Origin of the sequence: Sphingomonas sp. BAUL-RG-20F-R05-02, assembly GCF_022662305.1 — a bacterium.
Taxonomy (GTDB): domain Bacteria; phylum Pseudomonadota; class Alphaproteobacteria; order Sphingomonadales; family Sphingomonadaceae; genus Sphingomonas.
On record NZ_JAKNQH010000001.1, the window covers coordinates 1 to 57,476 of the forward strand.

Genomic DNA, 57,476 nt, shown 5'->3' on the forward strand with positions numbered 1-57,476 from the left:
TTCCAACGCGTTCGGGCGGGAGCCGCTCGTCATCCTTGGTGCGGGCGTGGCGCGTTCCGCCGACAACCACAGCGATCGCATCGTCGCCGCATCGCGGCGAACGCTGACATTCTCAGGCATGAACAGCATCACCATCCCGGCCGGCGGCGACTGGCTGTCGGACCCTGTGTCGCTCGATCTTGCCGCGTTCGACGATCTCGCCATCTCCCTGCGCGTCAACGGCGATGTGGCGAGCCAGACGACCCACCCGGGGTCGCGCGCGACCTCGTATCTCGCGCCCGGCGACAGTGTCGGGGCGGAAAGCCTGCCCCGCGCGACCAAGTTCGACCACTGGTACATGCTATCCGGCGTGGAGGTGCAGCGGTGCGCGGCACCGAATGGCGTCGTCGCGCTGGGCGACTCGATTACGGACGGCCACGGCGCCACCACGAACGGCAACGATCGCTGGACGGACGTGCTGGCGCGGCGGCTCGGCGGGCAAACGGCGGTGCTGAATGAAGGGATCGGTGGCAACCGCGTTTTGCTCGACGGGCTCGGACCGAACGCGGTGTCGCGGCTCGACCGCGACGTGCTGGCGCTGCCGGGTGTGCGCTCCGTCATCCTGCTGGAAGGGATCAATGATCTCGGTACCTTCACCCGACTCGAGGCGAAGACACCCGAACAGCGCCGCGCCTTCGTCGCGCAACTGACGGCGGGGTACGCGCAAATCGTCGAGCGGGCGCATGCGCGTGGGATCAAGGTCTATGGTGCGACGCTCACGCCATATATGGGCAGCGACTACTACCACCCCGACGCAGGCAGCGAGGCCGACCGCCAAGCGATCAATAGCTGGATCCGTGCGCCCGGCCACTTCGACGGCGTGGTCGATTTCGACAAGGTGACGCGCGATCCCGCAAATCCGTCGCGCCTCGCGGCAGCGTTCGATTCAGGCGATCACCTGCATCCCGGCCCCGCCGGCTACAAGGCGATGGGTGATGCAGTGCCGCTGGCGCTGCTACGGTAACGTTCGCGGAGAGCAAGCGTTCAGCTCGGCCCGTTCGCCGCGGGCAACACCCTGCACCAAATGAAAGCAGGCCCGGAACCACACGGTTCCGGGCCTGCTGTTGTGGAGAGGACGGGGAGGGGCAACCCTCCCCACCCGATCACACGAAGCGGTTGACGAGGTTCTCCAGTCGCTCCTGCTGGCCCGACCGCGGCTTGGGATCAAGCTGCTTCTCGACTGCGAGGTCGGCGATGCCAGCAAGGTCCAATCCACCGATCTGCGTGCCGAGGTCGCCCGTCCAGCCGGCGTAGCGTTCGGTCTTGATCTGGTCGACGCGACCGTCCTCGATCAGTGCGGCCGCCGCGAGCAGGCCGCGCGCCACCGTGTCGACGCCGCCAATATGGCCGTAGAACAGGTCGACCGGGTCCATCGACTGGCGCCGCACCTTCGAATCGAAGTTAAAGCCGCCATCGGTGAAGCCACCGGCGCGGATGATCTCGACCATCGCCAGCGTCAGCTCTTCCGCCGAGTTGGGGAATTGGTCGGTATCCCAGCCGTTCTGATGATCGCCCCGGTTGGCGTCGATCGAGCCGAACAGGCCGAGCGCGTTGGCGGTGGCGATCTCATGCTCGAACGTGTGACCGGCGAGGGTCGCGTGGTTCGCCTCGATGTTGACGCGCACTTCGTTCTCGAGGCCATAGCGCTTGAGGAAGCCGTACACCGTTGCGGTGTCGAAGTCGTACTGGTGCTTGGTCGGCTCGTGCGGCTTCGGTTCGATCAGGATCGTGCCCTTGAAGCCGATCTTGTGCTTGTGCTCGACGACGAGGCTCAAGAAACGCCCGAAATTGTCGAGTTCGCGCTTAAGATCGGTGTTGAGCAGCGTCTCGTAACCCTCGCGACCACCCCACAAAACGTAGTTCGAGCCGCCGAGCCGATGCGTCGCCTCAAGTGCGTCACGCACCTGCATCGCGCCGAATGCATAGACCTCGGGGTCGGGATTGGTCGCGCCGCCGGCGGCGAAGCGCGGGTGGCTGAACAGGTTGGCGGTACCCCACAGCAACTTGCGGCCCGATGAAGCCTGCAATTTCTCGAGGTGGTCGACCGCTTCGGCGAAGAACTGGCGATGCTCGGTGACGTTCTTGGCATCGGCCATCACGTCGACGTCGTGAAAGCAGTAGAACGGCAGGTCGAGCTTCTGGAAGAAGTCGAACGCGACCTCACGCTTCATCGTGGCGGCGGCGCTGTCGTTGGCGCCGGCATGCCACGGGCGGTTGAAGGTGCCGCCGCCGAACACGTCGCTGCCCGGCCAGCAGAAGGTATGCCAGAAGCATGCGGCGAAGCGGAGGTGATCCTCCATGCGCTTGCCGAGGACCATCTTGTCCTTGTCGTAGAACCGATAGGCCAGCTCGTTAGTGCTGTCCGGGCCTTCGTACGTGATCTTCGGGATATTGGCGAAATAGTCGATGGCCATCAGGCACTCCTGGATGCGTTGAGAGGGGAGATTTTGGAATAGGCTTGGCGGAACGCGTCGAGCTTCGGAGCGAGCCGGTCAACCAGCGATGCGTCGGGTTCGATAATATGCGCGACCGGTGGTGCGACGCAGACCTCCGCCGGGCTGCCGCCATCGACGGCAAGCTGCGCGAGCCGGGCGGCACCGAGCGCGGGACCGACCTCGCCGCCCTGCAGATAGACCAGCGGCGTGTTGAGTGCGGCGGCCAGCGTCTGCCCCCAGTAGCGCGAGCGCGCGCCGCCGCCGATTACCGACAATTGCTTCACCTCGGTGCCGGCACCGCGCAGCGCGTCGAGCCCGTCAGCGAGCGCGAACGCCACGCCTTCCAGCACCGCCTGCGCAAGCCGCTCCGGCCCGGTATCGTTGTCGAGGCGGAGGAACGCGCCGCGCACCTCGGCATCGTTATGCGGGGTACGTTCGCCCGACAGATAGGGGAGGAACAGCTCCGGGCCGCTCGCCGGTCCGACGGTTTCGGCGCGCGCGAACAGGTCGGCGGCGCCGGCCGCACCGGTCAGCCGCGCCACCCAGTCGATGCAGGATGCAGCGGAGAGGTGCACCGCCATCTGGTGCCACATCTTAGGCAGGCAGTGACAGAAGGCATGCACCGCGCTGGCAGGATTGGGCCTGAACCGGTCGTTCGCGACGAAGATCACGCCCGACGTGCCGAGCGACAGCAACGCATCGCCATCCTTGACCACACCGACGCCAGCCGCGCCCGCCGCATTGTCGCCGCCGCCGCCCGCGACCGGCACCTGCGGCACGCCCCACAGTTCGGAAACCGCCGCGCTCAGCCGTCTGGTTGCGTCCGGACCTTCGACCAGCGCGGGCATCTGGCTGACGTCCAGCCCGCACGCGGCGAGCAGTTCGTCGCTCCACGTGCGGCCAGCCACGTCCAGCCACAGCGTGCCGGCGGCATCGGACATGTCCGATGCCTTTTCGCCGGTCATCAACAGCCGCACATAATCCTTGGGCAGCAACACCAGCCGGGTCTTGGCGAACACCTCCGGCTCATGCTTGCGCACCCACGCCAGCTTCGGCGCGGTGAAGCCGGGCATGACGATGTTGCCGCCGATCGTGCGGAACGCCGGCGTCGCCGCCTCCAGCTCGGCACATTCGGCGGCGCTGCGGCCGTCGTTCCACAGGATCGCGGGCCGCAGCGGCTTGTCGTCCGCGCCGAGCAGGGTCGCGCCGTGCATATGCCCGGCGAGGCCGATGCCGCGCACGCCGCGCCGCACGTCCGCGTCGATCGCCTGCACGGCGGCGGTGGTCGCCGTCCACCAGCTATCCGGGTCCTGCTCCGACCACAAAGGCTGCGGACGCTGCACAGTGAGCGGGGCGGTGCCTTGCCCGATCACCGTGCCATGTACGTCTATCACGACGGCCTTTACGCCCGACGTGCCAATATCGATGCCGAGGAACATGCGGGTTTATTTCACCATCGGATCGATGGTCTTGATTGAACCATCGGGATTGAAGAACAGCTCGGTCACCTTGACGTTGCGCAGGTGGTTCTTGTTGCTGAGCTGCGTGTCCGCATAGAACAGCCACCACTTGCCGGCGTCCTGGATGATCGAATGATGCGTCGTCCAGCCCTGCACCGGCAGCAGGAAATGCCCGCGATATTTGAACGGACCATAAGGGCTGGTGCCGGTCGCATAGGCGAGGAAGTGCGTGTCGCCGGTCGAATACGTGTAATAATAGGTGCCGCCGCGCTTGAACATCCACGAGCCTTCGAAGAAGCGCTTGTCATGCTCGCCGCCCTTCACCGGCTGGCCATCGGCACCGAGGATCACCGCATTGCGCGGCTTCTCGGCAAAGCTCTTCATGTCCGCGTTCATCCGCACGACCTGACCCGACAGCGCGGGCTGGTCGTCCTTCAGCAGATCGGTATCGCTGCCGTTGGGATCATACACGCCGTTCTTCCAGCGCTGGAGCTGGCCACCCCAGATACCGCCGAAATACATGTAGGTCTTGCCGTCGTTATCGGTGAACACCGCCGGGTCCATCGAGAAGCTGCCGGCGATCGGCTTGGGATCGGCCTTGAACGGGCCCATCGGGTTCTTCGAGGTGGCGACGCCGATCTTGAATGCGCCGAGACCGTTCTTGTCCTTGGATTTGTCGCGGGCGGGGAAGTACAGATAGTAGGTGCCGTTCTTGTAGGCGGCATCGGGCGCCCACATCTGCTTGGACACCCACGGCACGTCCTTGGCGTCGAGCGCGACCGGGCCGATCGTGACTGGACCGCCGATCTTGTCCATGCGCAACACGCGATAGTCATGCATGGCATATTCGTTGCCGAGATCGTCGTCGGGCGTATCGGTCGGCACGTCGTGCGACGGATAGACGTAGATCTTGCCGTTGAAGACGTGCGCCGAAGGGTCGGCGGTATAGATAGACGTGACCAGCGGCTGCGACAGGAACTTGGATTTATCCGCGCCACCGTTTTGAGCGGTTGCGGCGGTCGCGCCCGCGCACAGCAGCGCGGCGACCATCAGGCTTTTGCGAAATGTCATGCCGTTCATCACCCTCTTTAGCCTTCTCGTGAGGCTCGCATTGAATAGATAGCGCTACCATATCCGCGAAAATCGGCTGTGGCAACGCCGTGTGGGCAGGCTTTTCTGCCCCCATAGCAATGCCGCCGCCCGTGGAATGAAGCGGCAGCGCGGCGATGCACGCCGATCTTTTCATACTTCTCGACGAGCGCGGCTTCGCGGTGTCTCCGGGGGTCGGGGAGCTTGGCGACCATGTGATCGCGCGCGCCTTTGCGGAGAAGTACGCCACCCAGCCTGTTGCGATGGGTTCGCGAAAAGGCAGGCAGGGGCGGTTGACGTTGCCGGGCGGGTCTGTAGAGCGCTGCGGGTTACGCTCGCGGCGACGCAGCGCCGCCAGCGCGGCCGGTCGTTCAGCCGTGAGCCCTGATTAGACGAAACGGAACCTGCCTCATGAACGCGCCTGCCCAAACGCCGCGCCTGCTGCCCGAACATACCAGCTTCCACGCCGTCGCGGTGAATTGGGTGCGCCATTGGAACGAGCATCTGTTCAGCTTTGCGATCGAACGGCCGGCGTCGCTGCGCTTCCGCTCGGGCGAGTTCGTGATGATTGGCCTCGATGACGGCGCCAAGCCGCTGATGCGCGCCTATTCAATCGCAAGCCCGGCCTATGCCGAGGAGCTCGAATTTCTATCGATCAAGGTCCAGGACGGTCCGCTCACCTCGCGGTTGCAGGCGATCCAACCGGGCGATCAACTTTACCTGGCGCGCAAACCCGTCGGCACTTTGGTGTGTGATGCGCTGCTGCCCGGAAGCCGGCTGTTCCTGCTCTCGACCGGAACCGGCCTTGCGCCATTCCTCAGCCTGATCCGCGATCCCGACGTGTATGATCGCTTCTCGCAGATCATCGTCGTCCACAGCGTGCGCCGAGTCAGCGATCTCGCCTATCACGACGAACTCGCCGGCCGTCTCGCCGATGATCCGCTCGTCGCGGATCAGGCTGCCGAGCAGTTTCACTATATCCCGACCGTCACGCGCGAGCCGTTCCACACGTCGAAGCGCATCAACGGCCTGATCGAGGACGGCACGCTGTTCAAGGACCTCGTCGGCGCCAACAAGCTCGATCCGGAAACCGACCGGGTCATGCTGTGTGGCAGCAATGCGATGATCCACGAATTCGCCACGATGCTGGAATCGGAAGGCTTCAGCGAAGGCTCGAACGCCAACCCGGGCCATTTTGTAATCGAACGCGCCTTCGTCGGCTGAGGCGCCTGCGCCGCAGCTCCGATCGTGACTTGTGCGTATCGTGAGATAGACGACCTCAACCGAGCCTGGCAGTGTCGGAGGCGCTGCCGCTGACAAGGCGGTGGCGCGGCGTTGTGATGTTAGCTGAGGTCGAGAGAGGTGCCGCGCGAGGCCGTCGCGAAGTGTTGAGGCGCGATGGCCCCCTGAGGTGGTGCGGACGGCGGGACTCGAACCCGCACTCCGAAGAGGGAGATTTTAAGTCTCCTGCGTCTACCGATTTCGCCACGTCCGCATGTGCGACCCGCCAAACCGCAGGATGCGCCAGTCGTCAAGACGATGATGTCTCAGACGTTAAGTCGCAGGCGCATTTCTTTGCCCGGTTTGAAATACGGCACCCGTTTGGCAGTGACGTCGACCACTTCGCCCGTGCGTGGATTGCGACCCGTGCGAGCGTCGCGGGCGCGCGTTGAAAAGGCACCAAAGCCGCGCAGTTCGACTCGGCCCCCGGCAGCAAGCCGCTTGCAGATCTCGTCGAAAAACGTGGTGACGATCGCCTCGATGTCACGCAGCGCAAGATCGGGATTTTCGTCGGCCAGCATCTGGACCAGTTCCGATCGAATCATTGCGCTCTAAGCTCCCGAGAGGCGAATCGAAGCAGAATGCCGCGTCGATCATCCCCTTTCGGCGCGCATCTCCTGCATACACTTAGATCAATCCACCCGAATGTAAACGCAAAATGGGACCGAACGCGTCTTACTTTCGCGTCCGGTCCCATTCAGGATTATTTCGGTGGCCGATTTTGTCGGCCACCTTTCACATCAAGTTCAGCGCTTCTCGTCGCGCGCCTTGAGCGCGAGGCCGAGAATGTCGCCCAGCGACGCGCCCGAGTCGGACGAACCGTACTGCGCCACGGCCTGCTTCTCTTCGGAGATCTGCATTGCCTTGACCGAGAAGGTCGGCTTCTTCGAACGATCGAAGCCGGTTACCATCGCATCGAACTTCTGGCCGACCTGGAACCGCTCCGGACGCTGCTCGTCGCGGTCACGGCCAAGATCGGTGCGCTTGATGAAGCCAGTCGCGCCATCGTCGCCGACCTGAACCTCGAGGCCCGCATCGCGAACTTCGAGAACCGTCACGGTGACGACCGCGTTCTTGTTCAGGCCCGAACCCGAACCACCGCCCGATGCCGGGGCACCCGACGGCGCGCCACGCTCAAGCTGCTTCATGCCAAGCGAGATACGCTCCTTCTCGGCATCGATGTCGAGCACGACCGCCTGAACGACCTCGCCCTTGCGGTGCAGGTTAAGTGCGTCCTCGCCCGAAACGCCCCAGGCGATGTCCGACATGTGGACCATGCCGTCGACGTCGTTGTCCAGACCGATGAACAGGCCGAACTCGGTTGCGTTCTTGACTTCGCCCTCGACGGTCGAACCGATCGGATGCGCCTCCAGGAAGGCCTCCCACGGATTGGCCTGGGCCTGCTTGAGGCCGAGCGAGATGCGGCGCTTGTCGGGATCGACCTCGAGCACGACGACATCGACTTCTTGGCTGGTCGAGACGATCTTGCCGGGATGGACGTTCTTCTTGGTCCACGACATTTCGGACACGTGGACGAGACCCTCGATGCCCGCTTCCAGCTCGACGAACGCACCATATTCGGTGATGTTCGTGACGCGGCCGGTGAGCTTCGCGCCGACCGGATACTTGGCCGATGCACCATCCCACGGATCGCTCTCGAGCTGCTTCATGCCGAGCGAGATGCGCTGCGTGTCCTTGTTGATGCGGATGATCTGAACCTTGACGGTATCGCCAATGTTGAGAACTTCCGAAGGATGGCCGACGCGCTTGTAGCTGAGATCGGTGACGTGCAGCAGGCCATCGATACCGCCCAGGTCGACGAACGCACCGTAATCGGTGATGTTCTTGACGACGCCGTCGATGATCTGACCCTCGGCGAGGCTGAGGATCAGGCCCGAACGCTGCTCGGCGCGGGTTTCCTCGAGGATCGCGCGACGCGACACGACGATGTTGCCGCGCTTGCGGTCCATCTTGAGGATCTGGAAGGGCTGGGGGATGTCCATCAGCGGCGTGACGTCGCGCACCGGACGGATATCGACCTGCGAACCGGGCAGGAACGCCACGGCGCCGTTGAGGTCGACGGTGAAGCCGCCCTTGACGCGGCCGAAGATGACGCCCTCGACGCGTGCGGTCTTGGCGAATTCGGTCTCGAGCGTGTCCCATGCGGCTTCGCGGCGGGCGCGATCGCGCGACAGCATCGCTTCGCCGTGCACGTTCTCGACGCGATCGACATAGACTTCGACTTCGTCGCCAACCTTGAGATCGGCCTTCTGGCCCGGCGCTGCGAATTCGCGCAGCGGCACGCGGCCCTCGGACTTGAGGCCGACGTCGATCACGGCGAGATCGTTCTCGATGCCGGTGACGGTGCCCTTGACGACGCGGCCTTCAAAGCTGTCGGCGCCGCCGAGCGTCTGTTCGAGGAGAGCCGCGAAATCGTCGCGGGAGGGGGATGCGAGAGTCGCCATAAAGGAGAGGGTTCCTAGTCTTCTGTTCCGGCCGGCCGGTTGTATCCGGCGGTCTTCTAGCCGATCCGCCGCGAAAGCCTCATGCCGTCGCGGCATCCTGGCAAACCAATGAAGCGGAGGATGACCCTTTCAAAGCGAAAAGGGCGCAGGAGGACAAACCTCCGCGCCTTCCTCCGCGAGCACCTGCCCGCCGGACCCAATGCTCATAGCGGGTAGCGCGAACGATAGCAAGGTGGCGTCCTTTATCGTTACACCTCCGCTTAAGTACAGCGTTGACTGCCGGGGGGGCAGAAGCGGAGCCTGTGCCGTCGGTGATAACCGGCTAAGAAAACGGGCTGTGGAGAGGGTGCGTAATGATGCTGCGATGCAGGCGGGGAACTGTGGTTGCGCTTGAGGTTCGCGTGAGCGGGGTGTTGCTGGAACGGGCGCGGCGCGACGCGGAGTTGGACCGGTTGATCGGCCCGGCGCTGGCGGCGATCTGAACGCGACCGGAAGCGGCGGCAAACAACGCCGCTTCCCTTACCAGAAGCACTCGACCGGCAGTCTATTGCGCGCGTTCCGCTTTCAGTTTGACTTGTCGATCGACGAGTTCGACCGCGCGTTTGACGGCAGCCTCGATCGAAAGGAAACTGGTATCGAGCAGTGCGGCGTCGTTCGCCGCCACCAGCGGTGCGCTCGACCGCATCGAGTCCCGCTGGTCACGTGCGCGGATGTCGGCCAGCACCTTGTCCATGCTGACCTGACCGCCACGCTCGCGCAGTTCGGCATGGCGGCGGCGCGCTCGGATCGTCGGGGTCGCCTTGACGAACAGCTTGGCGTCTGCGTCTGGCGCGATCACCGTGCCGATGTCGCGCCCGTCCAGCACCGCGCCACCCGGCTGGTTGGCGAAGCGGCGCTGCCGGTGCAGCAACGCCGCGCGCACCAGCGGGTGCGCCGACACGACCGACGCACATTTGCCCATTTCGTCGTCGCGCAGCACCGGATCGGCCAGCAGGCTCTCATCGAAATCGCAGGCCGCGACCGCATCGGCCTCAATGGCGGGATCGAGCTCGTGCCGCGTCACATTTGCCGCGACTGCGCGGTACAACAGGCCGGTGTCTAGATAAGGCAGGCGATAATGCGTGGCGAGCGCGCGTGCGATCGTGCCTTTGCCGGAGGCGGCGGGTCCATCGACAGCGATAATCATGCGGCAGGCACCAAGGTTTCGCCGCGCAACAGATCGAGCGACTGGAAAAAGACGGGATAGCTCGTCGCGATCGGCGATGCGTCGTCAAGCGTGATCGAGGCGCGGGCGTTGAGCGCGGCGATCGCCATGCTCATCGCGATACGGTGATCGAGGTGAGTCTCCACCGTCCCGCCACCCGCGATCGCGCCGCCGCCATTGCCCTGTACGCAGAGCCCGTCTTGATACTCCTCCGTCCGCACGCCGCACGCGCCGAGCGCGGCCGCCATCGCGGCGATCCGGTCGGACTCCTTAACCCGCAATTCGTGCGCGCCGCGCGCAACCGTGCGGCCCTCGGCAAACGCTGCGGCCACAAACAGGATCGGATATTCGTCGATCATGCTCGGCGCGAGTTCTGCCGGCACCTCGATCGCGCGCAAATGCGCATGGCGGACGCGCAGGTCCGCGACCGGTTCGCCGCCGACCTCGCGCGGGTTCAGTTCGGTGATATCGGCGCCCATCATGCGCAGCGCGGTCAAGATGCCCGCCCGCGTCGGATTGAGGCCGACGTTCTCGACCACCACGTCTGATCCCGGCACGATCGTCGCCGCGACGACGAGGAACGCGGCGGACGATGGATCACCCGGTACGACGATCCGTTGTGGGCGCAGCTCGGCCTCACCCGTGATCGCGATGATCTTGCCCGCGGCATCATCCTCCACGGTCACGGTAGCGCCGAACCCGCGCAGCATCCGCTCGCTGTGATCGCGCGTCGCGATCGGCTCGATCACGCGCGTGATCCCGGGCGTGTTGAGGCCGGCGAGCAGTACGGCCGACTTCACCTGTGCCGACGCGACCGGCAACGTATAGTCGATCGGAACCGCCGGATTGATACCGCGCAGGATCAGCGGCAGGCGACCGCCGGGATATGCGGTAAACTCGGCACCCATCCGCGACAGCGGCTCGATCACCCGGCCCATCGGTCGTTTGGTGAGCGAGGCGTCGCCGGTGAATGCGGCAGTGATGGCATGGCTCGCGACCAGCCCCATCAGCAGCCGGGTCGAGGTGCCGGAATTGCCCATCTCCAGCGCGCCCTGCGGTTGGAGCAGCCCGCCCACGCCGACGCCGTGAATGCGCCAGATGCCGTCCGCGCCACGTTCTATCTGCGCGCCCATCGCACGCAGCGCGGCGGCGGTGGCGAGCACGTCCTCCCCCTCCAGCAGCCCTTCAACGCGGCTCTCGCCGACCGCCAGCGCAGAGAACATCAGCGCGCGGTGGCTGATCGACTTGTCGCCGGGTACGGCAACGTGGCCGGTCAGTGGGCCGGAGGCGAAGATCTCACGCGGCGAGGGAGTAGGGTGGGGCATGTGTTTCCGAGTATCTGCGGGTCCGGGCTTTTGACAGCGCCCTTGCGCTATGGCAAGGCGCGCGCCACTTTGACGACGACACCCGCAGGGTATTATCAGATTGAAAGGTCCACTCGGCACATGATTAAGCCGGAATGGGGCACGAAGCGCTCGTGCCCGAAATGCGCAACGCGTTTCTATGATCTCGGCAAGGACGATCCCGTCACCTGCATCGAATGCGGGTCGACTTGGCAGCCCGAGCCGATCCTCAAGTCGAAGCAGCCGCTGCCGTTCGATGCGCCGAAGCCCGACGCGAAGAAGGACGAGGATCTGAGCGGTGACGACGAGACGCTGGACATCGGCGAGGACGAGGAGCCGTCGCCCGATGACGAGGTCGATCTCGGCGGCGACGACGATCTCGGGGTCGAGGCACCGACCGAAGACGAAGAGCATTGATCTGAAAAAATGCTGGCAAGCGGCGATTTCGCCGCTTGCCAAGCCAGCGACGCCCGGCTAGGGCGTCGCCTCCCAAGGCCGGAAGGCCTGGACGAATGGGGCCGTAGCTCAGCTGGGAGAGCGTTCGCATGGCATGCGAAAGGTCAGGGGTTCGATCCCCCTCGGCTCCACCATTCCTCCGTTGCGGTTGCAAGGTTTTGGCTCGCCGCACGTAGCATAAACCGTTATCTTAAAAGCCCGATCGCGCTGCGCCTTATCAAAAGCGCGGCGGTAGTTGGCTGATCAATCGCGTCCTTGTGGCGGAATTTGGCTTTCGCTGAAGTGCCGTCGCTTGCGTTCGCCGCTTTGCAGACGATGCATTCTGTCGCTTGCGTCACTTGCGGCGGACCTTGCCGTGTCTCCCGCATCCGGCTACGCGGTTGGCGAGCCTGGCGGGTCAATCCGCCGGTCTTATGATCGCGCTGGTGCCTGTAACGGGCTTAAAACGGGAACGCGGTGAGGGAGGCCTCCTCCTGAAGCCGAGGCTGTCCCTGCAACTGTAAGCGGCGAGTGTGATGCACATCGCTCCGTCCGATTTCGGATGGGGCAGCCACTGGGCCGAACACGATATCGTGTAAGCGCCTGGGAAGGCCGTGTAGCGTGCGACGACCCGTGAGCCAGGAGACCTGCCAGCGTCCGGTCGCTCTCGCCCTGGCCCAGGGGATGGCCGTGGCACGGACCTGTCCGTTCGAGCGACGTCACCAGCGGCGGGGGCCGCATCGGTGTCGTGGGTCCGGCGCAGGGCGTCCGGCGGGTCCGCTGCGTCGACCGTCGTTGACGGTACGCCCCTGTCCGACGTTGCTCGGCGCCCGGGGGATATGGTCGATGCGGCCAATCGATACGACACCTTTCCGTCACCGGATCGGCGGCCTTTACGCGTTCCTGATCGCGGCCAACGTCGCGGCGTGGCTATGGGCGTTCGCGCTGTTCCATGCCCAACCGCTGATGCTGGGTACCGCGCTGCTGGCGTGGGGGCTTGGGCTGCGCCATGCGGTCGATGCCGACCATATCGCCGCGATCGACAACGTCACGCGCAAGCTGATGCAGGACGGAAAGCGGCCCGCTACCGTTGGTTTCTGGTTCGCCATCGGCCACAGTACAATCATCCTGCTGGCATCCGTCGGCATCGCCTTCACCGCCTCCGCTCTCGCGCGGTTCGAGGCGCTGAAAGCCACCGGCGGCGTGGTAGCGACGATCGTGTCCGCCGGGTTCCTGTTCACGATCGCGGCGATGAACCTCGTCATCCTGCGGGCGGTCTGGCGCACGTTCCAGCATGTCCGCGCAGGCGGCATCTATGTCGACGAGGATCTCGACATCCTGCTCGGCGGACGTGGGTTGCTTGCGCGGCTGTTCCGGCCGTTGTTCCGGCTCGTGTCGACAAGCTGGCACATGGCCCCGCTAGGCTTCCTGTTCGGGCTCGGCTTCGACACCGCGACCGAGGTGGCGATCCTCGGCCTGTCGGCGGCGCAGGCGAGCCATGCATTCGCGATCGGGCCGGTGCTGGTGCTGCCGGCGTTGTTCGCAGCCGGTATGGCGCTGGTCGACACCACCGACGGCATCCTCATGCTGGGCGCGTACGAGTGGGCGTTCGTGAAGCCGATCCGCAAACTCTACTACAACATTACCATCACGGCGGTCTCCGCGCTGGTCGCGATCGTGATCGGGGGCATCGAAACGCTGTCGCTGCTGGGCGACAAGCTGGGCCTGCACGGCGGCATTTGGTCGGCGGCGGCTGATCTCGGTGCGCGGTTCAACCTGCTCGGCTTCGGCATTATCGGTCTGTTCCTGCTGTGCTGGGCGGCGAGCTGGGCGATTTTCCGCTGGCAGCGCTTCGACGAGATCGAGGTGCGGCAGGGCGCGTGATCGCGCATTCCCGTCAGCGCTCGATCACGCGGTCCGCGATCGGCTCGCGCGCCTGCCAGCCGCGTCGCTCGAGTTCGGGGACTGTCGCGGGTTCTGCCGGGTAGCCGATGCAGAGCAGGCCGATCAGCGTCCAATCCCCCGGCACGTCCAGCATTGCCGTGACGACGCTCGGGTCGAGGATCGACACCCAGCCGAGACCGATGCCGCGCGCGGCTGCGGCGAGCCACATCGTGTGTATCGCCATCACGGTCGAATAGCGCAACGCCTCGGGCATGGTGGCGATGCCGAGGCGTTTTCCTGCACTTGGCGCTTCGTCCGAGAACACGGCCATGATCTCGGGCGCCTCCCGGAGGCCGTGCAGCTTCAGCCTGCGGTAGCGTTGCCGGATATCCTCGTCCGCCAGCGAAGCCGCCGCAGCCGCGCTACAGGTGTCGACGTGGTCCGCCAGGGCTTCCCGCAGATCGGGCGAGCGGACGCGCACGAAGCGCCAGGGCTGCGCATTGCCGACCGATGGCGCGAGCGCGGCGCTGTGCAGGAGGTGCTGCATGTCCGCTTCTGCGACCGGCTCGGCTCGGAAATGGCGCACGTCGCGGCGCCATTGCAGTACATCGGTCAGGCCTGTCTCGAACCGACGAGGTGCCTCGTTCTGCACGAGGCTCCGGCGCAGCAGATAGATGTCCATGATCCAGCCATGTTCGCGCCGCAGTGCCGCGCGCCGCAGCACAATCTCCTGACCGACCGCGCGCAAAGGGCCGGCGATGAGCGTCTGCTGCGCCATGCCTAGATAAGCGCCCCACCAGATCTCAATGCCCTCGGTATCCAGCGTCTCGAACGCGCCGCCGCCGTCGAGCATCACGGCAAGCGTGTCGACGCCCGCCGGCCAGCCGCCGTCCCGCAGCCGCCGTCCGGTCGTGATGAGAACCGGCGCGGCAAGGTCGTTGAGCGGGATAGCGTGCGCGGCGGTCAGCGCCTGGAGCGCGGTGATACCCGGCACAACGCGCACCCGCATGTCCATACCGCCCGCCCGCAGTCGTTCGGCAATGCGCAGCGTGCTGTCGTACAGCGAAGGGTCACCCCACACCAGCAACGCCAGCCTGCCGCCATCCGGCAGGTGCGTGCTGATCTGGGTCCGCCACGCGGCCGCGATGCCGTCGTGCCATGCTTCAACCGCGGCGTGGTAGGGCGCCGCAGCGTCTCGTTCGGGCAGATCGAACGCGACGACCCGCGTCGGACCCGTGAGCACCGCCGCGCAGATTGCCCGCCGCAGCGCCATCAGATCCGAGGCGCGCTCGCCCTTGCGCGGCAACAGGATGAGGTCGGCCGCGTTCATCGCCGTGCGCGCCGCGTCCGTCAGCTGTGCGGGGTCGCCGGTACCGATGCCGATCAGGTGGAGATCGATCACGATATCCGCGCCCCGAAGTTTGCCGTTGCCGCTCAACGTTGCTGCGCGATCATGTGGAAGAACGTGCCGGTGATGGCGCCGCGATACGACCCGCTCTCCGTCACCTGGGTTCCCTCCGCGTCGACGACGCTGGCGAGTTCCGCATCGGGCTGTTCGGCTATGGTCGAATAATGAAACTCATGACCGGTCAGGATCGCGCCGGTGGGGAGCGCACCGACCGGCGCGTTCAGGGTGGCCCGTCGGTAGCCGAGGTGCATCCTGCGCTGCGCGAAGCTCGTGACCAGGCCGAGCAGACCCGTCATGCGATGCCGCACGCCAGCCGCGTCGACCAGTCCTTCGCCGAGCACCATGTACCCGCCGCACTCGCCATGAACAGGCCGTGTGAGGGCATGGTCGTGCAGGCCGGCGTGGAAGTTCCGCGCCGCAGCCAGCCTGCCCGCGTGCAGTTCCGGATAGCCGCCGGGCAACCAGACCAGATCGGCATGTGCGGCCGGGCGTTCGTCGGCAAGCGGCGAGAACGGCAGGATCTCTGCCCCAAAACGTCTCCATTCATCGAGCATATGCGGATAGGTGAAGGAGAAGGCGGCATCCTGCGCCAGTGCAATCCGCTGCGCGGGCGGTGTCCCCGTCGTGGCGGCGGCAGCACGACCGTTGCCGGCGCGAGCGACCGCCCGGAGCGCCGCGATGTCGATATGCGCGCGCACGAACGCCGAATAGCCTTCGATGCGCTCATCCAGATCGGCGTGTTCCGCCGCCTGCACCAGCCCCAGATGCCGTTCCGGCAGCTTGAGGTCGCCTCGACGCGGCAATGCGCCAAACACCCGGATCCCCGCCGCCGCCATGCCGGTGCGCGCGAGCCGCTCGTGGCGCGGACTTGCGACACGGTTCAGGATAACGCCGGCCACGTCGATGCTATGGTCGAAGCGCGCAAAGCCGAGCGCGGTTGCCGCCGCCGACTGCGCCTGGCCGGACACGTCGATCACCAGCACGACCGGCCAGCCCATGTGTCTGGCGATGTCCGCGCTCGCGCCGTTGCCCGTCGCGCCGGCGCGCGCCACACCGTCGAACAGCCCCATCGACCCTTCCGCCAGTACCAGTTCCGCGTCGCGCGCATGGCCGGCGATCCCGTCGAGCATCGCGGCCGGCATTGCCCAACTGTCGAGGTTGAACGATGCACGACCGCTGGCGGCGCGGTGAAAGGCGGGGTCGATGTAGTCGGGGCCGCTCTTGAAGGGCTGGACTACCACGCCATCATTGCGGAGCGCGCGCAGCAGGCCGAGCATCACCGTCGTCTTGCCAGTGCCCGATGCCGGTGCCGCGATCAGCAGCCCCGGCGTCATGCCACGCCCCCGGCAAAGCGGGAGTCCACACTCTGCGGGCGGAAGCGACGGTCGTAGCCTTCGGCATACAGGCTGCTTTCGACGAACCCGGTGTCGTCGAGCACCTTTCCGACGAAGATCAGCGCCGTACGCTCCGGTTTGCCTGCAACCGCCTGCGATAGGGTGGCGAGTGTCGCGTGGACGATCTGTTGATCGGGCCAGCTTGCCCGCCACACGACCGCAACGGGGCAATCCCCGCCATAGACGGGCGTGAGTTCGGCAACGACATGGGGCAGATTGTGGATCGACAGATGGATGGCCAGCGTTGTCCCCGACCGGGCGAACGTGGCCAGCGTCTCGGACGGCGGCATCGCGCTCGCCCGGCCGGGCGTCCGGGTCAGCACCACCGACTGCGCCACGCCGGGCAGCGTCAGTTCGACCTCCAGCACGGCGGCCGCGGCGGCGAAGGCGGGTACGCCCGGCGTGATCGTGAAGGGAATATCCATCGCACGCAGCCGACGAAGCTGTTCGCCCATCGCGGACCAGATCGACATATCGCCCGAGTGCAGCCGTGCGATGTCATGGCCGCAATCGTGCGCGGCGCGAACTTCCGTCATGATTTCATCGAGGGTCAGCGGTGCGGTGTTGACGATATGCGCGCCCGGCGGACAGTGGTCGAGAAGCGCCTCCGGCACCAGGGAGCCCGCATACAGGCACACCGCCGAACCGGCGATGCGATCACGGCCGCGCAGCGTCAGCAGGTCGGGTGCGCCGGGGCCGGCGCCGATGAAGTGGACGGTCATTGGTCGAATCCTTGCGCGATGGCACAGCTCGCCATTCGGTCTGGGGAGATATGGCGGCTGGCGAGCAGGCGTGCCCCCCGACCGGCAGCGGCGAGCGCGGCGGCTTCGGCGACGCTGCCGGTGCCCCGGTAGCGCAGGCTTGCCGATGCGCGGGTTAGTGTCGGCGCAGCCGTCAGCGCGCCGGCGGCGACCGCAATGACGGGCAGGCCGAGCGCGTCGCCCAGACGTTTAACAAGCATGATCTTGTCGGTGGGTGCTGCGAGTGCGGTGACGCGGGGATGACCCGTTTGCGCGATGTCCAGTGCCGCATGCAACGCGCCGAGATCGGCGGTCGCGCGGAAGCCGAAGCCGGCGACGATCATGCCGTTACCGTCCATTGCACGACCGGGTAGCTCGCCCGCCAGCCACGCCGTGAACCGAGCGCGGCGGCTTCGGACAGTTCGATCCGCAGCAGGCTACCGCCCCGCTGCGCATGCCAACGCGACAGCAAAGCCTCCGACTCCAGCGTCACCGCATTGGCGACCAGCCGCGTCTTCGGAGCCATCAGCGGCCAGAGGGCGACCAGTAGATCGTCAGACAGGCCGCCACCGACGAACACGGCTTGCGGCGGGGGGTGTCCAACCAGAACGGCCGGCGCACGTCCTTCGACGGCGCGCAGCCGGTCGACGCCCAACGCTGCGGCGTTGGCGCGAACGCGGGCGGCGCGAACCGGATCGACCTCGAACGCGGTGGCTTGCGTAGAGGGGTGGGCGAGCAGCCACTCGATGCCGATCGACCCCGACCCGGCGCCGATATCCCACAGCGTCTCATGCGCGCGGGGGGCAAGCGCGGAGAGAGTTAGCGCGCGGACCGGGCGCTTGCTCAACTGCCCGTCGTGATCGAACCAAGCGTCGGCTAGGCCACTGGTGTGGGGCAGGGTTTCGCCGTCGCCCGCGCACACTACCCCGACCGCAACCGGGTGACCGATGTCCGCGAACGCAAGGTCCGCTGCGGTCGTCGTGCGGATGCGTTCGCGCGGGCCGCCGAGCGACTCCAGTATCGAAAGCACCGATGCGCCGAAGCTGCGGCTGACGAGGTATTTGGCAAGCGTCGCCACCGCCGCCCCGTCGCGCAGCAGCACAATGGCGCGGCGGCCGGGCGCGAGGTGCGGTCGCAGCCGGGTCAGTGGCGCGGCGTGCAGGCCGAGGCAGGCGGTATCCTCCAGCGGCCAGCCAAGCCGCGCGGCGGCGAGGCTGAAGGTGCCGGGCACCGGATGCGCCACCCACTCACCGGCGGCGAGGTGGCGCGCCAGCACCGTACCGGCGCCGAACCAGAACGGATCGCCCGACGCGAGCATCACCACCCGGCGGCCACGCTGGCCGAGCAGCCACGGCAGCCCCGCCTCGAACGGGACTGGCCACGGCCGCACCGGAACCGTAGAGCCGGGCAGCAGCGCGAGGTGGCGGGTCGCGCCGGTGACGATCTCCGCCGCAGTCAGCGCGGCGTGGGCGGGGGCAGACAGGCCGTCCACGCCATCCTCGCCGATGCCGATGATGGTCAGCCAGGGAGCGTCAGCCATGCCCAGTATCCTCGTGCTCGGCGGGACGACCGAGGCCAGTGCGCTCGCCGTGCGGCTGGCCGCGCGAGGCGATGCGGCGGTGCTGAGCTATGCCGGGCGGGTGGCGACGCCCAAGGCGCAGCCGCTGCCGGTGCGCGTCGGCGGGTTCGGCGGGGTGGATGGGCTGACCGCCTATCTGCGCACCCACCGCGTCAGCCATGTCGTCGATGCGACGCACCCGTTCGCGGCGCGGATCAGCGCCAACGCGGTCGCCGCCTGCGCGACGGTCGGCGTGCCGCTCGTCACGCTGACCCGACCCGCGTGGCAGGCGGTGGCGGGCGATCGCTGGACGCATGTCGCGGATATCGACGCGGCGGTGGCGGCGCTCGCCGGGCCACCGCGCCGGGTAATGCTCGCGCTCGGGCGCATGCATGTCGATGCGTTCCTCGCGCAACCGCAACATCACTATCTGCTGCGCTTCGTCGATGCCCCCGACGCGCCGCCGGCGCTGCCGCAGCACGATCTGGTGGTGGATCGCGGGCCGTTCACCGCCGAGGGCGACCGGCGGCTGATGGTGGCGCACGGGATCGATCTGGTGGTGTGCAAGAATGCCGGTGGCAGCGGTGCCGAGGCCAAGCTGATCGCCGCGCGCGCGCTTGGCCTGCCGGTGCTGTTGATCGACCGTCCCGTGCTGCCGGTGCGGACCGAGTACAGCCGCGTCGAGGAGGTGCTGGACTGGATAGATCATGTCGCGGACCGGGGCGTGTAGAGGATCGGGCCGCGCGGCCGTGCGATAACGCGCGTCAGGCTGGAGCCGATGATCACCATCGTGCGCATGTCGGCCATCTCCGCCGTCGCATCGGGCAGCGCGACGATGTGCAAGCGCTCCTCCGGCGTGGCGACGGCGCGCGCGAACAGCACAGGGCGATCGTCTCCGTAGGTGTCGCGCAGCACCTCCAGCGCGCGGCCGAACCCGTCCGGCCGCGCCTTCGAGCGTGGATTATAGAAGGCGATCGCGAAATCCGCCTCGGCGGCGAGGCGGACGCGGCGTTCGATCAGATCCCAGGGCTTGAGATTGTCCGACAGGTTGATCGCGCAGAAATCATGGCCGAGCGGGGCGCCCGCGCGCGCGCTCGCCGCCAGCATCGCGGTGATGCCGGGCAGCACGCGGATATCGAGATCGCGCCATGCGGATGGCCCGGTTTCGACCGCCTCGAACACCGCCGCCGCCATCGCGAACACGCCGGGATCGCCCGACGACACCACCACCACGCGTGCCCCAGCCGCCGCAAGGGTCAGCGCGTGGCCGGCACGGTCGAGCTCGACGCGGTTGTCGGTGGCGTGCAGCCGTAATCCCGCGCGCGGGGCGATGCGGGCGACATAGGGGATGTAGCCGATCACGTCGGTCGCCTGCGCCAGCGCCCCGGTCACTTCGGGGGTGACCAGCGCCGCGTCGCCCGGACCGAGGCCGGCGATGACGAGCCAGCCGGTGGTGCCCGTCGTCATGGCCGCCGCCCCTGGCCGTGGATCAGCAGGATCGAGAAATACGGCGCGACCGCAGCGGCATCGCACAGCCGCGTCACGCGTTGTTCGGGCATGGCGGCATATTCGACCAGCCATGCCGCATCCGTGCGACCGGCGGCGGCGACCGCGCGGCGCAGCTTGTCGAGGTGGCGGCCGATCTTCATCACCACCAGCGCATCGGTATCGCGGATGCGGCGGGTGAGGTCGTCCTCGGGCATCGTCCCCATCAGCACGGTCAGCACGTCGTCGCCCCAGGTGATCGGCGCGCCGCTCGCCGTCCACGCGCCGGACATGCCGGTGATGCCTGGAACAATTTGCACCTCAGCCTGCGCTTGCAGGCGGGTGTAGAGGTGCATGAACGAGCCGTAGAAGAACGGATCGCCCTCGCACAGCACCACCACGTCCTCGCCGTTTCGGGTGAGGGCGCGCAGGTGATCGACACAGCGCGCGTAGAAGGCGGCAAGCTGTTGATTGTAGCGCGGGTCGCTCACCGGGATTTCGGTGGTGACGGGATATTCCATGGCGTGTTCGCACACGTCGGCGCGCAGCATCCCCTCGACGATCTTGCGCGCCTGTCCGGCGCGCCCGGCCTTGCGGAAATAGGCGATGTGGCGCGCCTGCCGCACCAGCCGGTCCGCGCGCACGCTCATCAGATCGGTGGCGCCGGGGCCGAGGCCGACGCCGTGGATGGTGCCAGGGGTCATTCCTGTGTGCTCGCCAGCGCGTTGACGGCGGCGACGGTGATCGCGCTGCCCCCCATGCGGCCGTGCACGATCCCGCACGGCACCGGTTGCGCCGCCCACAGCGCGTCCTTCGACTCGACCGCGCCCACGAAGCCGACCGGGCAACCGATGATCGCGGCGGGGCGCGGGCAGTCCGGGTCCTCCAGCATGTTGAGCAGGTGGAACAGCGCGGTCGGGGCGTTGCCGATCGCCACCACAGCACCGGCGAGCTGCGGGCGCCACAGTTCCAGCGCGGCGGCGGAGCGGGTGTTGGCCATTTCGCGGGCAAGCTCGGCCACGCGTGGGTCGCGCAGCGTGCAGATCACCGGGTTGGTGGCGGGCAGGCGCGCGCGGGTGATGCCCTCGCTCACCATATGCGCATCGCACAGGATCGGCGCGCCCGCCTGCAGCGCGCGGCGGGCGGCGGCGGCGAAGCCGGCGGAGAAGCGGATGTGCGCGGCAAGGTCGACGATGCCGGCGGCGTGGATCATGCGCACGGCGACCGCTTCCTCATCCTCGGCGAAGCATGCGAGATTGGCCTCGGCGCGGATCATCGCAAAGGACTGGCGGTAGATTGCCGCGCCGTCGGTCTGGTAGGTGTACGGCATCAGACGGCTCCGGGTTCGGCGAATATGTGGTCGGGGATGGTATCGGGGTGGAGCCCGGTGCGGACCGGGGAATCACCGGCGCGTCCGTGGCGGACCAGGTCGAAGCGGCCGTCGCGCCCGACCAGCACCACGTCGGCCGGCTGCGCGCGCGCGCAGCCCTTGGCGCAGCCCGAGACGTGGAGTGTGCCGGCGACGTGTGGCGCGAGGCGCTGGGCGAGCGCGCGGGTGGCGACGCTGGCCTGCGGGCAGGCGGGTGCGCCGACACAGGCATCGGCGCGGATCGCTGCTTCATCGGCGGGGAACAGCGGGGGTGTGCCCGGAGCGATGCCCTCGAAGATCAGCGCGCGCCACGGCGTCACCCGCACCGTGCGCACCGCATGGGCGGTCAGGTAGCGTGCCAGCGTGTTGGCGTGGATGCGACCGAACGGGAGTGGCGTGACCGGCCCGCGCGGTGCGGCGGCGGCGGGGCGGGCATCGCCGCTCGCCCAGGCGGGGAGCGCGGCGGTATGGCGTGCCATACGCCCCGCCGCCGTGCCGCCGCTCGTGACGAACCAGTGCGCCAGCGCGATCAGCGTGGCGATCTCCGCGCCGGGTTCGAGCGGCACGCCGGTGGCGCGGCCATCGGCACGCAGCATCAGCGCGCCCGCTGCGCTGCGTTCGATGCGTAGGTCGCCGGGATCGCCCAGCAGCACCGGTGCCGTGCCCGCGTCGATGACGAAGCCGAACTTGCCCGGTAGCACCGGCAGATCGTCCAGCCGGGCAAGCAACTCGTTGGCGAGGCGGTGGGTGTCGTCGCCGTCGAGCCAATCGGGGGCGACGAGGATGTTGGCGCGGGCCTGGCGGTCGGCATCGGCATCGATCAGGTCGAGCGCGACCAGCCGTTCGAGCAGCGACCGCCAGCCCGCATCGGTGACGCCACGAAGCTGGAGGTTCGCGCGCTGCGTCACGTCGATCTCGCCGCTGCCGTAGGCGATCGCGGCGGCACACAGGCCGATTGTTTGTTCGCGCGTCAACCGGGCGAGGCGCGGGCGCACGCGCACCAGCAAACCGTCGCCGGCTGCCATCGGGCGGTATGCATCCGGGCACCAGCCCTTTACCACGAACCCGCTCACGATGCCGCGTCCAGTTGCGCAAGGATCGAGTTGCGCCGGGTCGGCCACAGCCCGCTGGCTTGGAGTGCCGCGAAGCGCGCCTCCATCTCCGCCAGCGCCTGTGGATTGTCGCGGGCGAGGAAGGCGCGCACGTCGTCGCAGCCGAGCGTGGCGTCGTAGTAGGCGTCGATCAGTTCCGGGCCGACCACGCGGGCGAGATGCGCGAACGCGCCGAGGTGGTCGAGCGTGGCGGCGATCTCCGCACCGCCGCGAAAGCCGTGGCGCATCATGCCCTCGATCCATCCGGGGTGCGCGGCGCGGGCGTGGACGACGCGGGCGATTTCCTCGCGGAGTGGCCGCGCGGTGGGGCGGGCGGGGTCGCGCGCGTCGAGGTGGTAGAGCGCCGCCGCGCCGCCGGTGATCGCCTGTGCCGCCGCGAAACCCGCCTCGTGCGCTGCATAGTCGGCGGCGAGCAGCAGGTCGGTCTCGGGCAGATCCTGGAGGTGGACGAAGGCATCGGCGGCAGCGACGCGTGCGGCGATGCCGGCGGGATCGGCGCGACCCTCGCCACCGTCGAGCGCGTGGGCGGAAGCGGCCAGCCAGGCCGCGCCGGCGGCGAGGCGGGCAGCGTCGGTATAGGTCTCGCCCGCGTCGCCCATGCCGATGCCATAGCCGCCGGGGGCGGGGCCATAGACGCGCGCGCCGGGGGCCGTGCCGATGAACGGGTTCCAGTTGGCGGCTTCGTCGCGGCGGGCGAGCGCGTCCACCGCCTGACCGAACATCGCGCACAGGCCGGGGAAAGCATCGCGGAACAGGCCGGACACGCGCAGCGTCACGTCGATACGCGGGCGGTCGAGCCGGGCGAGTGGGAGGATCTCGACGCCGGTCACGCGGTCGGACGCCATGTCCCACACCGGCTCCGCGCCGAGCAGGTGGAGCGCCATTGCGAATTCCTCGCCGGCGGTGCGCATCGTCGCCGATGCCCATAGATCGATGACGAGGCCGCGCGGATAATCGCCCTCGTCCTGGAGATGGCGGCGTATCAGTTCGTCCGCGAGCATCATGCCTTGCGCATGCGCGGATCGCGAGGGCACCGCGCGTGGATCGGTGGTGTAGAGGTTGCGTCCGGTCGGTAGCACGTCGGCGCGGCCACGGTAGGGCGAGCCGGACGGGCCGGGGGCGACGCGCCGCCCGCCCACCGCCGCGAGCAGCCCGACGCGTTCGGCATCGCCATGCGGACCGCGCCCGAAGACGTGCAGGCCATCGCCGAACTGGCTGGCCTTCACGTCGCACACGAAGGTGTCGATGCGGGTGATCGCCGCCGCATCGTCGGGCGCGGTGGCGAGGGCGAGCGTGTCTTCGAGACCGGCGGCGCGCGCCTCGTCGCGGATGTCGGCTTGCAGGCGGGTGCGGCGTGCCGGGTCGAGCCCGTCGGCGTTGGAGAACTCGTCCAGCAAGGCTTCGAGACGGCCGATGCCAGCGCCGGTGGTGGTGGTCGCCAGCGGCGGGGGTACGTGGCCGAGCGTGACCGCGCCGATGCGGCGTTTCGCTTGCGCCGCCTCACCCGGGTCGTTGACGATGAACGGGTAGATCACCGGCATCGCGCCGGTCAGCGCCTCCGGCCAGCAGGCGTCGGACAATGCGACCGATTTGCCCGGCAGCCATTCGAGCGTGCCGTGCGCGCCGATGTGGATCAGCGCGTCCGCTTGGGCGCGCAGCCACAAGTAGAAGGCGACATAACCGTGGCGCGGGGTGCGCGACAGGTCGTGATATTGGGCGGTCCGGTCAGTCAGGTCTCCGCGCTCGGGCTGCAACGCGACGATCGCCGCGCCACGGCGGACGGCGGCGAAGTGGAACGCGTCGGCGTGTACGGCGGGATCGGCCTCCGGCGTGCCCCAGGTGGCGGTCAGATCGGCGCGCAGTGTTTCCGGCAGGGTCGCCAGCGCGGCGCGATAGTCCGACAGCGGCCACGCGATTTCCCCGGTGGTGAGGCCACCCGCGAGCGTGTCACCCGCCGTGACCGCATAGCCCGCGCGGGCCAGATCGGCGAGGATCGCTTCGGCCGAGGCGAGCGCGTCGAGGCCAACCGCGTGCGCCATCTGATAGGCCTTGCCGGGATAGGTCGACAGCACCAGCGCGAGCCGTTGCGCCGCGCGCGGTTTGGCGGCGAGCGCGACCCACGCCGTCACCCGGTCGACGATGGCGGCAATGCGGGCGGGATCGGCGCGATGTTCGCGGCGTGCGAACTGGAGATCGTCGTCGCGCGGGGAGGCTTCCTTGAAGCTGGCGACACCGGCGAAGAGGCGCCCGTCGACCTCCGGCAGCACGACATGCATGGCGAGATCGGCCGGCGATAGCCCGCGCGTCGCGCTCGCCCACGCGGCGCGATCCGAGGTAGCGAGCGCGAGCTGGAAGACGGGTACATCCGCCGCATCGAGCGGGGTGTCGTCGCCTTGCCCCCGCGCGGAAAAGGCGGTGGCGTTGAGGATCGCCACCGGTGCCAGTGCCGCCACCCAGCGCCGCAGCCAGCCGCCCGCGCCGGGTGCCTTGAGCGATGGCGCGAACAGGCCGAGCACGTCGAACCCATGCGCATCCAGTGCAGCGTGCAGTGTCTCGATCGGGTGCAGATCGGCGGCGGTGAGGTAGGAGCGGTAGAAGACCACCAGCAGCACCGGCCGCCGCGCGGTCAGCGCGAACGCGGCGGGGCAGGTTACGCCGGCTTGCCGCCGCCACCCACCGACCTCGGCGATCGGCCCGGCCTCCGCAACCGGCGCGCTCTCGAACCCCGCCGCCGTCGCGAGCAGCGCCAGTGCCGCCTGCGCCGCCACCGCGCCACCGGCATCGCACAGCTCGGCGAGCCGCCGCAGCAGGTCGGTCGGCAGGGTGGAGGCGGCATCGAGCTGCGCATCGACGCGGCCATCGGCGGCGAGCACCGCCAGCGCGATTCCGCGCTGGCGCGCCAGCAGCGCGAGCTGTTGCAGGCCGTAGGGCCAGTAGGATTGCCCGCCGATCAGCCGGACGAGGATGCCGCGCGCGCCGCTCAGCGTCTGCGCGACGTAGGTGTCGACCGACAGCGGGTGCGCGAGCCCGGCGAGATTGGCGAGGCGCAACCCCGGCAGCGGCGCGCCCGCGTCCCGCGCACGTCGCCACCCGCCCGCGAACGCGCCGAGATCGCTGTCGGAGAAGGACAGCATCACCAGATCGGCGGGGCTTTGCCCGAGATCCTGCGGCGATGCGGTCTCCTCCAGCCCGTGGTGCTCGCGGAAGACGACGTGCATCGTCGCTCAGCCCGCCAGCGCCGCCGTGATCGCCGGGGTGTCGATATGACCGCGCTCGGCGATCACCACCAGTTGCGTTACGCGGCGCTCGTCGCCACGCCACGGCCGATCGTATTGCGTGCGCACCCGCGCGCCGACCGCCTGCACCAGCAGCCGCATCGGCTTGCCCGCCACCGCCGCATAGCCTTTGACGCGCAGGATGGCGTATTCGGTGGCGAGCCGCTCGATCCGCGTGGTGAGATCGGCGGGGGTGGAGACGTCGTCCAGCTCGACCACGATGCTGTTGAAATCGTCATGCTCATGATCGTCCTCGCCATCGTGATGCGAGGGGCGGGCGGCGATATCGTTCTCCGCCGCCGCGCCGAGGCCGAGGATCACGCGCGGATCGACCACGCCGTCAACCAGCTCGACCACCGGCAGCGGGCGTGCCGATTCGGCGGCGATCACCGCCCGCGCCGCCGCGACGCCGTCCGGCCCGGCGAGATCGACCTTGGTGAGCAGTACCATGTCGGCGCAGGCGAGCTGATCCTCGAACACTTCGGACAAAGGCGTCTCATGGTCGACGCTCGGATCGGCGGCGCGTTGCGCGTCGACGGCGGCGAGATCGGGCGCGAACCGCCCGGCGGCGACCGCTTCCGCATCCGCCAGCGCGATCACGCCGTCGACGGTGATGCGCGAGCGGATCGCCGGCCAGTCGAACGCCTTGAGCAGAGGCTTGGGCAGCGCGAGGCCGGAGGTTTCGATGAGGATATGGTCGGGCCGGGGATCGAGCGCGAGCAACGTCTCGACAGTGGGGATGAAGTCATCCGCCACGGTGCAGCAGATGCAGCCGTTGGCGAGTTCGATCACGTTCTCCGCCGGGCAATCCGGGATCGCGCAGCCTTTCAGGATATCGCCATCGACGCCGAGCGTGCCGAATTCGTTGACGATCACCGCGAGGCGTTTGCCGCCTGCGTTGCGGATCAGGTGGCTGATGAGCGTCGTCTTGCCGGCGCCAAGGAAGCCGGTAACGATGGTAACGGGGATCTTCAAAAGATCGGTCATGGTGTTCTCCGCACGCGCCTGAGCAGAGACGGACGGGGCGCCTTGTGGCACGGCCAAGCGGCGGCAGGCGGGCGCGTCCATGCGCCTGTCGCAACAGACCGATGCGACCCCGGCCGCACGGATTCGTCGCTCAGACGGAGAACCGTGCCGCGGTCATCCCCTGGACCAAGGCAAGAGCGACCAGACGCCGGCAGGTCTCCTGGCTCACGGGTCAAAGCTCGATCGCGCGGCCTTCCCAGGCCGATCGGCCCAGTGGCTGCCCCGTGCGTGACGGGGCGTTGCGCATCTCGCTCACCGCTTACAGTTGCAGGGACAGCCGTGGCATTGGAGGCGAACCTCCGCACCACATTCCCATTGAAGCCCTTTCGGGGCACCGGCGCGATCAGTGAGGAGCGGTGAAACCGGCCCTCATCGCGCGGCTTAGACCGAAAAGCGGGTCATGCCAATTCGCTTCCCAATTCGCTTCGTCTTGCCGCCTGCCAGCGGCGGTAGCCGATAGCTGCCAGAATCGTCATCGCGAGGTACAGCCCGGCGGTCGGCCACAGCCCCTTGGCGACAAACATCGCGACGTAGAGCGTATCCACCACGATCCACAGCAGCCAGTTGGCGGCGTGGCGGCGCGCCACCCAATATTGCGCGACGAGGCTGAAGCTGCTCAGCGTCGCATCCGCCCAGGGCAGCGCGGCGTTGGTGTAGCGGCTGGTGAACCACCCGATCGCCACCGCGCCGACCGCACCGGCGGCGAGCGCGGCGATGGCGTGGCGCGGGGCGAGCGACGCGACCACCACCGCGCCGCTGTCGTCGGTGCGGCGCGACCATGCCACCCAGCCGTACAGGATCGCGGCGCCGAACACCGCCTGCAACGCCATGTCGGCATAGAGGCGCACGTCGAGGAACAGCTTGAAATACAGCGCGCAGGCCAGCAGGTTGACCGGCCAGCACAGCATCCGCCGCTTGGCGGTGAGCCATACGCCGAGGATGCTCGCGATGACGGCGGCGATCTCCAGCGGCGACATCAGGATGCGCGCAGATCGTGGAGGAAGGCGCGCCCGGCCGGGCTGCCGAACCAGTCGGCATGGGCGATCAGATAGCCGTCCCACGCCAGCGCGGCATCGGCGGGCGCGGCGACGATGCCGGCGAAATAATCGACCTCGGACAGCGCGAACTCGACGTGGACGAGCGGGAGCAGCGCGGCGATGGTCTCGCGGTTGTCACGGCTGAGGGTGCGGACTGTCGTGTAACCGGCGAGCAACGCCCGCGCCGCGCCAACGTCGGCAAAGTCCGCCGCCTGCCAGGCCTGGTGCAGCCACTGGAAGGCGGTGCGCTCGATCGCGGTGGCGAGGTCGTGCAGCGCGCAGGTGCGATCGGCGAGGCCGAAGTCGAAGACGGTCGCGACCTTGCCGGTGTTGGTCCACAGCAGGTTGGAGGGGTGCCAGTCGTTATGCGTCCACAGTGGCGGTTGCGCGGCGAGGCGATCGGCCAGCCCGGTGCCGAAGGTGGCGAACAGCCGCGCCAGTTGGGCGCGGTACGGTTGGCGAGCGAGGTATGTGGCCAGCGCCGGACGCGCGGCGAGATAAACGTCGGCGGCGGCGAGCGGATCGGCGGCGGGGAGGATGGTGAGGCTCGTCACCAGCGGCTGCGCGCGGCGGGCGGGTGCGTCATAGCCCTCCGCCGCATCGTGCAGCCGCGCCAGCGCGGCGCCGGCAGCGTGCGCGTGGATGTGCGACAGGAACGGCGTCCACGAATGACGATCGCGGTAGAGGTCCGCGCCGGGGGACTGGCGGTGGAGTTCGTAGCTGCCGGCGTGGGTGGCGACCACGCTGGTGCGGTCTCCCGTGTGCATCACCTCGGGCACCGTTATGCCGGCAGTGCGGAGGTGGGCGATGAACCCGTGTTCCTCCGCCAGTCCCTCGGCGGAGCGCACGCGCGCGTCATGCCGTTTGAGCAGGAAGGTGCCGCCCTCCGACTCGACCAGCGTCGCGGCGGAGAACGGGCGCGGCGAGTGCCAGCGCAAAGCGCGCATCCGCCCGGCATCGGGGAAGCGCGCGAGCACTGCCGCCGCCTCGTCCACCGTGATCGGTGCCCAGGTCGGCGCGACCGCCTCGGTGCCCATGCCGTGGACCTGATGGCTGGCGGTCGCCACGCCTCAGAACGCGCGCGACAGCGTGGCGCTCACCGCGCGCCCGCTGCCGATGTAATAGGCAGGTGCTGCGCCCGCGATGATGGTGCCGCCGCGCCCCACCGTGTCCTGCGCGTTGGGGGTGACCGCCTCGACCCCGGAGAGGACATGCGGATCGGTGACGTTGATCGCGTTGAGCCGCAGATCGGTGCGCTTGCCGTCGATCAGGTCGGCAAGGTGCACGCCGATCGACAGGTCGAGCGTGGCGTACCCCTTGATGCTCTCGTCGTTCATGAAGGTGGCGTACTGGCGATCGACGTATTTCAGCGCGAAGCTGCCGAACAACCGCCCGTCGTCATAGGTGCCGCCGAAGCCAATCTGGTAGGTCGGGCTGGAGACGGCGTGCTTGCCCCTGGTCGGCAGGAGATCGTCGCCGATCGGGATGTCGTCATCGAGCCGGGCGTGGAGATATTCGCCCGACAGGTAGAAGCTGACGCCCTTGGCCGGGCGATAGTCGATCTCGGCATCGACGCCGTAGCTGTTCTGGCTGCCGGCGTTCAGCGTCGAGTTGATCTGCGCGCCGCCGAGATCGACCACGGTGCCAAGTTGGCGGTTGCGGAAATGGTAGTGGAAGCCGGTTACAGAGCCGGACAGGCTGGGGCCGATGTAGCGGTAGCCGATTTCCTCCGACACCGAATATTCGTTCTTGAGCGCGGTGGTGCCTTGGCCGACGAGTTCACCGGAATCGTAGCTGTTGTAGAGCGTGTATTCGTCGGGCGCGCGGAAGTTGGTGGTGATGTTGGCGAACAGCTGCTGCTGGTCGTCGAGCTGATAATGCACCGCCGCGCGGGGGAGCGCGGCGAAACTGTCGAACCGCACGCGGTCCTGCGGGCCGGGCAAATAGTTGCGGCCGTTGTGCAGTACGTCGACGCCCTTGAAGCCGATATCGACACGCAGGCGCGGAGTGAGCGCGATACTGTCCGCCACGAAGAAACTCTTTGTGACGGTGACGGTGCGTTCGTTCTCATAGGCGAGCAGGCGGCCATCGGCGATGCGGATCGCCTTGTCCTGATAGCCCCACGGATCGACCGGGCGGCCATCGTCGCGGATCGACGTATAGGTCTGGAGCACGCGATCGGTGCCATAGTCGAACCACAGCCCGGCGGTGAGGGTGTGTGCGCCCGCCTCCAGCGTCAGCTTGCCGACGCCGCCACCACGGAACTGGTCGCCGGTGAAATTGCCGAGCACCGTCGCGGTGCCGTCCACCGCGCCGGGCAGCGCGATCGGTGAGCTGAGTTCCTCGGTGCCGAGGAAGTTGCCGGTGGTGCCGAGCTGCGTGCCGTAAGGCGAGTTGCCGTAGCCGAATTGCAGGTAACCCGTGGTGTCGAGCGTCAGCCGGTCCGACAGTTTCAGGTGCGCTGGTGCGGACACGTAGATGTTGCGGAACGGCGCGCGGTACAGCCGCCAGTAGTTGGTGTCGCCGTCGCTATAGCGCTTGTCATAGTTGAAGCCGCGCCCTTCCGCCTGCCAGTCGGCGAGGGTGGGGCTGGGATAGGTCGAGGAGTTGGCGTCGTTGAACGACACCGACAGGCTGGCGCGGTTGCCGTCGCCCCATTCGTTGAGCAGCTTGGCATCGACATGCTGGCGCAGATCATAGCCCGCGCCGCGCCAGTTGTCCGCGCGCGTGTTCGAATAGGACAGGAACGCCTTGAGGCCGGTGTCGCCGATCGTGCCAGTATCGAACCGCGCGAAGGCGCGCCGCATGTTGTATTCGCCGATGGTCAGATCGACCAGCCCGCCGCGCTCCGCCTTGGGGTTGTCGAGCGACAGCGACAGCAGCCCGCCCGCGCCGCCGACGGTGGGGGAATCGATATCGACCGCGCCTTGCGCCAGCGTGATCTGGCGGAGGTTCTCGGCATCGGCGAACTGCGCGGGGTAGGCATAATAATAGCCGATGTCGTTCTGCGGTGCGCCCTCCATCAGCACGCCGATCTCGTCCTGCCCCAGCCCGCGCAGCGTCAGGCTGGAGGTGGTCGACAGGCCGTACGGGTCGCTCGACGAGACATTGGCGCCGGGTAGCAGGTTGACGAGCTGGAACGCGTTGAGCGTCGGCGCCTGTTTGGTGATGAAGTCGGCGGAAATCGCGCTGCGCGCTTGCGGCGCGCTCTGGTCGGGCAGCAGCCCTTCGGGATCGGGATTGCCGACGACGCGGATGTCGGCGGGCGGCGTATCGTCCGGGCCGGGCGCTGCGGCGGCGGGCGCGGCGAGCAGCAGCCCGGGCAGCACGGCGGCGATCAACCCGGTGGTGGATAGGGAGAATCGGGTACAGGTATGTGCAGTCATCGTCTCGCGTCCGCTCCATCGGAGGGACAACGGGAGACCGCCAGCCCTCCCTACGCCGGTATCAACCGGATCAGGTTCAGCGGGTCGTGGGCTGCTGCCCACCTCTCAGCCACACGATAGCGGCCCCCCGGGGATGGGGTCGCTTAGGCGGTCGGCAGCGATGTGGAAAGTCGTAATGTGTCGGTGGTGTTCGACGGGAGCGACGGCCCAATCCCGGAGGATCGGGCCGTCGCCGTCGTGCCGTCAGCCGATGCCGCGCTCCAGTAGGCGCATCAACCGGCCCGAGAACGCGCGCGGATCGACCGGGAGTTCGCCATCGGCGATGCGCGCCTCGTCGAACAGCAGGTGCGCCGCGTCGGCACGCGCGGCCTGATCGCCGTCGTCTACCGCGCTCAGTTTCTCGACGAGCGCGTGGCGCGGGTTGATTTCCAGCACTGGCTTTGCCGCCGCGTCGAGCCGGCCGGCGTTGGCGAGCAGCTTTTCAAGCTGGCGATCCATGCCGTGTTCCGGCGCAACCAGGCACACCGCGCTTTCGGTGAGGCGATCGGACACGCGCACGTCCGACACCGCATCGCCAAGTGTTTCCTTCACGAAGGCGATGAAGCCGTTGACCGCATCCGACGCGGCGGCGGCGGGCTCGGCGCCGTCCGGCAGCGGGATCAGGCTGAGATCGGCAAGACCCTGCGTGACCGACTTGAACGGCTTGCCGTCATAATCCACCCCGGCGGTGATCCAGAAGCTGTCGACGTGATCGGCAAGCAGCAGCACTTCGATACCACGCGAGCGGAACCCTTCGAGCTGCGGCGAGGTGGCGAGCCGCTCGAGATCCGTGCCGGTCGCGTAATAGATCGCGGTCTGATTGTCCTTCAGGCCGGCGGCATAGTCCTTCAGCGAGCGCCATTCGCCGTTCGACGTGGTGGTCTTGAAGCGGGCAAGGCCGAGCAATGTCTCGCGCCGGCCGAAATCCTCGTACAAACCCTCTTTCAGAACCGCGCCGAAATTGTCCCACAGTTTGAGGTAGCGTTCGGTGTCATTCGCAGCGAGTTTATCGAGTTCTGACAGAACGCGGTTGGCGACCGCCTTCTGGATCGCGGCGAGCACCGGGCTCTCCTGGATCATCTCGCGCGAGACGTTGAGCGGCAGATCGTTGGAATCCACCAACCCGCGCACGAAGCGCAGGTAGCGCGGCAGGATCTCCGCATCGTCGGTGATGAACACGCGGCGGACGTAGAGCTTCATGCGGCCGGCGCGGTCCGGATCGAACAGGTCGAACGGCTTGGTTTCCGGCACGAACGCCAGCACGGTATATTCGTGCAGGCCCTCCGCGCGGTAGTGGAGCGTCAGCGCAGGCTCGTCGAACTGACCGGCGGCGCTGCGGTAGAAGTCCTTGTACTCCTCGGGCGTGATTTCGGATTTCGGCTTGGTCCACAGCGCAGCGCCGTCGGCGATCTGCTTCGGCTCGGCGTCGGGCTTTTCCTTCAGGAAGATCGGCACCGGCACGTGGCCCGACTGCGTCTTGATCGTGCGTTCGACCGCGAAGGAGTCGGTGTAGGTGGCGGCCTCTTCTTTCAGGTGGAGCAGCACGCGCGTACCCCGCGCCGGCGCTTCGGCCGTATCGACCAGCTGGATCGTATAGGTGCCGAGCCCGTCCGAAGACCAGGACGCCGCCGTGTCGCCACCAGCCCGGCGCGAGAAAACCTCGACCCGATCCGCCACCATGAACGCCGAATAGAAACCGACGCCGAACTGGCCGATCAGGTGGCTGTCCCCGGCATCCTTGGCGCCGGCGATCTTGTCCATGAACGCCTTGGTGCCTGAGCGCGCGATCGTGCCCAGCGCCTCGCCAAGCTCGGCCTCGGTCATGCCGATGCCGTTGTCCTCGATGGTCAGGCGCCGCGCCTCGGCGTCGAGCGTGACCGTGATGAGCGGCTGGCCGTCGTCGCCGAGCAGGCTGGCATCGCTCAACCCCTCGTAGCGCAGCTTCTCGCAAGCATCGGCTGCGTTCGAGATCAACTCGCGCAGGAACACGTCCTTGTCCGAATAGACCGAGTGCACCATCAGGTGCAGTAGCTTGGCGACATCGGCCTCGAAAGAACGGGTTTCGGGCGTGGTTTCGATCGTCGTCGTCATGCTGGTTCCCCATGATCTTTCAGGTTGAACGCCGCAGATGGCCGAGCGGTCGGGGGCTTTCAAGATGCTGCGCGTCATCTTCCTGTCGATGATGTACGAAGCAGCGGAGCCGTCGCGATGCTGGGGAGTTGTTGCGGAATGGAAATGAAGCCGCTGCCGCGCGACGCCGTGCTGATCGTCAACACGCATTCGCGTAAAGGGCAGGATCTCTATGAAGAGGCGCGCACCAAGCTGGCGGCGGCCGGCATCACGCTGCTGGCGACCCACGCGGTCGATGATCCCAAGGATCTTGCCACCGTCGCCCGCAAGGCGATCGCGGAAGGGGCGCCGATGGTGATCGTCGGCGGTGGCGACGGCACGTTGGCGGGCGTAGTCGACGAACTGGTCGGCAAGGTCTGCGTGTTCGGCGTGCTTCCGCTCGGCACCGCCAACAGCTTCGCTCGGTCGCTTGGCCTCCCGCTCGATCTCGACGCCGCGATCGCGGCCATCGCGCACGGGCGACGCAGGCGCGTGGATCTCGGCATGATCGATGACGACCACTTCGTGAACGGCGCGTCGATCGGCCTGTCGACGATGATCGGCGAAACCGTGCCGCACAAGCTCAAGCGGTATGCCGGGCGCGTCGGCTATCTCGCGTGGGCGTTGAAATGCGCGGTGCGGTTCTGCGCTTTCCGCCTCGAACTGGATGACGGCACGCAGGTCCACCGCCTCTGGGCGACCGAGGTCCGCATCCTCAACGGGACGCACCACGGCGGCGTCGAGCTGTCGGAGGAAGGTGGCGTGGCGTCGCGCGACCTGCTGATCCAGGCGGTGGTCGGCACCAGCAAGCTGGCGCTCGCCAAGGACTGGACGGCGAAGTTCTTCAAGCTGCGAGACCGCAATGCCGGGAGCAGGGATTTTCGCGGCGAGACGTTCCGCATCGTTACCGACCCACCACAGCGCATCTCGATCGACGGGGAGGTGCTGGCGTGCACCCCGGTCACCGCAAGCGTCGCGCCCGCCGCGATCGAGGTGGCGGTGACGGCGTAACCGCTATTTGGCGCCGCCGCCCGCGCGCGGGTAATCCCGCCACAGCCACTCCAGTGCGCCCGGCAGCGTCTGGGCGACGACATCCCCGTCGACGTGAACCGCGTCTGCCGCTTTGACGTAGCGGTAGTCGTACCCTTTTGCATCGAGCGCGGCTGCCATGCGGTCGTTCGCAAGCGGCCAGTTGTGGTAGCTCACCTCCGGGTCCTGCCAGTGAAGATCATGCTCGCCGACTTCCATCCAGATGCGGATGGGCCTACGGGGCGCCGCCGGGATCAGCCGGGCGGCATAGTCCCAAGCCCCGTGCGGCGTGGCCGGGTCGGCAGGGGATGCCTGATTCACGAAGGTGCCCGAGTAAGACAGCACCTTGCCGTACCATTCCGGGTGGAACCAGGCCATGGTGAAGGCGGCCGCCGCGCCCGAACTGCCGCCCATCGTAGCGCGCCCGTTGGGATCGCTGGTGAACCGCACACCGTACAGCGCCTGTACGCGCGGCAGGACTTCTTGCTCGACAAACCGCGCATAGCGGTCGGACACGGTGTCGTACTCGAGACCGCGCTGCGACCCTTGCGCGTCGCCGCCGCCCGACTGGATCATCACCGCCACCATCGGCGGCACGCGGTGCTGCGCGATAAGACTGTCGAGCGCGGCGGCGACACGGGCCGCATAGTCCCGCCCGTCCTGCACCACCAGCAACGGCACTGCCGTTCCCGCTCGGTAGCCGTTGGGAATGTAAACGAACACCTCCCGGCGGTACGGCGCGGGTGCGGATTGCTGCTCCGCCGGGGCGGCGAGCCGGTTGCCATACGCGTCGCGGCGGCGCGTGGAGTCGGTATCGATCTGGCGGATGCCAGGGTAGATGCCGCTCTCGGTCGAGCGCATGATGAAGCTGTGCAATGTTCCGCTGACCCGACCCGGAAGCGCTGTCATCTCCGTCGCGTCGCGGTACGGTGGCGCGATACGAACCTCGTCGGCGGACGCTGCCGTCGCGGCAAGGGCCGCCGCGATCATTGCCAAAGCTTTCGGTGCCATCGTGCCGCTCCATTGATTGGCCCGCGAGAGGCAGGCGTTTGGCCGAATGTGCGTCAAGAGGCTGCTGGTGCCAAGCGTAGCGATGCATCGCCGTGCGCGTTGGCACCGCCTGTCGCTTCTTCAGAAGTATCGCGCGTCATGACCACCGAACCACTCTCGGCGATGCAACGGCTTTCGGCCGGATCGGCGGGAAAACCGCTGGCGATTTCCACCTCGACCACAGCGACTTAGAAAATCGGGCGGAACGTGTTCGATAGGCGAGGGGTTATCACATCGCCAGCCAGACCGGAGATCCTGCTTGCCGTCATCCCTGTCCTGCATCCTTTCCGTCGGCGACGTGTCGGCGGACCAAGACCGAATAAATGATCGCGTCCTGACCGCAGCGGCGAAGGCCGGCTATCAGGCAGTATTGTGGCAAGTGCCCGCAGGCTCGGGCGGGTCCACCGACAGCTTGATCGGCGCCGCGCAATCCGTCTGCGCGGCGGCAGGGCTGGCATTGCTGCTCGACATCAACATCAGCGATTTCCCGGTTGCGCATCCGCTCGTCGCGCAGGAACCTGCGTTGTTCGCCATGCGACGTGCGGCCGATCCCGAACGACCGGTCGATCCACGCACGCCAACGGCCATGTCTGGCGAGGCACTGGCACGGCTCCGGTCGGACGACGCGACACGTGTCCTGCTGGCACCGATTGCCGAGCAGTTGCTGGGGTTCGTCGCCGCTGGCGTGCGCGGCTTCCGCTTGCTTCATGCCGAGCGGATTGCCCCCGAGTTCCTTGCCGCCCTCATCGCGCGGTTGCGCGCGCAGGACGAAGCGGTGGTGGTGATCGCCGGACCGGGCCTGTCGCGAGAGGCAGCGCGTGCGTTGCGCGGGCTGCCTCTCGACGGGATCATGTCATCGTTCGGCTGGTGGGACATGCGCGCGGCCTGGCTTGTCGAGGAACGGGAAGACCTCCGCTCGGTCGCGCCGCTGTTGGCCGAGCCGCGTGGTGCGCAGCTTTCGCAAGCGAATGCCGCGCGTAGCCTGTTGGCGGCGGCGGTGAGCGCCGATGGCATCATCGTCCCGCTCGACGTGTTCGAGCGCGATCCGGCAATCGCCGGCCGAGCAGTCGCGGCAGTGCAAGCGGTCGCGGCGTTTGGTGGCGAGATGCGGCGGGTCGGCGGCTCCGGAGGTGCGGTGACCGCATGGCTGCGCGCCGACTGTCGCGACGTCCGCCGGGCGGAGGCGGCGCTGCTCACGTTCGTCAACACGAGTTCAGAAGGGCGGCCCGCGCCCGACCCGGCGATCGTGCTCCAGACGATCGGGGCTGCCTTCGAATCCTTCGGGGCCGACGCGTTCGAACCGCTCGATGCCGGCGAGGTGCGGATGCTTACGGCTAAGCGCGGCGCGGCGATCGCGTTGGATGTCATGCCCGACCTTGCCGCAGCGGCACAGGCGCCACGCCTGGTGGTCGAGGACGTGATCCCGCATGTCGACGGTGGCTTCCCGGTCAAGCGCGTAACCGGCGAGGCGGTGATGGTCGAAGCGACGATCTTCGCCGACGGGCATGAGCAACTCGCCGCCGAGTTGCTGTGGCGGTGCGCCGACGAGGCGGACTGGACCATCGTCCCGCTGGAGGAGCGACCGAACTATCGCTGGCATGCCCAGTTCGTGCCGTTGCGGCTTGGCCGGCATGAGTTCGCGGTTGAGGCTTGGCTGGACCGGTTCGGCGGGTTCACGCGGGATTTCCGCAAGAAGCTGGACGCGGGCGTCGCACAAACGGTCGATCATGCCGAGGGGCGTCTGCTGGTCGAACAAGCACGCGACCGCACCACCGGCGCGTTGCAGGTGGAGCTGACCCGTCTCGCGGACGCGCTGGCGCGGGACGACGATGCGCTGCTTCTCCTGTCGGACGATCTCGCCGCCGTCATGCAGCAGGCAGACGATCGCCCGCACCGGCTGCGATCCGCCGTCCAGCCGCTCGATGCCGAACGATTGGCGGCGCGCTATTCTAGCTGGTACGAACTGTTCCCGCGCTCGCAGGCGGCTGGTCGTCACGGCACGTTTGCCGACGTGATCGAGCGACTGCCGGCGGTGCGCGACATGGGGTTCGACACGTTGTATTTCCCGCCGATCCACCCGATCGGCACGACCAACCGCAAGGGGCCGAACAACACGCTGACTCCGGCGCCGGGTGATCCCGGTAGCCCCTATGCGATCGGCGCGGCTGCGGGCGGACATGACGCGATCCACCCGGAACTGGGCAGTCTCGACGATTTCCTCGCGCTGATCGACGCCGCGCACGAGCATGGGCTGGAGATCGCGCTCGACTTCGCGATCCAGTGCTCGCCGGATCATCCGTGGCTCAAGGAGCATCCCGGCTGGTTCGCGTGGCGACCCGACGGATCGATGAAATATGCCGAGAACCCGCCGAAGAAGTACCAGGATATCGTCAACGTCGACTTCTATGGTCCGGATGCGGTGCCGGGGCTGTGGACTGAACTGCGCGACATCATCCTGCTATGGGTGGAACGCGGTGTAAAAACCTTCCGGGTCGATAATCCGCACACCAAGACGCTGCCGTTCTGGGAGTGGATGATCGGCGATGTACGCGGTCGTCACCCCGAGGTGATCTTCCTGGCGGAGGCATTCACCAAGCCGGCGATGATGTACCGGCTCGCCAAGGTCGGTTTCTCGCAGAGCTACACCTATTTCACCTGGCGCGATCGCAAGGCGGAGCTGATCGAGTATATCACCGAACTCACCACCACCGCGCCGAAGGAGTTCTATCGCCCGCACTTCTTCGTCAACACGCCCGACATCAACCCGATATTCCTGCAAACCTCCGGGCGGCCGGGTTTCCGCATCCGTGCGGTGCTCGCGGCGACGTTATCGGGGCTGTTCGGCGTCTATTCGGGGTTCGAATTGTGCGAGGCCGCGCCGATCCCGGGCAAGGAGGAATATCTCGATTCCGAAAAGTTCGAACTGCGCCCGCGCGACTGGAACACACCCGGCAACATCATCGCCGACATCACCATGCTCAATCGGCTGCGTCGCGCACATCCGGCGCTGCAGACGCATCTGAACACACGCTTCTACGCGGCGTATAACGACAACATCCTCTATTATGCCAAGCCATCGCTCGACGGCGCGGACATGATCCTCGTCATGGTCAGTCTTGACCCGCACAACCCGCAGGAGGCCGATTTCGAGGTGCCGCTGTGGGAGTTCGGCCTGTCCGATACCGCCGGCATCGCGGTCGAGGATCTCGCCGAGGGCTATCGCTTCGACTGGCACGGCAAGACCCAGCACATCCGGCTCACGCCGGACCAACCCTATCGCTTATGGCGCATCGCACCGGGAGACAAAGCATGACAGCGCTCGACCAGGACCCGCTCTGGTACAAAGACGCCGTCATCTATCAGGTGCACGTCAAATCGTTCTTTGATTCGAACAATGACGGCATCGGCGACTTCGCCGGATTGATGGCCAAGCTCGATTACATCGCCGAACTCGGCGTCACCGCGATCTGGCTGCTGCCGTTCTATCCGAGCCCGCGCCGCGACGACGGCTATGACATCGGCGAATATCGCGATGTCAGCCCGGATTACGGGACGATGGAGGACGTGCGCGCCTTCGTTACTGCCGCGCACGATCGCGGTATGCGCGTCATCACCGAACTCGTCATCAACCACACGTCGGATCAGCATCCGTGGTTTCAGGCCGCGCGCAAGGCGCCCGCCGGCAGCCCGGAACGCGACTTTTACGTGTGGTCGGACACGGACAAGCTCTATTCCGGAACGCGCATCATCTTCTGCGACACCGAAAAGTCGAATTGGACGTGGGACGATGAGGCGCAGGCGTACTTTTGGCATCGCTTCTATTCGCACCAGCCCGATCTCAACTTCGACAATCCGAAGGTGCTTGAGGAAGTGCTGTCGGTGATGCACTTCTGGCTGGACGCTGGCGTGGACGGGCTGCGGCTCGACGCGATCCCGTATCTGGTCGAGCGGGACGGCACCTCGAACGAGAACCTCCCCGAGACGCATGCGGTGCTGAAGAAGATCCGCGCCGACCTCGACGCGCATTATCCGGACCGGATGCTGCTCGCCGAAGCGAACATGTGGCCCGAGGATACCCAGCAATATTTCGGCGAGGTCGATGAGAACGGCTGGGGCGACGAGTGCCACATGTCGTTCCATTTCCCGCTGATGCCGCGCATGTACATGGCGGTCGCGCAGGAGGACCGTTTCCCGATCACCGACATCATGCGACAGACGCCGGAAATCCCGGTTAACTGCCAGTGGGCAATTTTCTTACGCAACCACGACGAGCTGACGCTCGAAATGGTGACCGACGCCGAGCGCGATTACCTGTGGAACACCTACGCCGCCGATAAGCGCGCACGCATCAACCTCGGCATTCGGCGTCGTCTTGCGCCGCTGATGGAGCGCGACCGTCGGCGCATCGAGCTGATGAACGCACTGCTGCTGACCATGCCCGGCACGCCGGTGCTGTATTATGGCGACGAGATCGGCATGGGCGACAACGTCTATCTCGGCGATCGCGACGGGGTGCGTACGCCGATGCAATGGTCGTCGGATCGCAACGGCGGTTTCAGCCGCGCCGATCCGGCCAGCCTGACGCTCCCGCCGATCATGGACCCGCTCTACGGCTTTCAGGCGATCAACGTCGAGGCGCAGGAGCGCGATCAACATTCGCTGCTCAACTGGGTCAAGCGGATGCTGGCGGTGCGACGCGAGCATCAGGCGTTCGGGCGCGGCACGCAGCGCTTCCTGCGCCCCGCCAACCGCAAGATCCTCGCGTACCTGCGCGAGCATGACGGCAATGCGGTGCTGTGCGTCGCCAACCTCAGCCGCACCGCGCAGGCGGTGGAACTCGACCTGCATGATTATGCAGGCAGCACGCCGGTCGAGCTGTCGGGTGGTGCGTCGTTCCCGGCGGTGGGGCAGTTGCCGTATCTGCTGACGCTGCCGCCCTACGGCTTCTTGTGGTTCTGCCTGTCGAGCAACGTCGCGGCGCCGGAATGGTCGAGCGCGGCACCGGGCGGCGATGTCGAGCGCTACACCTTCGTGCTGCGTCCCGAGCTTGCCGGGGTGACGCGCGGGCGCAATGCGCAGGTGCTGGAAAGCGAAATCCTTCCGTCATACGTCGCGCAGCGCCGCTGGTTCGGGGAGAAGGACGAGACGATCCGGGGCGTCCGCGTTGCGCGCACGGTTGCGCTGCCCGAAGTCGAAGACCTCGTGCTGACGCTGATCGAGGTGACCACCGACGCGGGCACGCAGACCTACACGTTGCCGCTTGGCATCGCGTGGGAGGGCGAGTTGCAGGGACCGTTCGCCTCCAATCTCGCGATCGGGCGGGTGCGGCGCGAACGCCGCGTCGGGCTGCTGACCGACGGCTTCACCGTGTCGAGCTTCGCGGCGGCGGTGATCGGCGCGATCGGGCGCGGTGACGAGGTTGCGGTCGACGGCGGCGCACTGCGCTTCGTCGGCACCGAAGACCTCGACATCGGCACCGATGCAGCGCCGGAATGGATCGGCGCGGAACAATCGAACAGCACCATGATCCTTGGCGAGCGCGCGGTGCTGAAGCTGTTGCGCAAGGTGCAGGCGGGCATCCACCCCGACGCCGAGATGGTGCGCTATCTCGTTTCCGGCGGGTTCGAGAACGTGCCGGCGATCCTCGGCGAGGTGTGGCTCGACGAGCGCGAAACGTCGAGTCTCGTCATGCTGGTCCAGCGCTTCGTCTACAATCAGGGTGATGGTTGGGGGTGGACGCTTGGCCTGCTCGATCGGCTCGCTACCGATGCGCACTGGAGCTCCTCCAACTACGAAAACTTCGCGCAGAATGTCGGGCGGCGGCTGGCCGAAATGCACGCGGTGCTGGCCCGCCCGAGCGATGACGCGGCGTTTGCGCCGGAAGCGCTGTCGCTGGGTGATGCCGACCGTTTGTCGGAGCGGATCGAGGGGCAGGTCGACAAGGCGCTCGGTATCCTGAGCGGTGCGACGCTGAGCGAGGCGGATGCGACGGCGGCGGCATATTTGCGTGACCATCGCGGCGATCTGATGGCGCGCATCCGCAGCGTGGCGCGCGCGGCGGAAGGTCGCACCCGCACGCGTATTCACGGCGACCTGCATCTCGGCCAGATGCTGGTGACCGGGAGTGATGTGATGCTGATCGATTTCGAGGGCGAGCCGGTGAAATCACTTGACGATCGGCGAGCGAAGGACCTGCCCGAGCGGGACGTGGCGGGTATGCTACGATCGTTCGACTATGCCGCCGCAGTTGCCGAGCGTGCCCGCCCGGCGTTGGCTGATGCCGATGAGACGCGGGCCGACATGCGTTACGACGAGTTCCGGCGCAGCGCGGTCGACGCGTTCCTGGGCGGCTATAGCGAGGTGACGGCAATGCACGAGCCGCTGCTCGACCTGTTCGTTCTGGAAAAAGCAGCCTACGAAATCGCCTATGAGGCGGCGAACCGTCCCGACTGGATCGGCGTGCCTATCGCTGGCCTCGCCCGCGCCGCCGAACGACTGTTGCAGGAGAACGCGGCATGAGCGTTCATGACGATACCGCCGCCGCGATCCTCGAAGCGCGGTTGAACGATCCCTTCGCGGTGCTGGGCGCGCATGACGGCGCGGTGCTGACCTTCCAGCCCGGTGCGCGGTCGGTAACCCTGATCGCGCGCGACAATGCACGCCCGCTCGGCACGCTGGAGGAGAGTGCGCCCGGTCTGTTCTCGGGTGCGCTCGCCGAACCTGTGCCGTATGCGCTGCGGATCGCATGGCCGGACGGTGCGGTGCAGGAGACCGAGGACGCTTACAGCTTCGGCCTCGTCCTCAGCGACCTCGATCTCTATCTGTTCAACGAGGGTCGGCATTGGGAACTCGCGCGCGCGATGGGCGCGCATCCGCGCACGATGGACGGAGTGGAAGGCGTTGCCTTCTCGGTCTGGGCACCCAACGCGCGCCGCGTGTCGGTGGTGGGCGATTTCAACAGTTGGGATGGCCGGCGGCACCCGATGCGCTCGCGCCAGGGCGCAGGCGTTTGGGAGTTGTTCGTGCCGCGCATCGGCGTGGGTGCGCATTACAAGTTCGAGATCGCCGGCGCTGACGGCAGCGTGGTGCAGAAGGCCGATCCGCTCGCCCGCCAGACCGAAGTGCCGCCCAGGACCGGATCGATCGTCGCGCCCGCGCCGGATTTCGCCTGGTCGGACGCCGACTGGCTGGCCGAGCGCGCCAAGCGTCATGCGCCCGACGCGCCGTTGTCGGTGTACGAAATCCATGCCGGTTCATGGCTGCGGCCGGATGGCGATGCCGAGGGGACGCTCGACTGGCAGGGGCTGGCCGAACGGCTGATCCCGTATGTCGCGGACATGGGCTTTACCCATGTCGAACTGATGCCGATCATGGAGCATCCGTTCGGCGGGTCATGGGGCTATCAGCCGCTGTCGCAGTTCGCGCCCTCCGCGCGGTTCGGCACGCCCGATCAGTTCGCGGCGTTCGTCGATGCCTGCCATCGCTACGGCATCGGCGTGATCCTCGATTGGGTGCCGGCACACTTCCCGACCGACGCGCATGGCCTTGCGCGGTTCGACGGCACGCCGCTGTACGAACATGCCGATCCGCGCGAGGGGTTCCATCAGGATTGGAACACCTTAATCTACAATCTCGGGCGACGTGAGGTGTCGGGCTTCCTGCTCGCCTCGGCGTTCTGGTGGCTCGAGGCGTTCCATGTCGACGGTCTGCGCGTCGATGCGGTCGCCTCGATGCTGTACCGTGACTACAGCCGCAACGCCGGCGAGTGGGTGCCCAACATCTACGGCGGCCGTGAGAACCTCGAATCGGTCGCGTTCCTGAAGCGTATGAACGAAGTCGTTGCCGAACGTGTGCCCGGCGCGATCACGATCGCGGAGGAATCGACCGCTTGGCCGGGCGTGTCCGCGCCGGTGTCGGAGGGTGGCCTCGGCTTTTCGTACAAGTGGAACATGGGCTGGATGAACGACACGCTCCGCTATGTGGAGCGTGACCCGCTGTATCGTGGCTGGCACCATAATGAGGTGACGTTCGGTCTCGTTTATGCCTTCTCCGAGCGGTTCGTGCTGCCGATCAGCCACGACGAAGTGGTGCACGGCAAGGGGTCGCTGATCGGCAAGATGCCGGGCGATCCGTGGCAACGCTTCGCCAATCTACGCGCGTATTTCAGCCTGATGTGGACGCATCCCGGCAAGAAGCTGCTCTTCATGGGTTGCGAGATCGCGCAGGAGCGGGAATGGAACCACGATGCGCAGGTGGCGTGGGATCTGCTCGATCAGCCGCAACATGCCGCGATGCAGCGGCTCGTGCGGGATCTCAATCACCTCTATACGGCCGAGCCGGCGCTGCATGCGCGCGACACCGATCCTGCGGGTTTCCAGTGGATCGTCGGGGGCGATACCGAACGCAACGTGTTCGTCTATGCCCGCTACGGTGCGCCGGGCGACGCGCCCGTGGTGGTCGTGCTGAACATGAGCGCCAACCCACATTATGGCTACCGTGTCGGCCTGCCGCGCGCGGGTGTGTGGCGGGAGGTGCTCAACAGCGATGCCGGTATCTATGGCGGTGCGAACATCGGCAACGGTGGTGCAATCCATTCCGTCGCAGGCGATCTCGACGGGCAGCCCGCGAGCGCGGACATCACGGTGCCGCCGTTGGCGGGACTGATCCTCCGCTTCGAGGATGCCGCCGCATGACGGGCGTCCTGGGAACGAAAGGCAACGACAGCGCACTGCACCGATTGGCCGAAGCGGCAGGGCTTCAGATCGTATGGGAGGACGCGCTTGGCGAGGCGCACCGCGTCTCCGACGACTCGCTGGTCGCGATTCTTGCCGCGCTGGGCTTTCCTGCGGATGGTGATGCTGCGATCGCCTGCAGTGCGGCGCAGCTGGCCGACGATAGCGAGGCTCCTTGCGCCTTCGTGTCGGGCGTGGCCGGAGAACCGATCGTGCTGTCGCCTGCTTGCGGTACGGCCGGAGCGGCGGAACTGGTCCTGGAGGACGGCACCCGTCAGGCGATCATGCTGGAGGCAACGAACGAGGGGCTGCGGCTGCCGGCGATTACCACGCTCGGCTACCACCGGTTGATGATCGGCGATCTTGAAATCAGCGTCGCAGTCACCCCTCCGCATTGCTTCACCGTCGATGATGCCGCTGGCGGTCGCCGTCTGTGGGGGCCAGCGGTGCAGATCGCGGCGCTGCGTGACGACCGCGCCACCGCGTTCGGCGATTTCGGGACGCTCGCCGATACCGCACGAGCCTTTGCCGCGCGCGGTGCGGATGCGCTCGCGATCAGCCCGGTGCATGCGCTGTTTCCCGCCGACAGCAGCCGCTACAGCCCCTATGCGCCATCGAGCCGACTGTTCCTCAACGTCCTCTACGCCGATCCCGCGCTGGTCGGCGCCGCGTCGGACGCGCCCGTCACCGACCTGATCGACTGGGAGCAGGCGATTCCGGCGCGGCTGCGGTCGCTGCGGCAGGCGTATGACGCGCGCTCCGATGCGGTGCGCGCTTCGGTCGCGGCGTTCGCGGCTGAAGGCGGCGGTGAACTTGAGCGGCACGCCCGTTTCGATGCGCTGCACGCCTACTTCTTCTCGCAGTCGGGCGCGCGTGGCTGGCAGGAGTGGCCGGCCGCGTACCATGATCCCGCCGGCGCTGCGGTCGCGCTGTTCGCGGCGGAACAGCAGGACGATGTCGGCTTCTATCTGTTCCTGCAATGGCTCGCCAAGCGTAGTCTTGACGCTGCGCAGCAGGCGGCGACCGACGCGGGTATGGCGCTGGGGCTGATCGCCGATCTGGCGGTCGGCATGGACCCGGGCGGGAGCCACGCCTGGAGCCGGCCGGACGATCTGCTCACCGGCCTTTCGATCGGTGCGCCGCCTGATCTGCTCGGGCCCGACGGGCAGAATTGGGGCATCACCGGCTTCTCGCCGCACGCCCTGCAGCGCACCGGCTTCGCGCCGTTCATCGCGACCCTGCGCGCGACGCTCGGCCATGCCGGCGGCATTCGTATCGACCATGCGTTGGGGCTGCGGCGGCTGTGGGTAGTGCCGGACGGCGCTTCTGCCAAGCAGGGGGCGTATCTGACCATCCCGATGGACGACATGCTTCGCCTGCTTGCCCTGGAATCGCATCGCGCCCGCGCGGTGGTTATTGGTGAGGATCTCGGCACCGTTCCTGATGGCTTCCGACCGGCAATGGACGAGAAGGCAATGCTCGGCATGCGCGTTCTGTGGTTCGAGCGTGATGAGAATGGCGATTTCCTGCCACCGGAGCGCTACGACCGGGACGCTGCGGCGATGACCGGCACGCACGATCTCGCGACCGTCGCCGGCTGGTGGCGTGGGCGTGATATCGAGTGGAACTGGAACCTCGGGCGGACGTCTCGTGCCGCCGATCAGGCCGAGGATCAAGCCGCGCGGGGCAAGGATCGCACCAAGCTGTGGAGCGCGTTCGTCGAGGCTGGCGTGGCAGCCGAGCCGCAGCCCGCGCCGCATGATGGCGATCGCGCGGTGGACGCGGCACTCGCCTTCGTGGCGCGCGCGCCGTCGAGCCTGGCGGTCATGCCGCTGGAAGATATCATCGGTGCGGTCGAGCAGCCCAATCTACCTGGCACGATCGACGAACACCCCAACTGGCGACGCAGGATGCCGGACACGACCGAAACGCTGCTGGAACGGCCGGAAGTCAGGGCCAGGCTGGCGGCGATCAACGCAGCACGAGCAACCTGACGTCGAGATCGTGCTCGCTGTGGCCGATCACGATACATTCATGGCGCGGATCTGTCGATGACGCTTTCGGCAGGATCCGTGCTGGCATGGGGCAGGATACAGATCGACCGGCGCGCGGGCACCGTTCTGCGCCGGGAGCAGTGCCGATATGTATGGTTCGATGCTATTAGGAGATTGGCGCGATCATCGCCGGCCGGGACATAAAACCGGGCCGTTACTGCTCACCACTCGAACGTGCGAGCTGATCGCCGATCGACTTGGATGGCGAACGACTCTGATCGGCGACTCGTTTAGTCGAAACCCTTACCATCGGCCGGCTGTTCACCGCCGCCGTAGACCTGATCCAGATAATATCCCGCCAGCACGTAATGTGCCTTTACCGCTGCCGGGTGCGCGGCCCGTTGTGCCTGTTCCAGTTCCTGCTCGGCGCGCCGATAAAGGTAGTCGTTCTTATCGGGAACAGGGCAGGAGGCCATTGCCTTTACCTCGGCTGGGGTGTGGTCGACCGATCGACTATACACATTACGCGCGGACATTCCTTTATGTAAATCAGCACCCGCCTTCCCGGAGTTGAACGATGCCGGCTCCTAAAAGGGCCGGTCGCTGCTGCCCGATTCAGCCGGAACGAGCAGCGTGCATGCGAATGAGATGCGCCGTTCGTGCCGTAGGTGTTTGCTTGTCCGGTTCCGCAACTCCGGTCCGCATCAGCCTACCAAATTTTAATCACGTTCGTGCAATACAGATGGCTTAGCGACGAAAGCCGTAGATGCCACGCCGTATCCGATCCCTGCTCAGCTCCCTCAGCGACGAGGTTACCGCCCACGCGCAACAAGCCGAAGATATTGCGGGGCGAACCAATTTGCTTGCGCTGAACGCGACGATCGAGGCGGCGCGCGCGGGCGACGCCGGTCGTGGATTTTCGGTGGTGGCGCAGGAGGTCAAGACACTTGCCGGGCTGGCGCGCACCGCCGCCGCGAGCTTCCGGGACGAGGTGCTTGGCTACCTGCACCACGGCAGCGCGATCGCCGACGAACTGGCGCGCGAAATCGAAGGCGGACGTCTCGCCGATCTGGCGCAGTCGGTCGCCGATACGCTGGCGCGCACGATCTACGATCGGTCGATCGATATCCGCATGCTCGCGACCGACCATTCGGTTGCCGAGGCTTTGCTGCTCGACCACGCCGCGCCGCGTACCGAGGCACGCGCGCTGGAACGCCTGCGCACGTTGCTGGGGTGTTCGCCCTATTTTATCAATGCCTTCATGGTCGATGCGGAGGGACGGGTGGCGGTCTGCGCGCATGAGAATGCGGCCGTTCGCCGGGTCAATTTCAAGGGCTATTCGCAATTCGAAAAGGCGATGGCGGCACCGGCCAATGTCGGGTGGATGACCGACGAAGTCTGGCAAAATCCATGGTCCGCCGATCGCAAGGTTCTGATCTTCGTCGCGCCGGTGCGGTACGAGGGGGCGACGATCGGTGTCTGCTACCTCGAATTCGATTTCGAGGGGCAGGCAGGGTCGATCATGAACGTCATCAACAAGACCGCGACCAATGCCGTCGCCTCGATCGTCGATCCGAACGACTGCGTGGTCGCGACCACCGGCACCTATGCATGGCACGCCCAGCACCCGCACGCCTTTGTTGCGGCGGGCACGTCGGTACGATCCTCCGATGGCCTCAACGTCGCCCAGGCGCATGTCATGTCCGATCACGGCATCAGCGATCTTGGCCTGCGCTGCATCATCGAGGAGCATGTCGCGACCGAGCAGGAGATCGTCAGCGCGCTGGCTCAACGACATCGCTGAGGGGTTTAGGCGACGTGAATGGCGTAGCGGCGAAAACAGCGTATGACCTGCCCGACGCGTTCCGCAGCGGGGCAGGAGTTTCTCGATGAAACATGTATCAGCGTGGCTGGCGTTGCTCCTGCTCGCCGGGTGCGGCCCGCAGCCAAAGCCACCGCCCCGATTGATGTTCGAAGGGCTGCCCGTCACCGGCAGTCTCGCCGATGCGCGGCGCGCCGGCTTTACGGATTGCGTACAGCCCGATTACATCAGCATGCGCTGCCGCAAGCATGGTGTAATGCTGGAAGGCGGTGGCCCCTATGAGGCAGCGGTCGACCTGATCGGCGGCGATGGCGGCGGCGGTTTTTACGAGGTGGTGCTTTGGCACGACACCGATCAATATGCCGTCTACAAGATCACCGAGGGGCTGGAACACGCCGGGTGGCAGAATTGCAGCACCGCCACGCCTGACGAAAAGGGTGATCAGCTGATCTACACCCGCGCCGGCGCCAAGGTCAGGATTTCGATGGATCTGAGTTATTGGGCAAAGCGCCGGCTGCGCATATTGCCGCAGACCAACACGCGCGATCGGCGCTGTTGACGCGTTTCAGAAGGAGTCTTGCAATCGGCAGGTTGCGGATCGCCACTCCGAGCGTGTAACGGGTCGTTCCGCCGCAGTGGCGTTTGGAGCACGCAACATTCGCCAGATCGCTGCCTTGCCGTACCGTGTGATGGGACAAGGTATCGACGCGCCCATCAACATTCTGCTGGTGACGTCGCGACAGACCAAGCGCTGGGTGATCCCAAAGGGGAACATCATGACCGGCCTGCCGCTGCACCGCGCGGCCGCAGTCGAGGCGGAGGAGGAGGCGGGGGTGTTAGGTCTGGTCTGCCCGACCCCGCTCGGATCGTACCGGTATCGCAAGCGGCGTGGCAACGGCGCTTCGCTGATGATCGACGTGGATGTGTTCTGCCTGGCGGTAAACACCGAGCTTGGCGCGTGGAAGGAACAGCCCGAGCGCGAACGCCGCTGGTTCAGTTTGGCCGACGCGGCGCAAGCTGTCGACGAGCCCGATCTTCGCGACCTGATCCGATCGTTCGGGCCAACCGATTTCAAAGCCGCGACGCGCCGGGGGGGAATCCTGAGCGCGGTCGCCAGCACATCAAGGGTGGGAAGCATGTTCGCCTGGTTTCAACGGCTGCTGCCCAAAAGCGGCAATTTCTTCGATATGTTCGAGGCGCATGTCGTCACGGTCGTCGCGGCCGCCGACGCGCTGGCGCGGCTGTTGCAGGACGGCAACCGCGACCATATCCGCGAGGTTATCGAGCGCGAGAGCGACGCGGACGAGATCAACCGCGAGGTGCTGCGCACGGTGCGCGAGACGTTCCTGACGCCGTTCGACCGTGGCGCGATCACCAGCCTGATCAGCTCGCTGGATGATGCGATCGACGAGATGCAGGCTGCGGTTCAGGCGATCGACCTGTACGAACTGCGCGGGTTCGAGCAGGAAATGAAGGACATCGGTGCCATCATCGTCGATGCCGCGCGGCTTACGGCGGAAGCGATGCCGCTGCTGCGCGATGTCGCCGCCAACGGCGTGCGGCTGCACGAACTGACCGAGCGGTTGGTGCGGATGGAAAGCCAGTCCGACGACATCTACCGGATCGGCGTGAAACGCGCGTTTGCCGAACTGAAGGCGGACGACGTACAGGGCTTCATCGTCGCGCGTGAGGTGTACGATCACCTCGAACGCATTGTCGACGCGTTCAAGGCGGTCGCGAACGAGATCGACGGCATCGTCATCGATCACAGCTGATCCACCATGTACGAACTTTCCCTGCCGCTGCTGATCGGCCTGATCGCCGTCGCGCTGGCCTTCGATTTCCTCAACGGCCTGCATGACGCGGCCAATTCGATCGCGACCGTGGTTGCGACGCGACTGCTCAAACCCGTCCACGCGGTCGGCATGGCGGCATTCTGTAACTTCGCCGCCTATTTCTTGACGATCACGTTTCCCAGCCTGCACAAGGTGGCGGATACGATCGGTCAGGGGTTGATTGAAAAGAACCTGATCACACCGGGCGTCGTATTCGGCGCGCTGGCCGGTGCGATGGTATGGAACGTGGTGACCTGGCTGAAGGGCATTCCTTCCTCGTCCAGCCACGCGCTTGTCGGTGGGATGATCGGCGCGGGGGTGGCGCATGCGGGCATCGGCACGATCAAGTGGGTCGGCCTCAACAAGACGCTGATCGCGATCGTATTGTCGCCGACGCTCGGCATGATCCTGGCGATGCTCATCATGCTGGCGACCAGTTGGGCGCTACACCGTGTGAGTGCGCACCGCGCGGAAAAGACGTTCCGCAATCTGCACCTGTGCTCTTCCGCCGCCTACTCGCTCAGCCACGGCCTGAACGACGCGCAGAAGACGATGGGGATCATCACGGTGCTGCTCTACTCGACCGGCTATCTGCACGGGACGTTCGCGGTGCCGCACTGGGTCGCGATTGCCTGCTACGTCGCAATTGCGATGGGCACGATGACCGGCGGGTGGAAGATCATCGAGACGATGGGCTCGCGCATCACCAAGCTGTCACAGCATCAGGGGTTCAGCGCATCGCTCAGCGGGTCGATCATCCTGTTCTCCGCCTCGTGGCTCGGCATACCGGTGTCGACCACGCACACCATCACCGGCGCGGTGATCGGCGCAGGCACGGCGCGGCGCGCGTCGGCGGTGCGTTGGGGCGTGGCCGGCAATGTTGTGATCGCGTGGATCATCACCATTCCGGCTTCGGCGGCGGTGGGCGCGCTGTTCTACAGCCTGACGCTGCTGTTCTAAACCGCGCGGGACGGGGAGCGGAATGGTGTGGCAATCGTTGCTACCCGCGACCCCGCCTGAAAAGGCGACAGTAACGAACGCCTTGTCCGGAGATTGCCCATGCCGTTCCCCGCGCCCTATGTTGCCGACGCCGCCCGCTACGACGATCGCATGCCGTATCGTCGCACCGGCCGCAGCGGGCTGAAACTGCCGGCGATCAGCCTTGGCCTGTGGCAGAACTTCGGCGGCACCGACGTGTTCGAGACCGGCCGTTCGATCCTGCGCCGCGCATTCGACCGGGGCGTCACGCACTTCGATCTCGCCAATAATTACGGTCCGCCCTACGGCTCGGCGGAAGAGAATTTTGGCCTGGTCCTCGCCGCCGATTTCGCCGCGCATCGTGACGAACTGATCCTCTCGACCAAGGCGGGGTGGGACATGTGGCCGGGGCCATATGGCGATATCGGCTCTTCCAAAAAGTATCTCATCGCCAGTTGCGAGCAGAGCCTGAAGCGGATGGGGGTCGATTACGTCGACATCTTCTACTCGCACAGGGTTGACCCGAATACGCCGCTTGAGGAGACGATGGGCGCACTGGTCCAGCTCCATCGGCAGGGCAAGGCGCTGTACGTCGGCATCTCGTCCTACGAACCGGGGTTGACCCGTCAGGCCGCCGCGATTCTGGCGGAGGAGAAGGTACCGCTGTTCATCCACCAGCCGAGCTATTCGATCCTCAACCGCTGGATCGAGCGGGACCTGCTCGACACGCTGGAGGATCTCGGCACCGGCTGCATCGCGTTCTCGCCGCTTGCGCAAGGGATGCTCACCGCCAAATACCTTGGCGGCGTGCCGGAGGATGCGCGCGCCAGTCGTGGCGGCTCATTCGCGCAGACGCTGCTGTCCGATCAGAACCTCGCCGCGATCCGTACGCTCGACGGTATCGCCAAAGCGCGCGGCCAGACGCTGGCGCAGATGGCGATCGCGTGGGTGCTGCGCGACGCCCGTGTGACGTCGGCGTTGATCGGCGCGCGTACCCTCGAACAACTCGACGACTCGCTCGACGCGGTAAAGCGGCTTGATTTTTCGCCGGAAGACCTTGCGGCGATCGACAAGGCGGCAGAAGATGGTGGGATCAACATCTGGTCTTCATCGTCGGATATCGTCGATCTGCCTGCGGCGCAGGGTGTGCCGGCGCGGTGAAGACGATGGGAACGTGGTGAAGATCGGGCCGATACCGCGCCTTTCTGAGTGTTCCGAGCAACGAACGGGGTTGCGCAGCGTATATGTGCGGCACACTGTAATTCGACGACCAGGAATTTGAGGGAGAGCAATCATGGCACGATCAGCGGAAAAGCGCGGCAAGGACGAAACGGCAGCCGCGGAAAAGAAGGTCAAGGCGACCGGCAAGCCGGCCGCAGGCGCACGTGGCGGCATCACCGCCCCGGTCACGCCGTCGGAGGATCTGGCCGAGATCGTCGGCAAGGATGATCTCCCGCGCAGCGAGGTCGTGAAAAAGGTGTGGGAATACATCAAGAAGCACGATCTTCAGGACGCCAAGGATCGCCGCCAGATCAACGGCGATGACAAGTTGCAGAAGATCTTCGGCAAGAAGTCGGTCAGCATGTTCGAGATGAACAAGCACCTGAGCGCACATTTGACTGCGAAGAAGGATTGATCGTGGCGCGTTCCCGATGCGGGAACGTGTGATATTGCGGAGCGGGGCGGAAGCAGATGATGCTTCCGCCCCGTTTTTTGTGCGCTCGACTCAGGTCACAACCGGCGTCGGCATGGCGCTCCACGTCCGGTACGCGCTCACTGCATGATGCACATCAAGTCGAGGAACGCGCCTCGACCGTGTGCATTGTAAAGTCGAGGCCCAAAGCGGGCTTGAGCAAGCTGGAGCAGCCACCATGTCCGTTATCGATAAAGCCATCGCCGCCATCACCCCGCCCGAGAGCGAGGAAGCTCGCGTGGAAGCGCGCGCCAAGGCCGAAGCCGCCGCCACGCCCGGCGACTGGTTGTCACTGATCCTCGATCATCACCGCCAGATCGAACGCGCGTTCGATGCGGTTGAGGCTGCCGCCGCCCCAGCCGAGCGGATCGCCGCGCAGAAGGCGCTGGGCGTCATTCTGACCGGCCACGCGGTCGCGGAGGAGGCGGCGATCTATCCCGCAATGGCCGAGGAACACCAGGTCGGCCATGCGGAGCTCGCCTATCAGGAACAGTCCGCCGCGAAGATGGAACTCGGTCTGCTCGAACGGCTTGATCCGATGAGCCAAGATTACCTCGACAAGCTTGGCCACATCCGCGGTGCGGTGACGCACCACATCTATTCCGAGGAAGGCACATGGTTCCTCCAGTTGAAGCAGGAAGCCTCCGCCGATGAACAGTCGATGATCTCGCAGCGGTATAAGGAAGAGTTCAGCCGGTACATGGGATCGGACGCGGTTTGACCCCGGCGCATCGCCCGCCACCACCGGGTGGCGGGCGAGCACATCAGTCGATACGATACTCGATGGGTTTGAAGGTGCCACCGTTCGAGTCCGGCGCCGAACATGCCGTCAGGCCGATAATCAGGTCCATGTCAGCACGAAACACGACGTGATCGCCCGCCTTGCTGACCGGTGGCAGAACCTTCAGCTTGCCGGTTTCACTGTCGATCGGCACGTTCATGAAACAGTTGAACGCGATCGGAATGCGATCCGGCGTTACGCCATACGGCGCCAGTGCCTCCGCGAGGTTGCCGAAACAGCCACGATGCACCGGTAGCGTTGGATAGAAGTGCAGAAACGTATCGGTCGAACACGGGGTCAGCAGGAAATCGTGGATCCCGACAGTATCGGCGATGATCTCGAGCATCACCCGACTACGGTTCGAATAGAGTTTGTGGCCGGTGGTGAGCCGAATCGTTTCCGCATAATCCAGCGTTCGCCCCGAGGAGATCACCTCGTCGAGATCATCGGCGTTAAACGCGAGCAGATCGGCAACCTGCTCACCGCGCGGGTCGATCACGGTCAACGTTGCCCCGCGCGGTAGCGCGAAGGCGGTGCCGCTGCGTTCGGGGATGACGACGGCGGGGGCGCTCATTGCTCGCCCTTGTACTGGAACGGGCAGCGCCATTCGGTATCGACCGCGCGGCCCGAATATTGCCGCGCCTCGCTCATGTCACCATGCCGGGCCAGCATCGGGTTGCGCGATCCGGCCAGCGCCTCGTCACGAACCATGATCTTTTCGCGCATCCCTTCATATTTGCCCATCGCGCGCAGCGCCTCGAACTGGTCATGCAGGTTGAAGATCATCGTCGGCCGCGAGAAGCGACGGGCGGGACGACTGGCCTGCGGGTGCAACCCGACGACGAAGAACGCTTCGCCGCCGAAGCTCAGCGAAAAATGCGGATCGCCGGGATCGGCGCTGACCCGGGTATCGTAGCGCTGGCCACGCCAGATATCCTTGTCGGACAGCGACTGGATGCGCGTCCAAAGCGCTCCCTCGAATTCCGTCTCGGTGAAGTCCGTCGGGCCTTCGAAGATCACCGCAAAGCTGCGGAACAGGCCGGGGTCGTCCCGATACCGTTCCGCCCAGGTCATCAGCCCGTCGTGGATGCGCAGATCGTCCCACGCGCTGTCGATCGCATTGCACGCCAGGACTTCCAGCGTACCGTGCGCCAGCGCGGACTTCGCGCCGACGCACGGGAAGTCGGCCGCACCGACATGATCTTTCATCAGGAGTTCGAGTTCCCCCTGGGCAGGATGCTGCCAGGGAAAGAGCGGCGAGGTCGCGGATTTCATCCCACGACTACGCCCGGTCCGGAGCGATGTTCCGCAGATTCGCCCTGATCGAAAGCAAGTCAGGTTAATACGGTCACTCGTTATTCGAGGTCGTTTTCGCTTATGACGATCAGATCGGCCGAGTCGTCGCGGCGCAGCGCTACCAGCCCCGCTTCGCCGATCGTGTCGCTGAAACGGGTGAACATCTCGATCGCGTCGTCTTCGGGAACGTCGCCGCTCAATGCCTCCAGCACGGCATATTGCACGCCGAACTGATATTCATCGCCGTCTACCTCGGCGGTGAACTCGACCATCCGCTCGTCGATATTGTCAAGAGCGGTTGCCAGGTCGATGTCCATCTTGTCTGCAGCCATGATCGTTCCTTCAGGTATAAAGCGGTTGGTGGATCGCCTTCGATCAGGCAACCGCGAGGGTCAAGACGCGGTGACGCGGTGCCGGTTCAATTCGACACTGTCCGCCATGTCTCACCGGAACCTGTCGACGGGCACGACATTAACACGGAGACGTGTACGTATCGGATTAGCAGGGGGTGAATTCACGTGACGCGATCAAGCACCGAGACGGCGCTCGCGCTCTACCTTCGGCGGCTGTCGGGCCGTTCACCGCTCGGCGATGAGGAACGCGCCGCGCTGCTCGCGACGCCGGGGATCGCGACCTTGGTCGACGTGGAGCGGGATTTTGTGCGGGTCGGCGAACCGGTGCATCACGCTTGCCTCATCATTCATGGACTGGTGGCGCGGTTCGCCCAGACCCGCAATGGCGATCGCGGGATCGTGGCGATCCATATTCCCGGCGACATGGCTGATCTGCATTCGGTGGTGGCGCCGCAGGTCACCTGGGCGCTGCACGCGCTGACCCCGACCCGCATCCTGCGCATCCCGCACGAGGCATTGCGGGGGCTCGCCACACGCTATCCGAGCATCGCCACCGCTTTTTGGCGTGACTGCGCCGTCGATGCCAGCATTCTCGCGCACTGGAACGCCAACCTCGGCCGCAAGAACGCGTTGGCGCGTATCGCGCATCTGTTTGCCGAACTGCACGTGCGCTATCAATTGATCGGGGAACGGAGCGGTGGATTCCCTTTTCCTATCACGCAGGTCGATCTAGCCGACGCCGTGGGCCTGACGCCGGTTCACCTCAATCGCATGCTGAAGCGGCTGGCGGACGACGGCGTCGCTGTGAAGAACCCGGATTCCGTGCGCATCCTAGACGAGCAGCGCCTGATCCGATTGGGCCAGTTCGACCCGGCCTATATCCAGCCTGGTCGGCGCTGACGGCGTCCACGCGCCTTACTTATGCGAGCGCGGTTCCGTACCAAGATCGTGCGGGCCTTGCGGCTTCGCGTCCTGCGCGTTGGTGTCGGGTGGGACCTGGCCCTGCTCTTCACTCTGCGCGGAATTGTGGTGCGCTATGTTAAATCCGAAGAACACGACAGCCCAGACCGCCGCCACGATCGCGATGATGACAATGGCTGCCTTGCCGGCATTCCTTGGCGGCTTGGTGTTTGGCAAAAACGTAGCTCCAGTCAGTTATGCAGGGGAAATGCTCCGCGTTGCGCGAGGTTCCACAGCCAGGGTCACAGGCTTTGCGCGATCAGCCATACATTGGCGGTGACAATGCCGGCGAACACGCACCAGGAGGCGATCCGCACCACCAAGCCATTTGCGTGAACGCCCATGATGCGCCGGCTACTGGTGAAGCGGATCAGTGGATAGATGGCGAACGGCAGTTGCAGCGACAGCACCACCTGCGTCAACACCAGCAACTTGCCGACGGCGTGATCGCCCAGCCACAGTACGCCGACCAACGCCGGCAGCAAAGCGAGGCCGCGCGTGATGACACGACGCAACCAGCACGGGATCTTGAGGTCGAGGAACCCCTCCAGGATCACCTGACCCGCGATCGTGCCGGTGAAGGTCGCGCTCTGGCCGGAGGCGAACAGCGCGATGCCGAACAGGATCGCCGCCGCCGTCGCGCCGGTGATCGGTGCGAGCAGACGGTACGCATCCTCGATCTCCGCGACATCGCCGTGCCCGCTGGCGTGGAACGTCGCGGCGGCCAGCGTCAGGATCGCACCGTTGACAAGCGTGGCGAGCAGCAGCGCTACGACGATATCGACCGTGGCGAACCGCAGCGATTCACGCACACCGGCCGGGTCGCTGTTGGTCACGCGCGTCTGCACGATCGAGGAGTGAAGGTAGAGGTTGTGCGGCATCACCGTCGCGCCGAGGATGCCGACCGCGAGGTAGATCGCCTGATGGTCCGCGAAGATCGACAGCTTCGGCACCATGCCATGCAGAATGCCGCCCACGCTCGGCCCGGCGATGACGAGCTGCGCGATGAAGCAGGTGGCGATCGTGAGCACCAGCCCCAGCACGATCGCCTCGATCTGTCGGAAACCATTGCCCTTCAATCCGAGCACGACGATCGTGTCGAGCCCGGTCAGCAGTACGCCCGCCCACAGCGGCACGCCGAGCAGCAGGTTAAAGGCGAGGGCGCTGCCCAGAACTTCGGCGATATCGGTAGCGATGATCGCGATCTCGGCGAGCAGCCACAGGCCATACGTCGCCGCCGGACGATACTCGGTGCGCGCCATCCGTGCGAGATCCTCGCCCGCCACGACGCCTAGCCGCATCGCCAGCGATTGCAGCAGGATCGCGGCGATGCTCGACATCAGGACGACGAACAGCAGGTCGTAGCCGAAACGCGACCCC

The 57,476-nt window shown here is 66.5% G+C and carries 47 protein-coding genes, 2 tRNA genes, 1 pseudogene and 3 riboswitches (1 of these 53 running past the window's edge); of the genes and pseudogenes, 19 read left to right on the forward strand and 31 right to left on the reverse strand.

Annotated features, from left to right (window positions below):
• A partial coding sequence (locus tag L8F97_RS00005; RefSeq protein WP_242145959.1) for an SGNH/GDSL hydrolase family protein occupies positions 1 to 1,003 on the forward strand: 1,003 nt, incomplete at its 5' end.
• A gap of 139 nt (positions 1,004 to 1,142) precedes the next feature.
• On the opposite strand, the gene xylA is transcribed toward L8F97_RS00005, so the two are convergent.
• From xylA to L8F97_RS00020, 3 genes are read right to left on the reverse strand one after another with little or no spacing between them, the layout of a single operon-like run.
• Entirely contained in the window at positions 1,143 to 2,453 is a 1,311-nt protein-coding gene (xylA, locus tag L8F97_RS00010) for a xylose isomerase (protein ID WP_242145960.1), read from the reverse strand.
• Positions 2,453 to 3,913, reverse strand: a complete 1,461-nt coding sequence (xylB, locus tag L8F97_RS00015) for a xylulokinase (protein WP_242145961.1) — start codon at positions 3,911 to 3,913, stop codon at positions 2,453 to 2,455. Before xylB ends, xylA begins: the two co-directional genes overlap by 1 nt.
• A gap of 6 nt (positions 3,914 to 3,919) precedes the next feature.
• Positions 3,920 to 5,005 (reverse strand): glycoside hydrolase family 43 protein, encoded by a 1,086-nt coding sequence (locus tag L8F97_RS00020; RefSeq protein WP_242145962.1) that lies wholly within the window; start codon positions 5,003 to 5,005, stop codon positions 3,920 to 3,922.
• Between the two features lie 429 nt (positions 5,006 to 5,434).
• Between L8F97_RS00020 and L8F97_RS00025 the strand changes: the two genes are divergently transcribed.
• Positions 5,435 to 6,247: a ferredoxin--NADP reductase gene (locus L8F97_RS00025; protein ID WP_242145963.1), complete on the forward strand. Its 813-nt coding sequence runs from the start codon at positions 5,435 to 5,437 to the stop codon at positions 6,245 to 6,247.
• Positions 6,248 to 6,435: 188 nt separating this feature from the next.
• On the opposite strand, the gene L8F97_RS00030 is transcribed toward L8F97_RS00025, so the two are convergent.
• From L8F97_RS00030 to aroA, 5 genes are all read right to left on the reverse strand, one after another.
• A tRNA-Leu gene (locus L8F97_RS00030) sits at positions 6,436 to 6,518 on the reverse strand.
• A gap of 52 nt (positions 6,519 to 6,570) precedes the next feature.
• The gene (locus L8F97_RS00035) at positions 6,571 to 6,849 is read right to left on the reverse strand and encodes an integration host factor subunit beta (RefSeq protein ID WP_242145964.1); all 279 of its coding nucleotides are present in this window, start codon (positions 6,847 to 6,849) and stop codon (positions 6,571 to 6,573) included.
• A gap of 201 nt (positions 6,850 to 7,050) precedes the next feature.
• Positions 7,051 to 8,769, reverse strand: coding sequence for a 30S ribosomal protein S1 (gene rpsA, locus L8F97_RS00040; RefSeq protein ID WP_242145965.1), 1,719 nt, complete (start codon positions 8,767 to 8,769; stop codon positions 7,051 to 7,053).
• Positions 8,770 to 9,313: 544 nt separating this feature from the next.
• Entirely contained in the window at positions 9,314 to 9,955 is a 642-nt protein-coding gene (cmk, locus tag L8F97_RS00045; protein WP_242145966.1) for a (d)CMP kinase, read from the reverse strand.
• Positions 9,952 to 11,298: a 3-phosphoshikimate 1-carboxyvinyltransferase gene (aroA, locus tag L8F97_RS00050; RefSeq protein WP_242145967.1), complete on the reverse strand. Its 1,347-nt coding sequence runs from the start codon at positions 11,296 to 11,298 to the stop codon at positions 9,952 to 9,954. The genes cmk and aroA overlap by 4 nt, the downstream gene beginning before the upstream one ends.
• Before the next feature lie 120 nt (positions 11,299 to 11,418).
• Between aroA and L8F97_RS00055 the strand changes: the two genes are divergently transcribed.
• The 3 genes from L8F97_RS00055 to L8F97_RS00065 all read left to right on the forward strand — a co-directional run bounded on the left by L8F97_RS00055 (position 11,419) and on the right by L8F97_RS00065 (position 13,635).
• A complete protein-coding gene (locus L8F97_RS00055; RefSeq protein ID WP_242145968.1) occupies positions 11,419 to 11,733 on the forward strand; it encodes a TIGR02300 family protein in 315 nt (104 codons plus the stop codon).
• A gap of 97 nt (positions 11,734 to 11,830) precedes the next feature.
• Positions 11,831 to 11,906 (forward strand) — tRNA-Ala (locus L8F97_RS00060).
• Positions 11,907 to 12,178: 272 nt separating this feature from the next.
• Positions 12,179 to 12,421, forward strand: a riboswitch (cobalamin riboswitch).
• 176 nt (positions 12,422 to 12,597) lie between these two features.
• Complete coding sequence (locus L8F97_RS00065) at positions 12,598 to 13,635, forward strand: HoxN/HupN/NixA family nickel/cobalt transporter (RefSeq protein WP_242145969.1); 1,038 nt, start codon at positions 12,598 to 12,600, stop codon at positions 13,633 to 13,635.
• 13 nt (positions 13,636 to 13,648) lie between these two features.
• On the opposite strand, the gene bluB is transcribed toward L8F97_RS00065, so the two are convergent.
• The 6 genes and pseudogenes from bluB to cbiE all read right to left on the reverse strand — a co-directional run bounded on the left by bluB (position 13,649) and on the right by cbiE (position 18,717).
• Complete coding sequence (gene bluB / locus L8F97_RS00070; protein ID WP_409928997.1) at positions 13,649 to 14,317, reverse strand: 5,6-dimethylbenzimidazole synthase; 669 nt, start codon at positions 14,315 to 14,317, stop codon at positions 13,649 to 13,651.
• Positions 14,291 to 15,037: pseudogene (cobF, locus tag L8F97_RS00075) on the reverse strand (precorrin-6A synthase (deacetylating)); the annotation flags it as partial. The gene bluB and the pseudogene cobF, both read right to left, overlap by 27 nt.
• Before the next feature lie 32 nt (positions 15,038 to 15,069).
• Positions 15,070 to 16,377 carry a cobyrinate a,c-diamide synthase gene (locus L8F97_RS00080; protein WP_242145970.1) on the reverse strand — a complete coding sequence of 436 codons (1,308 nt, stop codon included), beginning with the start codon at positions 16,375 to 16,377 and terminating at the stop codon, positions 15,070 to 15,072.
• Entirely contained in the window at positions 16,374 to 17,159 is a 786-nt protein-coding gene (gene cobM / locus L8F97_RS00085) for a precorrin-4 C(11)-methyltransferase (protein WP_242145971.1), read from the reverse strand. Before cobM ends, L8F97_RS00080 begins: the two co-directional genes overlap by 4 nt.
• On the reverse strand, positions 17,156 to 17,521 hold the full coding sequence (locus L8F97_RS00090) for a cobalamin biosynthesis protein (protein ID WP_242145972.1): 366 nt from the start codon (positions 17,519 to 17,521) through the stop codon (positions 17,156 to 17,158). The genes cobM and L8F97_RS00090 overlap by 4 nt, the downstream gene beginning before the upstream one ends.
• The gene (cbiE, locus tag L8F97_RS00095; protein ID WP_242145973.1) at positions 17,518 to 18,717 is read right to left on the reverse strand and encodes a precorrin-6y C5,15-methyltransferase (decarboxylating) subunit CbiE; all 1,200 of its coding nucleotides are present in this window, start codon (positions 18,715 to 18,717) and stop codon (positions 17,518 to 17,520) included. The genes L8F97_RS00090 and cbiE overlap by 4 nt, the downstream gene beginning before the upstream one ends.
• Here cbiE and L8F97_RS00100 point away from each other — a divergent pair.
• Positions 18,716 to 19,465 carry a cobalt-precorrin-6A reductase gene (locus L8F97_RS00100; RefSeq protein WP_242145974.1) on the forward strand — a complete coding sequence of 250 codons (750 nt, stop codon included), beginning with the start codon at positions 18,716 to 18,718 and terminating at the stop codon, positions 19,463 to 19,465. The two genes, cbiE and L8F97_RS00100, sit on opposite strands and share 2 nt — an antisense overlap.
• On the opposite strand, the gene cobJ is transcribed toward L8F97_RS00100, so the two are convergent.
• The 10 genes from cobJ to htpG form a co-directional block, all read right to left on the reverse strand.
• Entirely contained in the window at positions 19,441 to 20,202 is a 762-nt protein-coding gene (cobJ, locus tag L8F97_RS00105; protein WP_242145975.1) for a precorrin-3B C(17)-methyltransferase, read from the reverse strand. The two genes, L8F97_RS00100 and cobJ, sit on opposite strands and share 25 nt — an antisense overlap.
• Entirely contained in the window at positions 20,199 to 20,924 is a 726-nt protein-coding gene (gene cobI, locus L8F97_RS00110; protein WP_242145976.1) for a precorrin-2 C(20)-methyltransferase, read from the reverse strand. Before cobI ends, cobJ begins: the two co-directional genes overlap by 4 nt.
• A complete protein-coding gene (locus L8F97_RS00115; protein WP_242145977.1) occupies positions 20,921 to 21,550 on the reverse strand; it encodes a precorrin-8X methylmutase in 630 nt (209 codons plus the stop codon). Before L8F97_RS00115 ends, cobI begins: the two co-directional genes overlap by 4 nt.
• A complete protein-coding gene (locus L8F97_RS00120; protein ID WP_242145978.1) occupies positions 21,550 to 22,662 on the reverse strand; it encodes a cobalamin biosynthesis protein CobG in 1,113 nt (370 codons plus the stop codon). Before L8F97_RS00120 ends, L8F97_RS00115 begins: the two co-directional genes overlap by 1 nt.
• A complete protein-coding gene (cobN, locus tag L8F97_RS00125; protein ID WP_242145979.1) occupies positions 22,659 to 25,919 on the reverse strand; it encodes a cobaltochelatase subunit CobN in 3,261 nt (1,086 codons plus the stop codon). Before cobN ends, L8F97_RS00120 begins: the two co-directional genes overlap by 4 nt.
• A gap of 6 nt (positions 25,920 to 25,925) precedes the next feature.
• Positions 25,926 to 26,963: a cobalamin biosynthesis protein CobW gene (cobW, locus tag L8F97_RS00130; protein WP_242145980.1), complete on the reverse strand. Its 1,038-nt coding sequence runs from the start codon at positions 26,961 to 26,963 to the stop codon at positions 25,926 to 25,928.
• Between the two features lie 171 nt (positions 26,964 to 27,134).
• Positions 27,135 to 27,356, reverse strand: a riboswitch (cobalamin riboswitch).
• Positions 27,357 to 27,400: 44 nt separating this feature from the next.
• Positions 27,401 to 27,979 (reverse strand): nicotinamide riboside transporter PnuC, encoded by a 579-nt coding sequence (gene pnuC / locus L8F97_RS00135; RefSeq protein ID WP_242145981.1) that lies wholly within the window; start codon positions 27,977 to 27,979, stop codon positions 27,401 to 27,403.
• Positions 27,979 to 29,076 (reverse strand): phosphotransferase enzyme family protein, encoded by a 1,098-nt coding sequence (locus tag L8F97_RS00140; RefSeq protein ID WP_242147050.1) that lies wholly within the window; start codon positions 29,074 to 29,076, stop codon positions 27,979 to 27,981. The genes pnuC and L8F97_RS00140 overlap by 1 nt, the downstream gene beginning before the upstream one ends.
• 33 nt (positions 29,077 to 29,109) lie before the next feature.
• Positions 29,110 to 31,425, reverse strand: a complete 2,316-nt coding sequence (locus L8F97_RS00145; protein WP_242145982.1) for a TonB-dependent receptor — start codon at positions 31,423 to 31,425, stop codon at positions 29,110 to 29,112.
• Positions 31,426 to 31,455: 30 nt separating this feature from the next.
• Positions 31,456 to 31,565, reverse strand: a riboswitch (TPP riboswitch).
• 103 nt (positions 31,566 to 31,668) lie between these two features.
• A complete protein-coding gene (gene htpG / locus L8F97_RS00150; RefSeq protein WP_242145983.1) occupies positions 31,669 to 33,555 on the reverse strand; it encodes a molecular chaperone HtpG in 1,887 nt (628 codons plus the stop codon).
• 138 nt (positions 33,556 to 33,693) lie between these two features.
• Here htpG and L8F97_RS00155 point away from each other — a divergent pair, with 138 nt between their 5' ends.
• Positions 33,694 to 34,584, forward strand: coding sequence for a diacylglycerol/lipid kinase family protein (locus L8F97_RS00155; protein ID WP_242145984.1), 891 nt, complete (start codon positions 33,694 to 33,696; stop codon positions 34,582 to 34,584).
• Between the two features lie 3 nt (positions 34,585 to 34,587).
• Here L8F97_RS00155 and L8F97_RS00160 read toward each other — a convergent pair whose 3' ends face one another.
• Complete coding sequence (locus L8F97_RS00160; protein ID WP_242145985.1) at positions 34,588 to 35,613, reverse strand: alpha/beta hydrolase; 1,026 nt, start codon at positions 35,611 to 35,613, stop codon at positions 34,588 to 34,590.
• A gap of 298 nt (positions 35,614 to 35,911) precedes the next feature.
• Between L8F97_RS00160 and L8F97_RS00165 the strand changes: the two genes are divergently transcribed.
• The 4 genes from L8F97_RS00165 to malQ are packed head-to-tail and all read left to right on the forward strand — an operon-like array spanning position 35,912 to position 46,378.
• Positions 35,912 to 38,965, forward strand: a complete 3,054-nt coding sequence (locus tag L8F97_RS00165) for an alpha-1,4-glucan--maltose-1-phosphate maltosyltransferase (protein ID WP_242145986.1) — start codon at positions 35,912 to 35,914, stop codon at positions 38,963 to 38,965.
• A complete protein-coding gene (treS, locus tag L8F97_RS00170) occupies positions 38,962 to 42,171 on the forward strand; it encodes a maltose alpha-D-glucosyltransferase (protein ID WP_242145987.1) in 3,210 nt (1,069 codons plus the stop codon). Before L8F97_RS00165 ends, treS begins: the two co-directional genes overlap by 4 nt.
• Positions 42,168 to 44,345 (forward strand): 1,4-alpha-glucan branching protein GlgB, encoded by a 2,178-nt coding sequence (gene glgB / locus L8F97_RS00175; protein ID WP_242145988.1) that lies wholly within the window; start codon positions 42,168 to 42,170, stop codon positions 44,343 to 44,345. The genes treS and glgB overlap by 4 nt, the downstream gene beginning before the upstream one ends.
• A complete protein-coding gene (gene malQ / locus L8F97_RS00180; RefSeq protein WP_242145989.1) occupies positions 44,342 to 46,378 on the forward strand; it encodes a 4-alpha-glucanotransferase in 2,037 nt (678 codons plus the stop codon). The genes glgB and malQ overlap by 4 nt, the downstream gene beginning before the upstream one ends.
• Positions 46,379 to 46,668: 290 nt before the next feature.
• Here the strand turns inward: malQ and L8F97_RS00185 are convergent, their stop codons facing one another.
• Positions 46,669 to 46,914: a hypothetical protein gene (locus tag L8F97_RS00185; RefSeq protein ID WP_242145990.1), complete on the reverse strand. Its 246-nt coding sequence runs from the start codon at positions 46,912 to 46,914 to the stop codon at positions 46,669 to 46,671.
• A gap of 230 nt (positions 46,915 to 47,144) precedes the next feature.
• Here L8F97_RS00185 and L8F97_RS22540 point away from each other — a divergent pair, with 230 nt between their 5' ends.
• The 7 genes from L8F97_RS22540 (at position 47,145) to L8F97_RS00220 (ending at position 53,427) form a co-directional block, all read left to right on the forward strand.
• Positions 47,145 to 48,182: a cache domain-containing protein gene (locus tag L8F97_RS22540; RefSeq protein ID WP_277924672.1), complete on the forward strand. Its 1,038-nt coding sequence runs from the start codon at positions 47,145 to 47,147 to the stop codon at positions 48,180 to 48,182.
• Between the two features lie 85 nt (positions 48,183 to 48,267).
• Positions 48,268 to 48,759 (forward strand): hypothetical protein, encoded by a 492-nt coding sequence (locus tag L8F97_RS00195; protein WP_242145991.1) that lies wholly within the window; start codon positions 48,268 to 48,270, stop codon positions 48,757 to 48,759.
• 130 nt (positions 48,760 to 48,889) lie between these two features.
• Positions 48,890 to 49,975 carry a DUF47 family protein gene (locus L8F97_RS00200; RefSeq protein WP_242145992.1) on the forward strand — a complete coding sequence of 362 codons (1,086 nt, stop codon included), beginning with the start codon at positions 48,890 to 48,892 and terminating at the stop codon, positions 49,973 to 49,975.
• Positions 49,976 to 49,981: 6 nt separating this feature from the next.
• On the forward strand, positions 49,982 to 50,995 hold the full coding sequence (locus L8F97_RS00205; RefSeq protein WP_242145993.1) for an inorganic phosphate transporter: 1,014 nt from the start codon (positions 49,982 to 49,984) through the stop codon (positions 50,993 to 50,995).
• Positions 50,996 to 51,094: 99 nt separating this feature from the next.
• Complete coding sequence (gene mgrA / locus L8F97_RS00210) at positions 51,095 to 52,174, forward strand: L-glyceraldehyde 3-phosphate reductase (RefSeq protein ID WP_242145994.1); 1,080 nt, start codon at positions 51,095 to 51,097, stop codon at positions 52,172 to 52,174.
• Between the two features lie 133 nt (positions 52,175 to 52,307).
• Positions 52,308 to 52,649 carry an SWIB/MDM2 domain-containing protein gene (locus tag L8F97_RS00215; protein WP_276592848.1) on the forward strand — a complete coding sequence of 114 codons (342 nt, stop codon included), beginning with the start codon at positions 52,308 to 52,310 and terminating at the stop codon, positions 52,647 to 52,649.
• Between the two features lie 235 nt (positions 52,650 to 52,884).
• Positions 52,885 to 53,427, forward strand: coding sequence for a hemerythrin domain-containing protein (locus L8F97_RS00220; RefSeq protein ID WP_242145995.1), 543 nt, complete (start codon positions 52,885 to 52,887; stop codon positions 53,425 to 53,427).
• Between the two features lie 43 nt (positions 53,428 to 53,470).
• Here L8F97_RS00220 and L8F97_RS00225 read toward each other — a convergent pair whose 3' ends face one another.
• From L8F97_RS00225 to L8F97_RS00235, 3 genes are all read right to left on the reverse strand, one after another.
• Entirely contained in the window at positions 53,471 to 54,061 is a 591-nt protein-coding gene (locus tag L8F97_RS00225; RefSeq protein ID WP_242145996.1) for a DUF1989 domain-containing protein, read from the reverse strand.
• Positions 54,058 to 54,762, reverse strand: coding sequence for a guanitoxin biosynthesis heme-dependent pre-guanitoxin N-hydroxylase GntA (gene gntA, locus L8F97_RS00230; RefSeq protein WP_242145997.1), 705 nt, complete (start codon positions 54,760 to 54,762; stop codon positions 54,058 to 54,060). The genes L8F97_RS00225 and gntA overlap by 4 nt, the downstream gene beginning before the upstream one ends.
• 80 nt (positions 54,763 to 54,842) lie before the next feature.
• Positions 54,843 to 55,115 (reverse strand): hypothetical protein, encoded by a 273-nt coding sequence (locus L8F97_RS00235; RefSeq protein ID WP_242145998.1) that lies wholly within the window; start codon positions 55,113 to 55,115, stop codon positions 54,843 to 54,845.
• A gap of 186 nt (positions 55,116 to 55,301) precedes the next feature.
• On the opposite strand from L8F97_RS00235, the gene L8F97_RS00240 reads away from it, so the two are divergent.
• Positions 55,302 to 56,036: a Crp/Fnr family transcriptional regulator gene (locus L8F97_RS00240; protein WP_242145999.1), complete on the forward strand. Its 735-nt coding sequence runs from the start codon at positions 55,302 to 55,304 to the stop codon at positions 56,034 to 56,036.
• A gap of 15 nt (positions 56,037 to 56,051) precedes the next feature.
• Here L8F97_RS00240 and L8F97_RS00245 read toward each other — a convergent pair whose 3' ends face one another.
• Complete coding sequence (locus L8F97_RS00245) at positions 56,052 to 56,273, reverse strand: hypothetical protein (protein WP_242146000.1); 222 nt, start codon at positions 56,271 to 56,273, stop codon at positions 56,052 to 56,054.
• 65 nt (positions 56,274 to 56,338) lie between these two features.
• On the reverse strand, positions 56,339 to 57,476 hold the 3' portion of the coding sequence (locus tag L8F97_RS00250) for an Nramp family divalent metal transporter (protein WP_242146001.1). The gene runs 179 nt beyond the window's last position; only the last 1,138 of its 1,317 coding nucleotides appear in the window; its start codon lies off the right edge, out of view — the gene reads right to left on this strand; its stop codon occupies positions 56,339 to 56,341.

Excerpts from the sequence above, each read along its gene's own strand:
- xylA (WP_242145960.1), bottom strand. The coding sequence starts at position 2,453 with ATGGCCATCGACTATTTCGCCAATATCCCGAAGATCACGTACGAAGGC.
- xylB (WP_242145961.1), bottom strand. The coding sequence starts at position 3,913 with ATGTTCCTCGGCATCGATATTGGCACGTCGGGCGTAAAGGCCGTCGTG.
- L8F97_RS00020 (WP_242145962.1), bottom strand. The coding sequence starts at position 5,005 with ATGACATTTCGCAAAAGCCTGATGGTCGCCGCGCTGCTGTGCGCGGGC.
- L8F97_RS00025 (WP_242145963.1), top strand. The coding sequence starts at position 5,435 with ATGAACGCGCCTGCCCAAACGCCGCGCCTGCTGCCCGAACATACCAGC.
- L8F97_RS00035 (WP_242145964.1), bottom strand. The coding sequence starts at position 6,849 with ATGATTCGATCGGAACTGGTCCAGATGCTGGCCGACGAAAATCCCGAT.
- rpsA (WP_242145965.1), bottom strand. The coding sequence starts at position 8,769 with ATGGCGACTCTCGCATCCCCCTCCCGCGACGATTTCGCGGCTCTCCTC.
- cmk (WP_242145966.1), bottom strand. The coding sequence starts at position 9,955 with ATGATTATCGCTGTCGATGGACCCGCCGCCTCCGGCAAAGGCACGATC.
- aroA (WP_242145967.1), bottom strand. The coding sequence starts at position 11,298 with ATGCCCCACCCTACTCCCTCGCCGCGTGAGATCTTCGCCTCCGGCCCA.
- L8F97_RS00055 (WP_242145968.1), top strand. The coding sequence starts at position 11,419 with ATGATTAAGCCGGAATGGGGCACGAAGCGCTCGTGCCCGAAATGCGCA.
- L8F97_RS00065 (WP_242145969.1), top strand. The coding sequence starts at position 12,598 with ATGCGGCCAATCGATACGACACCTTTCCGTCACCGGATCGGCGGCCTT.
- bluB (WP_409928997.1), bottom strand. The coding sequence starts at position 14,317 with ATGGACATCTATCTGCTGCGCCGGAGCCTCGTGCAGAACGAGGCACCT.
- L8F97_RS00080 (WP_242145970.1), bottom strand. The coding sequence starts at position 16,377 with ATGACGCCGGGGCTGCTGATCGCGGCACCGGCATCGGGCACTGGCAAG.
- cobM (WP_242145971.1), bottom strand. The coding sequence starts at position 17,159 with ATGACCGTCCACTTCATCGGCGCCGGCCCCGGCGCACCCGACCTGCTG.
- L8F97_RS00090 (WP_242145972.1), bottom strand. The coding sequence starts at position 17,521 with ATGATCGTCGCCGGCTTCGGCTTCCGCGCGACCGCCGATCTCGGCGCG.
- L8F97_RS00100 (WP_242145974.1), top strand. The coding sequence starts at position 18,716 with ATGCCCAGTATCCTCGTGCTCGGCGGGACGACCGAGGCCAGTGCGCTC.
- cbiE (WP_242145973.1), bottom strand. The coding sequence starts at position 18,717 with ATGGCTGACGCTCCCTGGCTGACCATCATCGGCATCGGCGAGGATGGC.
- cobJ (WP_242145975.1), bottom strand. The coding sequence starts at position 20,202 with ATGACGACGGGCACCACCGGCTGGCTCGTCATCGCCGGCCTCGGTCCG.
- cobI (WP_242145976.1), bottom strand. The coding sequence starts at position 20,924 with ATGACCCCTGGCACCATCCACGGCGTCGGCCTCGGCCCCGGCGCCACC.
- L8F97_RS00115 (WP_242145977.1), bottom strand. The coding sequence starts at position 21,550 with ATGCCGTACACCTACCAGACCGACGGCGCGGCAATCTACCGCCAGTCC.
- cobN (WP_242145979.1), bottom strand. The coding sequence starts at position 25,919 with ATGCACGTCGTCTTCCGCGAGCACCACGGGCTGGAGGAGACCGCATCG.
- cobW (WP_242145980.1), bottom strand. The coding sequence starts at position 26,963 with ATGACCGATCTTTTGAAGATCCCCGTTACCATCGTTACCGGCTTCCTT.
- pnuC (WP_242145981.1), bottom strand. The coding sequence starts at position 27,979 with ATGTCGCCGCTGGAGATCGCCGCCGTCATCGCGAGCATCCTCGGCGTA.
- L8F97_RS00140 (WP_242147050.1), bottom strand. The coding sequence starts at position 29,076 with ATGGGCACCGAGGCGGTCGCGCCGACCTGGGCACCGATCACGGTGGAC.
- L8F97_RS00145 (WP_242145982.1), bottom strand. The coding sequence starts at position 31,425 with ATGACTGCACATACCTGTACCCGATTCTCCCTATCCACCACCGGGTTG.
- htpG (WP_242145983.1), bottom strand. The coding sequence starts at position 33,555 with ATGACGACGACGATCGAAACCACGCCCGAAACCCGTTCTTTCGAGGCC.
- L8F97_RS00155 (WP_242145984.1), top strand. The coding sequence starts at position 33,694 with ATGGAAATGAAGCCGCTGCCGCGCGACGCCGTGCTGATCGTCAACACG.
- L8F97_RS00160 (WP_242145985.1), bottom strand. The coding sequence starts at position 35,613 with ATGGCACCGAAAGCTTTGGCAATGATCGCGGCGGCCCTTGCCGCGACG.
- treS (WP_242145987.1), top strand. The coding sequence starts at position 38,962 with ATGACAGCGCTCGACCAGGACCCGCTCTGGTACAAAGACGCCGTCATC.
- glgB (WP_242145988.1), top strand. The coding sequence starts at position 42,168 with ATGAGCGTTCATGACGATACCGCCGCCGCGATCCTCGAAGCGCGGTTG.
- malQ (WP_242145989.1), top strand. The coding sequence starts at position 44,342 with ATGACGGGCGTCCTGGGAACGAAAGGCAACGACAGCGCACTGCACCGA.
- L8F97_RS00185 (WP_242145990.1), bottom strand. The coding sequence starts at position 46,914 with ATGTCCGCGCGTAATGTGTATAGTCGATCGGTCGACCACACCCCAGCC.
- L8F97_RS22540 (WP_277924672.1), top strand. The coding sequence starts at position 47,145 with ATGCCACGCCGTATCCGATCCCTGCTCAGCTCCCTCAGCGACGAGGTT.
- L8F97_RS00195 (WP_242145991.1), top strand. The coding sequence starts at position 48,268 with ATGAAACATGTATCAGCGTGGCTGGCGTTGCTCCTGCTCGCCGGGTGC.
- L8F97_RS00200 (WP_242145992.1), top strand. The coding sequence starts at position 48,890 with ATGGGACAAGGTATCGACGCGCCCATCAACATTCTGCTGGTGACGTCG.
- L8F97_RS00205 (WP_242145993.1), top strand. The coding sequence starts at position 49,982 with ATGTACGAACTTTCCCTGCCGCTGCTGATCGGCCTGATCGCCGTCGCG.
- mgrA (WP_242145994.1), top strand. The coding sequence starts at position 51,095 with ATGCCGTTCCCCGCGCCCTATGTTGCCGACGCCGCCCGCTACGACGAT.
- L8F97_RS00215 (WP_276592848.1), top strand. The coding sequence starts at position 52,308 with ATGGCACGATCAGCGGAAAAGCGCGGCAAGGACGAAACGGCAGCCGCG.
- L8F97_RS00220 (WP_242145995.1), top strand. The coding sequence starts at position 52,885 with ATGTCCGTTATCGATAAAGCCATCGCCGCCATCACCCCGCCCGAGAGC.
- L8F97_RS00225 (WP_242145996.1), bottom strand. The coding sequence starts at position 54,061 with ATGAGCGCCCCCGCCGTCGTCATCCCCGAACGCAGCGGCACCGCCTTC.
- gntA (WP_242145997.1), bottom strand. The coding sequence starts at position 54,762 with ATGAAATCCGCGACCTCGCCGCTCTTTCCCTGGCAGCATCCTGCCCAG.
- L8F97_RS00235 (WP_242145998.1), bottom strand. The coding sequence starts at position 55,115 with ATGGCTGCAGACAAGATGGACATCGACCTGGCAACCGCTCTTGACAAT.